Annotated in this window: 49 protein-coding genes (2 of these 49 running past the window's edge); 22 read left to right on the top strand and 27 right to left on the bottom strand. The window is 72.4% G+C overall.

Annotated features, from left to right (window positions below):
• The 8 genes from ACFQGL_RS17815 to rimP form a co-directional block, all read right to left on the bottom strand.
• Positions 1–397, bottom strand: partial view of a hypothetical protein gene (locus tag ACFQGL_RS17815; RefSeq protein WP_377513131.1) — the 5' portion only. Its footprint begins 11 nt before the window's first position; 397 of the gene's 408 nt are visible here — the first part of the coding sequence; its start codon is at positions 395–397; its stop codon lies beyond the left edge, outside the window.
• Positions 398–696: 299 nt separating this feature from the next.
• The gene (locus ACFQGL_RS17810) at positions 697–1,755 is read right to left on the bottom strand and encodes a DHH family phosphoesterase (protein WP_377513129.1); all 1,059 of its coding nucleotides are present in this window, start codon (positions 1,753–1,755) and stop codon (positions 697–699) included.
• Positions 1,752–2,255, bottom strand: coding sequence for a 30S ribosome-binding factor RbfA (gene rbfA / locus ACFQGL_RS17805; RefSeq protein ID WP_377513127.1), 504 nt, complete (start codon positions 2,253–2,255; stop codon positions 1,752–1,754). The genes ACFQGL_RS17810 and rbfA overlap by 4 nt, the downstream gene beginning before the upstream one ends.
• 126 nt (positions 2,256–2,381) lie before the next feature.
• Positions 2,382–2,678, bottom strand: coding sequence for a DUF503 domain-containing protein (locus ACFQGL_RS17800; protein WP_377513125.1), 297 nt, complete (start codon positions 2,676–2,678; stop codon positions 2,382–2,384).
• 90 nt (positions 2,679–2,768) lie between these two features.
• The gene (gene infB, locus ACFQGL_RS17795; RefSeq protein WP_377513123.1) at positions 2,769–5,792 is read right to left on the bottom strand and encodes a translation initiation factor IF-2; all 3,024 of its coding nucleotides are present in this window, start codon (positions 5,790–5,792) and stop codon (positions 2,769–2,771) included.
• Between the two features lie 93 nt (positions 5,793–5,885).
• The gene (locus ACFQGL_RS17790) at positions 5,886–6,218 is read right to left on the bottom strand and encodes a YlxR family protein (RefSeq protein ID WP_377513121.1); all 333 of its coding nucleotides are present in this window, start codon (positions 6,216–6,218) and stop codon (positions 5,886–5,888) included.
• A gap of 16 nt (positions 6,219–6,234) precedes the next feature.
• A complete protein-coding gene (nusA, locus tag ACFQGL_RS17785; protein WP_377513119.1) occupies positions 6,235–7,278 on the bottom strand; it encodes a transcription termination factor NusA in 1,044 nt (347 codons plus the stop codon).
• Positions 7,275–7,961, bottom strand: a complete 687-nt coding sequence (gene rimP, locus ACFQGL_RS17780) for a ribosome maturation factor RimP (RefSeq protein WP_377513117.1) — start codon at positions 7,959–7,961, stop codon at positions 7,275–7,277. The genes nusA and rimP overlap by 4 nt, the downstream gene beginning before the upstream one ends.
• Positions 7,962–8,115: 154 nt before the next feature.
• Here rimP and ACFQGL_RS17775 point away from each other — a divergent pair, with 154 nt between their 5' ends.
• The 7 genes from ACFQGL_RS17775 (at position 8,116) to ACFQGL_RS17745 (ending at position 14,642) form a co-directional block, all read left to right on the top strand.
• On the top strand, positions 8,116–8,643 hold the full coding sequence (locus ACFQGL_RS17775; RefSeq protein WP_377513115.1) for a hypothetical protein: 528 nt from the start codon (positions 8,116–8,118) through the stop codon (positions 8,641–8,643).
• Complete coding sequence (locus ACFQGL_RS17770) at positions 8,640–9,077, top strand: ferritin-like domain-containing protein (protein ID WP_377513113.1); 438 nt, start codon at positions 8,640–8,642, stop codon at positions 9,075–9,077. The genes ACFQGL_RS17775 and ACFQGL_RS17770 overlap by 4 nt, the downstream gene beginning before the upstream one ends.
• Positions 9,078–9,129: 52 nt before the next feature.
• Complete coding sequence (locus ACFQGL_RS17765) at positions 9,130–9,732, top strand: PadR family transcriptional regulator (protein WP_377513111.1); 603 nt, start codon at positions 9,130–9,132, stop codon at positions 9,730–9,732.
• Positions 9,729–10,463 (top strand): ABC transporter ATP-binding protein, encoded by a 735-nt coding sequence (locus ACFQGL_RS17760; protein WP_377513109.1) that lies wholly within the window; start codon positions 9,729–9,731, stop codon positions 10,461–10,463. The genes ACFQGL_RS17765 and ACFQGL_RS17760 overlap by 4 nt, the downstream gene beginning before the upstream one ends.
• The gene (locus ACFQGL_RS17755) at positions 10,460–13,243 is read left to right on the top strand and encodes an FtsX-like permease family protein (protein ID WP_377513107.1); all 2,784 of its coding nucleotides are present in this window, start codon (positions 10,460–10,462) and stop codon (positions 13,241–13,243) included. The genes ACFQGL_RS17760 and ACFQGL_RS17755 overlap by 4 nt, the downstream gene beginning before the upstream one ends.
• A gap of 73 nt (positions 13,244–13,316) precedes the next feature.
• Positions 13,317–13,817 (top strand): nitroreductase family deazaflavin-dependent oxidoreductase, encoded by a 501-nt coding sequence (locus ACFQGL_RS17750; protein WP_377513105.1) that lies wholly within the window; start codon positions 13,317–13,319, stop codon positions 13,815–13,817.
• A gap of 87 nt (positions 13,818–13,904) precedes the next feature.
• Positions 13,905–14,642: a nucleotidyltransferase domain-containing protein gene (locus ACFQGL_RS17745; protein ID WP_377513103.1), complete on the top strand. Its 738-nt coding sequence runs from the start codon at positions 13,905–13,907 to the stop codon at positions 14,640–14,642.
• Between the two features lie 7 nt (positions 14,643–14,649).
• Here the strand turns inward: ACFQGL_RS17745 and ACFQGL_RS17740 are convergent, their stop codons facing one another.
• Positions 14,650–15,363 (bottom strand): VIT1/CCC1 transporter family protein, encoded by a 714-nt coding sequence (locus ACFQGL_RS17740; protein ID WP_377513101.1) that lies wholly within the window; start codon positions 15,361–15,363, stop codon positions 14,650–14,652.
• On the bottom strand, positions 15,360–16,217 hold the full coding sequence (map, locus tag ACFQGL_RS17735; protein WP_377513099.1) for a type I methionyl aminopeptidase: 858 nt from the start codon (positions 16,215–16,217) through the stop codon (positions 15,360–15,362). Before map ends, ACFQGL_RS17740 begins: the two co-directional genes overlap by 4 nt.
• Positions 16,218–16,312: 95 nt before the next feature.
• Between map and ACFQGL_RS17730 the strand changes: the two genes are divergently transcribed.
• The gene (locus ACFQGL_RS17730) at positions 16,313–16,627 is read left to right on the top strand and encodes an STAS domain-containing protein (RefSeq protein ID WP_377513097.1); all 315 of its coding nucleotides are present in this window, start codon (positions 16,313–16,315) and stop codon (positions 16,625–16,627) included.
• 25 nt (positions 16,628–16,652) lie between these two features.
• Here ACFQGL_RS17730 and ACFQGL_RS17725 read toward each other — a convergent pair whose 3' ends face one another.
• The 5 genes from ACFQGL_RS17725 to ACFQGL_RS17705 form a co-directional block, all read right to left on the bottom strand.
• Positions 16,653–20,306 carry a SpoIIE family protein phosphatase gene (locus ACFQGL_RS17725; RefSeq protein WP_377513095.1) on the bottom strand — a complete coding sequence of 1,218 codons (3,654 nt, stop codon included), beginning with the start codon at positions 20,304–20,306 and terminating at the stop codon, positions 16,653–16,655.
• Between the two features lie 216 nt (positions 20,307–20,522).
• A complete protein-coding gene (locus tag ACFQGL_RS17720; protein ID WP_377513093.1) occupies positions 20,523–21,251 on the bottom strand; it encodes a gamma-glutamyl-gamma-aminobutyrate hydrolase family protein in 729 nt (242 codons plus the stop codon).
• A complete protein-coding gene (locus ACFQGL_RS17715) occupies positions 21,248–22,015 on the bottom strand; it encodes a 3-oxoacyl-ACP reductase (protein WP_377513091.1) in 768 nt (255 codons plus the stop codon). The genes ACFQGL_RS17720 and ACFQGL_RS17715 overlap by 4 nt, the downstream gene beginning before the upstream one ends.
• Before the next feature lie 5 nt (positions 22,016–22,020).
• Positions 22,021–23,376 (bottom strand): aldehyde dehydrogenase family protein, encoded by a 1,356-nt coding sequence (locus ACFQGL_RS17710; protein WP_465263529.1) that lies wholly within the window; start codon positions 23,374–23,376, stop codon positions 22,021–22,023.
• A gap of 39 nt (positions 23,377–23,415) precedes the next feature.
• On the bottom strand, positions 23,416–24,780 hold the full coding sequence (locus ACFQGL_RS17705) for a glutamine synthetase family protein (RefSeq protein WP_377513089.1): 1,365 nt from the start codon (positions 24,778–24,780) through the stop codon (positions 23,416–23,418).
• A gap of 91 nt (positions 24,781–24,871) precedes the next feature.
• Between ACFQGL_RS17705 and ACFQGL_RS17700 the strand changes: the two genes are divergently transcribed.
• Positions 24,872–26,017 carry a PQQ-dependent sugar dehydrogenase gene (locus ACFQGL_RS17700; RefSeq protein WP_377513087.1) on the top strand — a complete coding sequence of 382 codons (1,146 nt, stop codon included), beginning with the start codon at positions 24,872–24,874 and terminating at the stop codon, positions 26,015–26,017.
• Positions 26,018–26,029: 12 nt separating this feature from the next.
• Here ACFQGL_RS17700 and ACFQGL_RS17695 read toward each other — a convergent pair whose 3' ends face one another.
• The 6 genes from ACFQGL_RS17695 to pcaF all read right to left on the bottom strand — a co-directional run bounded on the left by ACFQGL_RS17695 (position 26,030) and on the right by pcaF (position 32,815).
• On the bottom strand, positions 26,030–27,472 hold the full coding sequence (locus ACFQGL_RS17695; RefSeq protein WP_377513166.1) for an amino acid permease: 1,443 nt from the start codon (positions 27,470–27,472) through the stop codon (positions 26,030–26,032).
• Between the two features lie 18 nt (positions 27,473–27,490).
• Entirely contained in the window at positions 27,491–27,616 is a 126-nt protein-coding gene (locus tag ACFQGL_RS17690) for a hypothetical protein (protein WP_377513085.1), read from the bottom strand.
• Positions 27,617–27,941: 325 nt separating this feature from the next.
• Entirely contained in the window at positions 27,942–28,442 is a 501-nt protein-coding gene (locus ACFQGL_RS17685; RefSeq protein WP_377513083.1) for a DUF456 domain-containing protein, read from the bottom strand.
• Positions 28,443–28,446: 4 nt separating this feature from the next.
• Positions 28,447–30,630, bottom strand: coding sequence for a putative bifunctional diguanylate cyclase/phosphodiesterase (locus ACFQGL_RS17680; RefSeq protein WP_377513081.1), 2,184 nt, complete (start codon positions 30,628–30,630; stop codon positions 28,447–28,449).
• A 4-nt stretch (positions 30,631–30,634) separates the two neighbouring features.
• Positions 30,635–31,447 carry an SAM-dependent methyltransferase gene (locus ACFQGL_RS17675; RefSeq protein WP_377513079.1) on the bottom strand — a complete coding sequence of 271 codons (813 nt, stop codon included), beginning with the start codon at positions 31,445–31,447 and terminating at the stop codon, positions 30,635–30,637.
• Between the two features lie 162 nt (positions 31,448–31,609).
• Entirely contained in the window at positions 31,610–32,815 is a 1,206-nt protein-coding gene (pcaF, locus tag ACFQGL_RS17670) for a 3-oxoadipyl-CoA thiolase (protein ID WP_377513077.1), read from the bottom strand.
• An 89-nt stretch (positions 32,816–32,904) separates the two neighbouring features.
• Between pcaF and ACFQGL_RS17665 the strand changes: the two genes are divergently transcribed.
• The 4 genes from ACFQGL_RS17665 to ACFQGL_RS17650 all read left to right on the top strand — a co-directional run bounded on the left by ACFQGL_RS17665 (position 32,905) and on the right by ACFQGL_RS17650 (position 37,223).
• Complete coding sequence (locus ACFQGL_RS17665; RefSeq protein WP_377513075.1) at positions 32,905–33,870, top strand: glutathione S-transferase family protein; 966 nt, start codon at positions 32,905–32,907, stop codon at positions 33,868–33,870.
• Positions 33,863–34,561 carry a DUF998 domain-containing protein gene (locus ACFQGL_RS17660; protein WP_377513073.1) on the top strand — a complete coding sequence of 233 codons (699 nt, stop codon included), beginning with the start codon at positions 33,863–33,865 and terminating at the stop codon, positions 34,559–34,561. Before ACFQGL_RS17665 ends, ACFQGL_RS17660 begins: the two co-directional genes overlap by 8 nt.
• Before the next feature lie 219 nt (positions 34,562–34,780).
• Positions 34,781–36,085: a dicarboxylate/amino acid:cation symporter gene (locus ACFQGL_RS17655; RefSeq protein ID WP_377513164.1), complete on the top strand. Its 1,305-nt coding sequence runs from the start codon at positions 34,781–34,783 to the stop codon at positions 36,083–36,085.
• 70 nt (positions 36,086–36,155) lie between these two features.
• A complete protein-coding gene (locus ACFQGL_RS17650; RefSeq protein WP_377513071.1) occupies positions 36,156–37,223 on the top strand; it encodes an NADH:flavin oxidoreductase/NADH oxidase in 1,068 nt (355 codons plus the stop codon).
• 45 nt (positions 37,224–37,268) lie between these two features.
• Here the strand turns inward: ACFQGL_RS17650 and ACFQGL_RS17645 are convergent, their stop codons facing one another.
• The 4 genes from ACFQGL_RS17645 to ACFQGL_RS17630 form a co-directional block, all read right to left on the bottom strand.
• Complete coding sequence (locus ACFQGL_RS17645; protein WP_377513069.1) at positions 37,269–40,802, bottom strand: ATP-binding cassette domain-containing protein; 3,534 nt, start codon at positions 40,800–40,802, stop codon at positions 37,269–37,271.
• A gap of 93 nt (positions 40,803–40,895) precedes the next feature.
• Complete coding sequence (locus ACFQGL_RS17640) at positions 40,896–41,489, bottom strand: TetR/AcrR family transcriptional regulator (protein ID WP_377513067.1); 594 nt, start codon at positions 41,487–41,489, stop codon at positions 40,896–40,898.
• A 10-nt stretch (positions 41,490–41,499) separates the two neighbouring features.
• Positions 41,500–43,734, bottom strand: coding sequence for a YhgE/Pip family protein (locus ACFQGL_RS17635; protein ID WP_377513065.1), 2,235 nt, complete (start codon positions 43,732–43,734; stop codon positions 41,500–41,502).
• A complete protein-coding gene (locus tag ACFQGL_RS17630) occupies positions 43,734–44,462 on the bottom strand; it encodes an ABC transporter ATP-binding protein (protein WP_377513063.1) in 729 nt (242 codons plus the stop codon). Before ACFQGL_RS17630 ends, ACFQGL_RS17635 begins: the two co-directional genes overlap by 1 nt.
• Before the next feature lie 631 nt (positions 44,463–45,093).
• On the opposite strand from ACFQGL_RS17630, the gene ACFQGL_RS17625 reads away from it, so the two are divergent.
• Together ACFQGL_RS17625 and ACFQGL_RS17620 are read left to right on the top strand one after the other, a co-directional pair.
• Positions 45,094–45,681: a hypothetical protein gene (locus ACFQGL_RS17625; protein ID WP_377513061.1), complete on the top strand. Its 588-nt coding sequence runs from the start codon at positions 45,094–45,096 to the stop codon at positions 45,679–45,681.
• 367 nt (positions 45,682–46,048) lie between these two features.
• The gene (locus tag ACFQGL_RS17620; protein WP_377513059.1) at positions 46,049–46,468 is read left to right on the top strand and encodes a protein-tyrosine phosphatase family protein; all 420 of its coding nucleotides are present in this window, start codon (positions 46,049–46,051) and stop codon (positions 46,466–46,468) included.
• 117 nt (positions 46,469–46,585) lie between these two features.
• Here ACFQGL_RS17620 and ACFQGL_RS17615 read toward each other — a convergent pair whose 3' ends face one another.
• The gene (locus tag ACFQGL_RS17615; RefSeq protein ID WP_377513057.1) at positions 46,586–48,880 is read right to left on the bottom strand and encodes an ATP-binding cassette domain-containing protein; all 2,295 of its coding nucleotides are present in this window, start codon (positions 48,878–48,880) and stop codon (positions 46,586–46,588) included.
• Positions 48,881–49,026: 146 nt separating this feature from the next.
• Between ACFQGL_RS17615 and ACFQGL_RS17610 the strand changes: the two genes are divergently transcribed.
• From ACFQGL_RS17610 to ACFQGL_RS17600, 3 genes are all read left to right on the top strand, one after another.
• A complete protein-coding gene (locus ACFQGL_RS17610; RefSeq protein ID WP_377513055.1) occupies positions 49,027–49,818 on the top strand; it encodes a MerR family transcriptional regulator in 792 nt (263 codons plus the stop codon).
• Positions 49,819–49,827: 9 nt separating this feature from the next.
• Positions 49,828–51,033, top strand: a complete 1,206-nt coding sequence (locus tag ACFQGL_RS17605; RefSeq protein ID WP_377513053.1) for a D-alanyl-D-alanine carboxypeptidase family protein — start codon at positions 49,828–49,830, stop codon at positions 51,031–51,033.
• 106 nt (positions 51,034–51,139) lie between these two features.
• A complete protein-coding gene (locus ACFQGL_RS17600; RefSeq protein ID WP_377513051.1) occupies positions 51,140–51,988 on the top strand; it encodes a peptidylprolyl isomerase in 849 nt (282 codons plus the stop codon).
• Positions 51,989–52,145: 157 nt separating this feature from the next.
• Here ACFQGL_RS17600 and ACFQGL_RS17595 read toward each other — a convergent pair whose 3' ends face one another.
• The gene (locus tag ACFQGL_RS17595; protein WP_377513049.1) at positions 52,146–53,183 is read right to left on the bottom strand and encodes a LacI family DNA-binding transcriptional regulator; all 1,038 of its coding nucleotides are present in this window, start codon (positions 53,181–53,183) and stop codon (positions 52,146–52,148) included.
• A 211-nt stretch (positions 53,184–53,394) separates the two neighbouring features.
• Here ACFQGL_RS17595 and ACFQGL_RS17590 point away from each other — a divergent pair, with 211 nt between their 5' ends.
• The 4 genes in view from ACFQGL_RS17590 to ACFQGL_RS17575 are tightly spaced (at most 13 nt apart) and all read left to right on the top strand, a layout consistent with a single transcriptional unit that may run on beyond the window.
• On the top strand, positions 53,395–54,693 hold the full coding sequence (locus ACFQGL_RS17590) for an extracellular solute-binding protein (RefSeq protein WP_377513047.1): 1,299 nt from the start codon (positions 53,395–53,397) through the stop codon (positions 54,691–54,693).
• A 13-nt stretch (positions 54,694–54,706) separates the two neighbouring features.
• Positions 54,707–55,648: a carbohydrate ABC transporter permease gene (locus ACFQGL_RS17585; protein ID WP_377513045.1), complete on the top strand. Its 942-nt coding sequence runs from the start codon at positions 54,707–54,709 to the stop codon at positions 55,646–55,648.
• The gene (locus ACFQGL_RS17580) at positions 55,645–56,466 is read left to right on the top strand and encodes a carbohydrate ABC transporter permease (protein ID WP_377513043.1); all 822 of its coding nucleotides are present in this window, start codon (positions 55,645–55,647) and stop codon (positions 56,464–56,466) included. Before ACFQGL_RS17585 ends, ACFQGL_RS17580 begins: the two co-directional genes overlap by 4 nt.
• Positions 56,463–57,671, top strand: the 5' portion of a protein-coding gene (locus ACFQGL_RS17575) for a beta-xylosidase/alpha-l-arabinosidase (RefSeq protein ID WP_377513041.1). The gene runs 1,167 nt beyond the window's last position; only the first 1,209 of its 2,376 coding nucleotides appear in the window; the start codon lies at positions 56,463–56,465; its stop codon lies beyond the right edge, outside the window. The genes ACFQGL_RS17580 and ACFQGL_RS17575 overlap by 4 nt, the downstream gene beginning before the upstream one ends.

The following is a 57,671-nucleotide window of genomic DNA, read 5'->3' as shown; positions in this document are numbered from 1 at the left end:
CCAGCCCCCAGAACGCGGCCAGCCAGGCGAACCAGGCCGCCGACCGGGCCAACTGGTCCTCCAGGAGCGGATCGGCCAGCCGTGAGAAGGTGGGAAAGTCGTCACCCACCGACAGGACGAAGGTGGCGCCCTCGAAGACGCCGAAGACCACCACCGGCAGCGCCCACCACGCGGCACCCGCGCCGAGTCGGCGCGGCGACGGTCGGCGGGGCACCCGGTTGCTCAGACCGAGCCAGATCAGCACCCCGCCGGTGCCGAGGGTGTAGAGGTTGGCCTCGGTGGAGAACGATGCGAACCGGCCGCCGACGAGCGACAGGCAGACGAGGACTGGTACGGAGACGGCGGGCCGATCCCAGGCTCGGGGGGCCTCCACGGTGAGGTCGTGCGGCTGCTCCATCCCGCGATTCTTCCCGTTATCACGGAGCGCGGGAAGACCAACACTCCCCGGAGCTGACCCTGATCTTCCTGCGCCGGACGGTGCCGACGGACCGGCGAGCGTGGCGGCGTTGGTAGCGGGTCACGTCCCTTTGCTCTGCTTACCCGGGCGCAACACTGCGGCGTCCATCTCGTTGCGCCGGTGTAAGCAGAGCAAAGGGCCAGGTCGAGGGCCGGGCAAAGCGCCCAGGGGCACGGGCGCGGTCTCCGCCGTGGCCGGCGACGCCGTCGCGGTTGAGCCCGGGGCAGGGGTACGAGTTGTCAGGCGTCGGGGTGGATCAGCGCCGCGTCGAGTTGACCCCGGATCGCCTCGATCACCTCGTCGGCGGTGCCCCGGCCGGTGAACCCGGCCGCGAACCGGTGCCCTCCGCCGCCCAGCACGACCGCCACCCGACTGACGTCGACCGCGCCCTTACTGCGCATCGACACGGCCCACTCGCCGGACGTGATCTGCTTCAACACGCAGCTCACGTCCGCCTCGGCGGTGCACCGCACCGAGTCGATCAGCGCCTCCAGCACGTACGGGCGCTGATCGTGCCGGGCCAGGTCGTCCAGGGTGGCGAAGGTCCAGACCAGCCCTCGACCGTCGGCCGCGGCCGGTTCCAGCCGGGCCCGAACGAGTACCTCGCCGAAGAGCCGGACCGCTCCGAAAGGCCGGGTGTCGAAGACCTGCCGGGAGATGTCACCGGGCGAGATGCCGGTGGCCAGCAGCCGGGCGGCCAGCTGGTGCACCGCCGGGGTGGTCCCCGCGAACCGGAACGAACCGGTGTCCGTGGTCAGCGCCACGTAGAGGCACTCGGCGATGGCCGGGTCGAGCGTCACGCCGAGCCGGGTCAGTAACTCGTCGGCAACCACCGAGGTCGCCGCGGCGGTCGGGTCGATCAGGTTGACCGTGCCGAAGCCGGGGTTGGAGGCGTGGTGGTCGAGCACCAGAGCCGCACCGGCGGACGACAGCCGCCCAACCAGCTCACCGAGCCGCGACTCGCTCGCCGCGTCGAAGCAGATCACCAGGTCCGGGTCGGGATCCGCAGCGCTCGCCGGAACCAGTAGGTCCAGGCCGGGCAGCCCACGGAACGGCTCGGGCACCTCCGGCGGCCCGGGGAAGGTCGCCTGCAGCCGGCGTACGCCGAGCTGCCGCAGCCCCAGACCGAAGCCGAGCATGCTGCCCAGCGCGTCACCGTCCGGGTTGACGTGGCAGATCAGCAACACCCGAGCAGTCGGCGGGAGCGCGCGCACCAGCGCCTCGGCCGCGGCCCAGTCGGCCTCGGCAGGGCCGGCGACGGCCGTGGTGGCGAGCTGGGCCCCGGCTGTGCCGGTCACCGCGCTTCCCCACCCCGGCGGTTCTCCTCGACGTCGGCGGCCTCGTCGGCCTCGTCCGTCTCGTCTTCGTCCTCGTCCTCGTCCTCGTCGACCTTGTACGGCTGCGCCTCGCCCGCGTACTTCGCCTGGGCGGCGAGCCGCTGCACCTCGGCGTCGGCGTTGCGGGCGGCGGCGAGCAGGTCGTCGATGTGCTTGACCTGGTCCTGCACGTCGTCCAGGACGAAGGTGAGGGTCGGCGAGTGGCGCAGACCGAGCGCCTTGCCCACCGTGCTGCGCAGCAGCCCCTTGGCGCTCTCCAGCGCCGCCGCGGTGTCCGCCTGGGCCGTCGCGTCACCGAGCACGGTGTAGAAGACCGTCGCGTCCCGCAGGTCGGCGGTGATCCGCGCGTCGGTGATGGTGATCATGCCGAGGCGCGGGTCCTTGATCTGGCTCCGCACCACCGACGCGACCAGCTCACGCACTCGTTCCGCGTGCCGGCGTACCTTGGCCGGATCAGACATCTCGCCACCTCCACGGCGTCCTGCTCCCGGTCGGCCGACGACCCCGGGGGTCGCCGGCCGACCGGCCAACATCTCGAACACTACCTTCGCGGCCGTACCGGTCGCCCGGCACAGCCGGCACCCTGATCAGTCGTCGTCCACGCCGTACAGCCGGCGTCGGACCGACAGCAGCTCGGCCTCGGGTCGACCGGCCACCAGGTGCTCGCAGGAGTCCAGGACCTCCCGGACGTGCCCCGCCTCGGCGGCCACCACGGCCACCGCTATCTGGGCCCGACCGTGCAGGTCGAGCGCTCCCACTTCGGCGACCGACACCTCGAAGCGGCGCAGCGCCGCCACGATCGGCCGTACATATGATCTCTTGGCTTTGAGCGACCGTGAGTCGCCCGGCAGCAGCAGGTCGAAGACCGCGGTTCCGGTGAACATCGCCCCGGACCATACCGCCAACCCGCCCCGCATGATCAAGGGGTTTACGCCGGTCGGCGTAAACCCCTTGATCAGCGTGTCACCGCCGGATCAGGCGCGAACCTTCTCCCGCATCTCGAAGGTCTCGATGATGTCGCCGACCTGGACGTTGTTGTAACCGCCCAGCGTCAGACCACACTCGAAGCCCTCGCGAACCTCGGTGGCGTCGTCCTTGAACCGCTTCAGCGAACTGACCGTGAGGTTGTCCGCGACAACCGTCCCGTCCCGCAGCAGGCGCGCCTTCGCGTTGCGCCGGATGACACCGGACCGGACGATGCAACCGGAGATGTTGCCGATCTTGGACGAGCGGAAGACGTCGCGGATCTCCGCGCTGCCCAGCTCGACCTCCTCGTACTCCGGCTTGAGCAGGCCCTTGAGCGCCGCCTCGATCTCCTCGATGGCCTGGTAGATGACCGTGTAGTACCGGATCTCCACGCCCTCGCGGTCGGCCATCTCGCGGACCTTGTTGGAGGCCCGCACGTTGAAGCCGATGATCGTGACCGGCTCGGACGACGCACTCGCGAGCATGACGTTGCTCTCGGTGATCGCGCCGACGCCCCGGTCGAGGACCTTGAGCTGGACCTCCTCGGGAATGTCGAGGTTGAACAGCGCGTCCTCCAGGGCCTCCACCGACCCGGAACCGTCACCCTTGAGGATGAGGTTGAGCGACGTCTTCTCACCCTCCTTGAGCTGCTCCATGAGCGTCTCAAGGGTGGCCCGGCCACGGGAGTTGGCGAACGCCGCCGCCCGCCGCCGCGCCTGACGCTGCTCGGCGATCTGCCGCACCGTGCGGTCGTCCGCCGCGGCGAGGAAGGTGTCACCCGCGCCGGGCGGCGCGGTCAGACCCAGGACCATGACCGGACGCGCCGGCCCGGCCTCGGCGACCTGGTTGCCGTTCTCGTCGAGCATGGCCCGGACCCGGCCGTGCGCCCCACCGGCGACGATCGAGTCGCCCGCCCGCAGGGTGCCCTTCTGCACCAGCACCGTCGCCACCGCACCGCGACCCTTGTCCAGGTGCGCCTCGATGGCCACACCCTGCGCCGGCCCGTCGATCGGAGCGGTCAGCTCCAGCGACGCGTCGGCGGTCAGCAGGACGGCCTCGAGCAGCTCCTCGATGCCGATACCCGGCTTGGCCGCCACGTTGACGAACATGGTCTCGCCGCCGTACTCCTCGGCGACCAGGCCGTACTCGGTCAGCTGCTGGCGGACCTTGTCCGGGTTGGCGTCCGGCTTGTCGACCTTGTTGACCGCCACCACGATCGGCACCTCGGCCGCCTTGGCGTGGTTCAACGCCTCGATGGTCTGCGGCATCACGCCGTCGTCGGCCGCGACCACCAGGATCACGATGTCGGTCACCTGGGCACCACGGGCACGCATGGCGGTGAACGCCTCGTGACCCGGGGTGTCGATGAAGGTCACCGCGCGGTCCACGCCCTCATGCGGGACGTGCACCTGGTAGGCACCGATGTGCTGGGTGATGCCACCCGCCTCGCCGGCCACGACGTTCGCCTTACGGATCGCGTCGAGCAGCTTGGTCTTACCGTGGTCGACGTGACCCATGACGGTCACCACCGGCGCCCGGCTGACCAGGCGCTCCTCGGCCACCTCGGCGTCGAGGTTGATGTTGAACTGCGCGAGCAGCTCGCGGTCCTCGTCCTCCGGGCTGACGATCTGCACCTCGAAGCCGAGGTGCTCACCCAGCAGCAGCAGGGTGTCGTCGGAGCAGGACTGGGTCGCGGTGACCATCTCGCCCAGGTTGAACATCTCCTGGACCAGCGAACCCGGGTTGGCGTTGATCCGGTCGGCGAAGTCCGACAGCGAGGCGCCACGGGAGAGCCGGACGACCTGACCCTGACCCCGGGGAGCACCCGAGCTCATGGTCGGAGCCGACAGGTTGTCGAACTCCTGTCTGCGCTGCTTCTTGGACTTGCGACCGCGGGTCGGCCGACCACCCGGACGCCCGAAGGCACCCGCGGCGCCACCGCCACGGCCACGACCGCCGGCACCCGGACGACCGCCACCACCGGCCGGGGCACCCGGACGGAAACCGCCACCGGGAGCACCGCCACCGCCGCCGGGACCGCCACGGTAGCCACCGCCACCGCCGGCACCCGCGCCGCCACCGGGGCCACCGCGGTAACCGCCGCCGCCACCGGCGCCACCGCCGGGACCGCCACGGAAGCCGCCGCCACCGCCACCGGGACGACCAGCGCCGCCACCGGGACGACCAGCGCCACCGGGACCGGGACGACCGGCAGCCGGACGCTGGCTCGGCATGGACGCCGGGCTGGGCCGCGGCGGCATCGAGTTCGGGCTCGGCCGCGGCGGCATGCCCGCCGGGCTGTTGGGACGGGGACCACCCGCACCGCCGGCCGGCGGCCGCTGCTGCTGGCCACCCTGGATGCCGAACGGGTTGTTACCGGCACCGCGCGCCGGCGGGCGACCGCCCGGCCGGGCACCAGGACCCGGAGCCGGCGTGCCCGGACGGGCTGCCGGTGAACCGGGACGAGGTGGCATCGCGGCGGGACCCGGCCGAGGGCCGGGACCGGGGCGGTTGCCGTCTGCCGGAGGCTCCCGGCGGACGACGGGGTTGTCCCGCTGCTGCTGGCGGGCGGCCTGCGCGGCCTTGACCGCGGCCTCCTGCTCAGCCTTCAGCGCGGCGGCACGCGCCTCCGCGGCCGCCACCTCGATGTCGTGGGCGCTCGCCGGCTTGGCGACCGGAGCCGCCGACTGCGGCGTCGGCGCACCGGGCACCGGGCCCTTCGGCTTCGGGCCGGGAGCCGGCGCGGTCGGCCGCCGGGGCGGCATCGGCTTTGCCGAGACCCTGGGCGCGCCCGGGGTCGGGGACGGCGTCGGGGTCGAAGCCGGCGCGGGCGCGGGCGCCGAGGGGGCGGCCGGCGCCGGACCACCGGCGGACGCGACGAATGCGTTACGCAGCCGCCGGGCGACGGGCGCCTCGACGGTGCTGGACGCGGACTTCACGAACTCGCCCATTTCCTTCAACTTGGCGAGAACGGTCTTACTCTCGACCCCGAGCTCTTTTGCAAGCTCGTGTACGCGGGCCTTGCCTGCCACTGCACTCCTCACTCCGAGGTCGTGCGGGCAGCACCCGCAGCGACCTCACTCGTGCACTTGAAGCCTGGTCATTTCAGGGACTTCATCGTGTGCTCATGTCGGTCGTCCTACCCTGCTAGCGACCCTCGCCCGGTCGGGCTGACCGGACGTAGTGGTTGGCGCATCGACGTGCTCCGCCAGCGCACCGTGGTCGAGGACCTCGGTGATGCGCAGCGCACGCCCGAAGGCGCGGCGCCGCACCGCCAGCGCGAAGCAGGCCGGATCCGGGTGCATGTTCGCTCCCCGACCCGGCAGCCTGCGGCGCGGATCAGGCCGGAGGCTGTGACCAGCCTCGTCCCCGATCGCGACAATCCGCAGCAATTCGCTGGCCGGCGCACGTTGCCGGCAACCCACACAGGTGCGCTCCGGCTGCGCGCGTCGTACCACTGGAGGAAGTCTACCCCTAGCTGCCCGAGATCGCGCCGCCCGGCTCCCGGACGTGATCAGCTGCGTCACGCGGGGCCGGGCTGGTCTGCTCGGCGTCGGATCGGATATCGATCCGCCAACCGGTCAGCCGGGCCGCGAGACGGGCATTCTGCCCCTCCCGCCCGATGGCGAGGGAGAGCTGGAAGTCCGGCACGGTCACCCGGGCGGCCCGAGCGGCCAGGTCGACCACCTCGACCCGCAGCGCCTTGGCCGGCGACAACGCGTTGCCGACGAAGGTGGCCGGGTCGTCCGACCAGTCGATGATGTCGATCTTCTCGCCGTGCAGCTCGCTCATCACGGCCCGCACCCGCTGACCCATCGGGCCGATGCAGGCGCCCTTGGCGTTCACGCCCTGGGTGGTGGAGCGTACGGCGATCTTCGTACGGTGACCTGCCTCACGGGCGATCGCGCCGATCTCGACGGTGCCGTCGGCGATCTCCGGAACCTCCAGCGCGAACAGCTTCTTGACCAGCGCCGGGTGCGAACGGGACAGGGTGATCTGCGGCCCGCGCATGCCCTTGGCCACGTGCACCACCACGCAGCGGATCCGCTCGCCGTGCGCGTACCGCTCGCCGGGCACCTGCTCGGACTGCGGCAGCACGCCCTCCAGCTTGCCGAGGTCGACGCTGACGATGCCCTTCTCGGTCCGTGCCTCGTGTGCCTGCACCACACCGGTGACCAGGTCACCGTCGCGGCCCACGTACTCGCCGAAGTGCACCTCGTCGGTGGCCTCCCGCAACCGCTGGAGGATCACCTGCTTGGCGGTCATGGCCGCGATCCGGCCGAAGTCGTGCGGGGTGTCGTCCCACTCCCGCGCCAGGCCGCCGTCCTCGTTCATCTCCTGCGCGTACACCAGGGCGGCGCCCGACTTGCGGTCGATCTCCACCCGGGCGTGCGGCTCGGCACCGTCGGTGTGCCGGTAGGCGGTCAGCAACGCGGTCTCGATCGCCGCGAGAATCGTGTCGAACGGGATCTCCCGCTCGCGCTCGAGTGCGCGCAGCGCCGCGAGGTCGATGTTCACCTCTCCTCGTCCTCCACATCATCTTCGTCGTCGATGTCGTCTGAATCGTCGAACTCGTCGGTCTCGTCCGCGTCGTCGAACTCGTCCGGCTCGCCCAGCTCGGCGAGCCGGCTGAACTCGACCTGCACCCGGCCCGGGCCCAACTGGGCGTACGCCCAGGAAGCCCGGCCGTCGTCGGTCTCCAGCTGCACGCCCTCGTCGTCGGCCGCGACCACCCGGCCGGTGAGCTGACGGTCACCGGCGGGCTGTTCGCCGCGCTGGCCGGGCAGCGCGGCCGCGCCCCGGACGGTGACCTTGACCAGCCGGCCCACGTTGCGCCGCCAGTGTCGGGGCAGGGTGAGCGGCCGGTCCACGCCCGGCGAGCTGACCTCCAGCTGGTACTCCCCGGAGACGATGTCGCCGCCGGTCTCCTCGGCGGCGTCCAGCGCTGCCGAGACCGCACGGGAGACGACCGCGACGGCGTCCAGGTCGATCCCGCCGTCGGCGTCCACGATCACCCGCACCACGTGCCGGCGCCCGGCCCGGGAGACCGTCAGGTCCTCCAGGTCGTAGCCCGCGTCGTTGACCACCGGCTCGATCACGCCCCGCAACCGGGTACGCCGCGCGGCGAGATCACCGCCGCGGGGACCCGCAGCGGCGCGGGGTCGACCCGTCGGCCTGGTGGCACGGCCACGCTGCGTCATCTCCGCACCTTTCCCTGGTCGACGGTGACCGTTCGTCCCGCCATGCCGGCACGCCACCGGAGCGGACGCGCCGGTGGCTGCGCAGAGCGTAACGCGCCTGCCCTCTGGCGGACCGAGCGGCGCACCGACGCCGGTGGCCCCCGAAGCGACGCCGATGGTGTTGACTTGCCCGGTGGGGATCGGCAGAACGACGCAGCGCAACCAGGCAACCGGGCAATCCCGGCGAAAGCTCCTGCGCGCCGGGGTCTTGCTCGCGCTCGGCGGCGCCGCTACGCCACTGACCGGCTGTGATCTTTTCGACCGTGACGAGGAGCCGGCACCACCGCCGGACCCACTGCGACCCATGGTGGACGAGTCGCTCGGGCTGGCCGCGGCCCACCGAGCGAGCGCGGCGGCGTACCCGGAACTGGCCGAGCGGCTCGGCCCGATCGCCGAGGCGCACACCGCGCACGCCACCGAGCTGGCCCGGGTGATCGGCGTCGCGCTGCCGTCGTCGCCCCCCGCCACGCCGACCGCCGCCCCGGCGACCGACCGGGCCGGCGCACTGGCAGCCCTGCGCACCCTGGAGAAGTCCGGCCAGCAGTCCGCCACCAAGGCCTGTGCCGAGGCGCCGGCCGAACGGGCGCCGCTGCTCGGGTCGATCGCCGCCGCGCGGGCCACCCACCAGGAGGCACTGAAGTGAGGCAGCCGTCCGCCGCCGAGGCGCTCGCCTCCGCCCTCTCCGCTGAATACGCGGCCATCTACGCCTACGGGCGGATCGGCGTCCGGCTCACCGGGGCGGCCCGGGACTCGGCCCGCCAGGCGGAGGCCGCGCACCGCCGTCGGCGCGACACGCTGGTGGTGCAGCTCAGCACCTCCGGCGGCACCGTGCCACCGGACCGCGCCGGATACGCGCTGCCGTTTCCGGTCACCGACCGGGCGAGTGCCCTGCGGCTGGCCGCCGAGGTGGAGGAGCGCACGGCGGCGCACTGGCGGGCGGCGCTGGCGGCCACCACCGGCGCCGACCGGGACCAGGCGCTGGCCGCCCTGGTGGAGTACGCCGTTCGGGCCACCCGGTGGCGCAAGACCGCCGGGACCGCGCCGCTGACTGTCCCATTTCCCGGCCGACCAACCTGAACCGACCGGCTCCGGTTGCGGTACGCATACCAGGTATGCATACTCCGTTGCCATGTCCATCCGTCACGGGTTGCTCGCCCTGCTCGAACGCGGCCAGATGTACGGCTACCAGCTGCGCGCCGCGTTCGAGGAGTCGACCGGCTCGACCTGGCCGCTGAACATCGGGCAGGTCTACACCACGCTGTCCCGGCTGGAACGGGACGGTCTGGTGCGCCCGCTGCCGGAGAGCGAGGCCGGGCAGCGCCCGTACGAGATCACCGACGCCGGCCGTGCGGACCTGGCGCTGTGGTTCGCCACCCCGATCAGCCGTACCGACCGCCCGCGTGACGAGCTGGCGATCAAGCTGGCGCTGGCGCTGACGACCCCGGGGGTGGACGTCCGTTCGGTGGTGCAGGCCCAGCGCAGCGCGACGATGCGGGCGTTGCAGGAGTTGACCCGGTTGAAGTACGGCAGCGACCGGCCCGAGGATCTGCCCTGGCGGCTGGTGCTGGACTCGATGATGTTCCAGGCCGAGGCCGAGGTGCGCTGGCTGGACCACTGCGAGACCAGCCTCGTCCGGCACCGGCCCGGTGCCCCGGCGCCGCCCCTTGCCCGACCGGGCGACGCCGCAGCACCCGATGCGGCGCGGTGGGCCGACGAGGAGGCACGACGGTGAGCGGGCCGGACGACGCGGTGCTGGAGCTACGCGCCGTCCACCGTACCCACGGCGCCGGCCCGGCGGCCGTGCACGCGCTCCGCGGCGTCAGTCTGGTCGTCCGGCCGGGTGAGCTGGTCGCCGTGATGGGGCCGTCCGGCTCCGGCAAGTCGACGTTGCTGTCCCTCGCCGGCGGCCTGGACCGCCCGACCCGCGGCGAGGTCCGGGTCGAGGGGCAACCGCTCGGCGCGTTGGACCGCCGAGGGCTGGCCCAGCTGCGCCGCCGCCGGATCGGCTACATCTTCCAGCAGCTCAACCTGCTGGGCAGCCTGAGCGCGGTGGAGAACGTCGCGCTGCCCCTGGAACTCGACGGTGCCGGTGTACGCCGGGCCCGCACGCTGGCCCGCGCCGCGCTGGCCGAGGTGGGTCTGCCGGCGCTGGGCGACCGCTTCCCGGACCAGCTCTCCGGCGGCCAGCAGCAGCGGGTGGCCATCGCCCGGGCGTTGGTCGGCGAGCGGCGTCTGGTGCTCGCCGACGAACCGACCGGGGCGTTGGACTCGCAGACCGGCGAGGCCGTGCTGCACCTGCTGCGCCGCCGCGTCGACGCGGGCGCCGCCGGGGTGCTGGTCACGCACGAGGCGCGGCACGCCGGCTGGGCCGACCGGGTGGTGTTCCTGCGCGACGGGGTACTGGTCGACACGACCGCACCGCTGGGCAGCGTCGAGCAGTTGCTGTCCGGCAGCGACCGGTGACCATCCGCCGTACGCTGCGGATCCCCGGCTGGGTCGACGCCCCGACGCCGCAGGTACCAGCCGGGTCCGCCGGCCGGCGGCGGATGGCCGAGCTGACCGGATCCTGGCGGGCGGCGCTACGGATCGCCCGACGCGAGTCACGTCGAGCCCGCCGCCGGACCGCCCTGGTGCTCGCGATGATCGCCCTGCCGGTGCTGGTGCTGGCGTTCCTGGTGGCCAGCTACGACATGGCCGAGCTGACCCCGCAGGAGCGCGTCGACCGTCGACTCGGCGTGGCCGACGCCGAGCTGCGCTGGATGGCCGAGACACCGATCGGCCAGGACGAGTGGGGCGAGACCTGGTATCCGCTGGAGGACGCCCACCCGGTGAGCGCCCGGGTCACCACCGCCGCCGAGCTGACCACGCTGCTCGGCCCGGGCAGTCACGCGACCGAGGTACGCACGGCACTGCCGCTGCGGGTGCGGGGCCCGGGTCGCGACGAGAACGTCCGAGCACGGGCGCTGGACCTCACCGACCCGTTGGCCCGAGGGCTGGTGCGGTTCCGGGCCGGCCGGGCACCCCGGCAGCCCGGCGAGATCGCGGTGAGCCCGGCGGCACTGCGCCGCCTGCACCTGCGCCTCGGTGACGCCCTGTCCACCGCCGACGGGACCCGGGCGTACACCGTGGTCGGGGTGGTCGAGTTCCCGGACGATCTCGGCCCGGTGGTGGCACTGCACCCGGGAGCCGCGCCACGAACCGGCCCGGAGCCGGACAGCACCTGGCTGGTCGACGTGCCCGGCCCCGTGGACGCCGCGTTGGTGTCCCGGCTCAACCAACGTGGCGTGGTGGTGACCTCTCGCCACCCGACCGGCGCGGCGACGGCATCTCCCCGGGTCTGGCTCGGTTCGCTGGGCCTGGCCAGCGCGGAGCAGCTGAGCACCAGCGTGCTGATCGCCGGCCTCGGGCTGCTGGAGGTGGTGCTGCTGGTCGGGCCGGCGTTCGCGGTCGGCGTCCGCCGTCGTCGGCGGGACCTGGCGCTGGTCGCGGTCGCCGGTGGGGACGCCGCGCAGCTTCGTCGGGTGGTGCTCGCCGACGGTGTGGTGCTGGGCCTGCTCGGTGCCGTCGCCGGCCTGCTGATCGGCGTCGCCGCGGCGTTCGCCGGTCGCCCGCTCCTGGAGCAGTACGTCTTCGGCGCCCGCTTCGGCGGGTACCGCTGCTGGCCGGCGGCCCTGCTCCTGCTCGGCGGGGTCGCGGTGCTGGCCGGGGTACTCGCCGCCCTTGCTCCGGCCTGGACCGCCGCCCGGCAGGACGTCCTCGCCGGGCTCGACGGACGAAGCGCCCCGACGCCGCCGCGCGCCCGGTGGCTGGTCCTCGGGCTGGCGTTGGTGGGCGGCGGGGCCTCGATGGCGGCGTTCGGCGCCACCCAGGTCTCCTCGGCGGTGATCCTGACCGGCCTGATCCTCGGCGAGTTGGGCCTGGTCTGCTGCACACCCACGCTGGTCGGTGCGCTCGCCCGGCTCGGTCGGATGCTGCCACCGGCACCTCGGATCGCGCTGCGCGACGCCAGCCGCAACCGGGCGGCCGCGGCGCCGGCGATCTGCGCCGTGATGGCGGCGGTGGCCAGCAGCGTCGCGCTCGGCGTGTACCTGGCCAGCGACGGCGCCCGCGACGCGCGCTCCTACCAGCCGATGCTGCCGACCGGTCACGTACAGGTCAGCCCGAATGAACCCGCCCAGGGGCCGCAGCCCACGCTGACCCAGGTCGGCACGGCGGCCCGGGAGCAGCTGGGCGCCAGCGCGGTGGCCCCGGTGCAGGTGGTTCTCTGCACACCCGAGGGCAGCGCCGACTACTGCCTCATCGCACCGGAGCTGCCCGCCGAGCAGGTCTGCCCCTGGCAGCCCGGGGACGGCCTGTCGACGGCGCAGCGCCAGCAGGCCCGGGCCGACCCGCGCTGCCTGCTCCGGTCCACGGACTACTACCTGATGCCGCTGGTGGACGACGGCAGCGCGCTACCCATCCTCACCGGCGCCGACCCGGAGACCACCGCCGCGGCCACCGCCGCTCTGCGCGCCGGGGGCGTGGTGGTGACCGACCCGCGCTACCTGCACGACGGCCGGGTGACCGTACGGGTGGAGCGGGGAGACCCCGGACCGGACACGGCGACCAGGACCACCACCGAACTGCCCGGGTACGCGCTGCCGCCGACGATCGGCCAGCCCCGCCTGCTGCTGTCCTCGACCGCGGCCCGCCGCCTCGGCCTCACCTGGGCCTCGGCCGGCTGGGTGGTCGCCGCCCCGAAGCCCCCCGACGCCGACCAGCAGGAGCGGTTCACCGCCGCGCTCCAGCCCTTCGGGACGTTCTCGCTGATCGTGGAGCACGGTGCCGCCCCGCAGGACAACTCGCCGCTGCTGCTCGTACTCGCCGCGGCGGCCGGGCTGATCACGGTAGGTGCGGCCGGCATCGCCACCGCGCTCGCCGCCGCCGAGGGCCGCGCCGAGCTGGCCACCTTGGCGGCGGTCGGGGCGGCCCCGGCGGTACGCCGACTGCTGGCGATCTGCCAGGCCGGGGTCATCGCCGGACTCGGCTCGGTGCTCGGCATCGTGGCCGGGCTGGGCACCGCCGCGATCGTGCTGTTCTCGGTCAACCGGCAGCACGCCACCAGTTGGCCGATGCGCGAGCCGTACCCGTTCCTGGTGCCGTGGCCGGCGCTCGGCGTCCTGGTGCTGGTGCCGCTCGTGGCGATGCTCGGCGCGGGCCTGTTCACCCGTGCCCGGCTACCGATCGAGCGGCGGCTCGACTGACATCGGGCGCTCCGGCACGGAACCGGGGCGCAGGGGGTGCCGCCGGAGCGCCGCACCCGGCACACTGGACCGCGTGTCCGTGCTGGGAACTCTCACCCGCCGGGTCGGTCACCACCGCTGGTTCGGTGCCGCCGCCCGTCTGCTGGTCCCCGCCGACCGTGTGGTCGGCCGGCTCACCCGTGGTCGGGTGGTCGCGCTCGGCCTGATTCCGTCCCTGGTGATCACCACGACCGGCCGCCGGTCCGGCAAGCCACGCAGTAATCCGCTGCTCTACGTGCCCGACGGTGAGGCGTACGTGGTGATCGGCTCCAACTGGGGGCAGACCCAGCATCCCGGCTGGGCGATGAACCTGCTCGCCGAGCCGGCCGCCACGGTCGACGTGAAGGGGCGGCGGGTCCCGGTACGGGCCGAGCCGGCCGCCGGCACCGAACGGGATCGCCTGTGGCAGCTGCTGGTCACCGAGTGGCCGGCGTACCGCACGTACGTGCAGCGGGCCGGCGGGCGGGAGATCCGCATCTTCCGGCTGGTCCCGACCGGGCGCGGCGCGGCGGCCGACCCGCCGGCCGCTGGCTAGGCTGGATCATCCGACGAGAGGCGGGCCCGTGAGCGCGAGGAGTGAGCGGGTCCGGCGAGCCCCGCAGCCGCGACCGAACGACGGCCTGTGAGCACGAACGGCGGGCAGACCGGTGACGGGTGGAGCCTCGACGATCGACGGTGGACGGTCGCGGAGCAGGTCGCCGAGGCGGCCCGACGACGGTTCCCGGCCGACGTGTTCGCGATCGCGGTGCACGGCCCGCTGGCGCACGGCGACGACGACGGCGGCGGCGACAGCGAGGTGGGCATGCTGGTGGTCACCTACCGGCCGGGCACCGGCCCTCCGCCGGCGACCCGACGGGTGGACGGGGTGCTGGTCGACCTGACCGTGGCCGCCGCCGACGACTACCTCGGGCAGGCCCGCATGCTCACCCCGCTCTGGCCGCTGACCGCCGACCGGTACGTCACCACCCGGGCGTTGCACGACCCGACCGGCTGGCTGCGGACGCTGCGCGACGAGCACCTCGGCCGGCTGGCCCGGGCCCGGCCGGCGGAGTTCAGCACCGCGGCACGGCAGGCCTGGTACCGGGGCAGCGCGGCGCACGCCCGGGCCGCCCGGCTCGCCGAGTGGTACGAGACCGACCAGGCGCTGCTGATGCTCGGTGAGGCACGGCTGGCGGCGGCCACGGTGACCGGCCTGCTGAGCCGCACCTACTTTCGTGACCCGGGGGACGCGGTACGGCGTACCGGGTTGGCCGGCGCGGACATGACCGAGGTGGGTGTGGTGCTGGCCCGGCAGGCCGAGGAACTGACCGCCCGTGGCCGCCCGGTGGACGGCACGGTCGACGAGTTGCTCACCGGCTGACCGGGCGTCACAGCCCGCCCTGTACGCCGATCAGGGTGCCGACCAGGTAGGTGGCGGCGGCCGCGGCGGCGCCCAGCAGCAGCTGGCGCAGACCGCTGGACCACCACCGCCGGTTGGTGAACCGGGCCACCACCGCGCCGGCGGCGAACAGGCCGAGCCCGCCGACGGCGAGCGCCAGCCAAAGTTGGGTGGCACCGAGCAGATAGGGGAGCAGCGGCACCAGCGCGCCGACCGAGAAGCACACGAACGAGGAGATCGCCGCTGCCCACGGGCTCGGCTGGTCGTCCGGGTCGACGCCCAACTCCTCGCGCACGTGCACCCGCAGCGCCTCCTCGGGGTCGCGCCGCACCGCCTCGGCGACCTGGGTGGCGAGGTCCCGGGGAAGGCCGCGGGCCACCCAGGCGTCGGCCAACTCGCGGGCCTCCGCAGCGGGGTGCCGCTCCAACTCGCGCCGCTCCTTGGCCACCTCGGCGGCGACCTGCTCGTTGGCGGAGCGCACGCTGGTGTACTCGCCGAGCCCCATCGAGATCGCGCCGGCCACCAGACCGGCGGTGCCGGTGAGCACGATGCTGTGCGGCGACACGCCGCCACCGCCGACGCCGGCGATCAGGGCGATGTTGGTGACCAGCCCGTCCATGGCGCCGAAGACGGCCGGACGCAGCCAGCCGCCGGAGACGTCCGCGTGGTGCGCCTCGCGCAGTGCGGCCGGGGTGTCGGTCACGGCAGGGTCAGGATCTCGTGGCCGTCGTCCGTCACCAGGATGGTGTGCTCGAACTGTGCGGTCCACTTCCGATCCTTGGTGACGACGGTCCATCCGTCGTCCCACATGTCGTACTGGTAGGTGCCGAGCGTGATCATCGGCTCGATGGTGAAGGTCATCCCCGGCTCCATCAGGTCGGTGGGGCGCGGGCTGTCGTAGTGCGGCACGTAGAGCCCGCTGTGGAAGGACTCGCCGATGCCGTGGCCGGTGAAGTCGCGGACCACGCCGTAGCCGAACCGCTTGGCGTACGACTCGATGACCCGGCCCACCACGTTGATCTGCCGGCCCGGGGCGACCGCGCGGATGCCGCGCATCGTCGCCTCGTGGGTCCGCTCGACCAGCAGCCGGGCCTCCTCGCTGACCTCGCCGACGCAGAAGGTGGCGTCGGTGTCCCCGTGCACCCCACCGATGTACGCGGTCACGTCGACGTTGATGATGTCGCCGTCCTGCAACACGGTGGAATCGGGGATGCCGTGGCAGATGACCTCGTTGAGGCTGGTGCAGCAGGACTTGGGGAAGCCCTTGTAGCCCAGTGTCGACGGGTACGCGTCGTGGTCGCAGAGGAACTCGTGCACCACCCGGTCGATCTCGTCGGTGGTCACGCCGGGCTTGCAGTGCTCGCCGGCGAGCTGGGTCGCCTGGGCGGCCAGCCGGCTCGCGATCCGCATCTTCTCGATGGTCTCCGGCGTCTGCACGTGCGAGCCACGCCACTCCTGCGGACGCTTCTTGCCCACGTACTCCGGTCGGGGAATGTGGGCCGGCACCGATCGCCACGGGGAGAGCGTGCCTGGGGTCAGTGGCGGACGAACGGTCATGCCGCAAGCCTATCGCCGGTGCCGGCGGTGACCCGCGCCACGGCCGCTCCGGACCGGTTGTTGCCCTGCCAGGTCGGCTGTGCCATGGTGTCTGCGTGGATCAAGGGGGAGCACCACCCGTCTTCTCCGCCAGCGCGGAGATCGACGGTGACCACCTCCACGTGGTGGTGTCCGGCGAGGTCGACATGGCGACGGCCGACACCATGATCCAGACCGCGCTGCGCGAACCCGCCGGGCGGATCACCCTGGACCTGAGCGCGGTCACGTTCTTCGACTCGGCCGCCATCCACGCCCTGGTCCGGCTCGCCCAGCAGTTTCCCGGCTCCCTCACCGTGCTGCCGTCCCGGCAGGTCCGCCGTGTGCTGGACATCTCCGGCCTGGGCGAGCAGAGCTGGCTCAGCCCGGCCTGAGGCACAGCGCCGCCGTGGGCGTCCGTCAACCCTGTAGCTGTCGGCGCAGCGTCACCTCGGTGCCCTCGTCGGTACGCCGCACCGACAGCTCACCCAGCGCCTTGATCAGGGACAGCCCGCGCCCCCGGAACCCGGAGCCGGTCGACTCCCGCCACTGCCCGCTGTCGCGCACCGTGGCGGTCACCGTTCCGCCCTCGATCGTCACCTCCACGCTGATCGTCGGTTCGGCCGGGTGGATCGGGTGCTCGATGGCGTTCGCGGCGGCCTCGGAGATCGCCACAGTCAGGTCGAACAGGTCCGTCTCACCCACCGAGTGCGCGACCAGGAAGCCCTCCAGGCGCTTACGCAGCACGCTGAGCCGGGTCGGGTCCGCCGGCAGCCGCAGCGCGAAACGGTTCAACTCGACCGCCTCCAGGGCGAGCACCGCCACGTCGTCACGGCGGGGCCGCTCGGCCACCCGCTCGACCACCGCGTCGATGAGGTCGGCCACCTGCTCGCTCGGGGTGGCCGCGTCGGTACGCAGCTGGGTCAGCGCGCTGTCGATGCCGAGCTGTCGATCCTCGATCAGCCCGTCGGTGTAGAGCAGCAGACGACTGCCGGCGGGCAACTCCCCCTCGACCGCCTGGTACGTCGCGTCGGGGATGGCACCGACCGGCGGGCCGAGCGCGCGGTCGTGCAGGAACGCCACGTCGCTTCCTCGGATCAGCAGTGGAGACGGGTGCCCGGCACTGGCGTACCGCAACTGGCCGGTACGTGGACTGAACAGCAGGCAGACCACGGTCGCGAAGGAGCGGCCCTCGGTGGACCCGACCAGCCGGTTGAGCCGGGTCAGCGACTCACCCGGGTCGAAGCCCTCCAGCAGGTACGCCCGCAGCGCGTTGCGGAGCTGCCCCATCGCGGCGGCGGCCCGTACGCCCTTACCGACCACGTCGCCGATGACCAGGACCAGGTCGTCGCCCTCCAGCGGGATCACGTCGTACCAGTCGCCGCCGACCTCGACATCGGCGCTACCCGGCAGGTAGCGGCTGGCCACCACCGCGCCGGGCACCTGGGGCAACGACTGGGGCAGCAGGCTGTGCTGCAGCGTGGTGGCGATGCGGTGTTCGGCCTCGTAGAGCTGGGCGTTCTCCAGCCGTACGCCGACCAGCCGAGCCAGCTGGGTCAGCGCGGCCTCGTCGGCGTGCGCGTCGTCGCCCGGCCGCCGCCAGACCTGCAACTCGCCGAGCTGCACGCCGGCGGTGCCGGTCAGCTCGGCCACGAACGACGGGTCGACGGCGGTGGGGCCTCCGCCGTCCGCCTCGGACCGTGCCCCGGTCGCGCTGACCACCACCCGGGCGGCCTCGGCGAGGTTCAGCGCGTGCTGGGCGGCGACCTGGAGCACCTCGGCGGTGGACCGGGCGGTGTTCACCGCCACCGCCGCGTCGGCCAGAGCCCGGAGCCGACGGATGATCTGCCCGCGTAGCTGGCCCAACTCGACGTTGGCCCGGACCCGGGCGACCAGCTCCTGCCCGGAGAACGGCTTGGTCAGGTAGTCGTCGGCACCGACCGAGAGACCGGCGACCGCCTCCGCGGAGCCGGCCCGGGCGGAGAGCAGCACGATCGGCACGTGTCGGGTACGCGGGTCCGCGCGTAGCGCGTTGACCAGCCCGAACCCGTCCAGCCGGGGCATCATCACGTCGGTGAGCACCAGGTCGAACCCGCCCTCGCGGGCCAGCGGCAGGGCGGCCAGACCGTCGTTCGCGGTGACCACCTCCCAGGTCGGGGAGAGCAGCCGGGAGACGTGCTCACGCAGGTCGACGTTGTCGTCGACGACCAGGATCCGGCCGGCCGGGGCGGCAGGCACCGACTGGCCGCCGAACTCCGGCGTCGACTCGGTGCCGGTCCACAGGTTGGTCTCCGCGACGTACAGCCGGGCGGTCTCGGGCTCGCCGGTCGGTACGGCCGCGAGCGACGCCACCCGGTCGGCGGGCAGGTGCGACGATCCGAACGGGACGGTCACGGTGAAGGTGCTGCCTTCGTCGACCCGGCTGGTCAGCCCCACCTCGCCGCCGTGCATCTGTGCCAGCTCCCGCACCAGCGCCAGGCCGATCCCGGTGCCGTCGTGGGTACGGGCACGTGCCCCGGGCACCCGGTGGAAACGCTCGAAGACGTGCGGCAGCTCGGCCGCCACGATGCCGACGCCGGTGTCCGCCACCTCCAGCCGGGCGCCGCCGTCCACGGCCCGGACCCGGACCCGGATCTCCCCGTCGAAGGTGAACTTGACCGCGTTCGACACCAGGTTGAGGACGATCTTCTCCCACATGTCCCGGTCGACGAAGACCGGCGCGGGCAGCGGCGGACAGTCCACCACCAGTCGCAACCCGGCCCGGTCGGTGGCCGAGCGGAAGGTGCTGGCCAGCCGGGCGGTGTAGCTGGCCAGGTCGGTGGGCTGGTAGCTGGCGGTCAGCCGACCGGACTCCAGCCGGGAGAAGTCCAGCACGGTGTTGACCAGCTTGAGCAGACGCAGCGCGTTGCGGTGCATCATGGTCAGTCGATCGGTGTAGCCGGCGGGTAGCGCCGAGTCGGCCAGCAGGTCCTCCAGCGGACCGAGCACCAGGGTCAGCGGCGTACGGAACTCGTGGCTGATGTTGGCGAAGAAGCTGGTCTTGGCCTGGTCCAGGGCGGCCAGCTCGGCGGTACGGGCCCGCTCCTGCTCGTGCGCCCGTTGGGTGCCCACCGCCTGGGAGATCTGGGCCGCCACCAGATCGAGGAAGTCGCGGTACTCGTCGTTCAGCGGCAGCAGGCGGGCCACGCCGACGACCAGCACGCCGACGGTCTCGTTGGCCGCCGTGATGGGCAGTACGAGGGCCGTGTCGGCCGCCTCCGCCGGCAGCGGGTCGAGCAGCCCGGCGGTCTCGACCGTGCTGGGCGCGTCGCCGTTGGCCATCCGGGCGAGCAGGTCCGGGCCGATCCCGTCGGCGGCGGCGCCGGTGGAACCGGCCAGGGTGAGGCGGCCGGCGTCGTCCCGCAGGTAGATCAGTGCGAACGGCACGTCCTCCCGGTGCCGGCCGAGCACCTCGGCGGCGGCCCGGCCGAGGTCGGCGGTGCTGCCCACGGCGGCCAACTCGGTGCCCAGCTCGGCCAACGACCGCAGTCGGCGCTCGCCGAGCACCCGCCCGGTGGTCTCGCTGACGATGCAGTACACACCGCTGACCGAGCCGTCCGCGCCGCGGATCGGGTCGTACGAGACATCGAAGTAGGTCTGCTCGACGAAGCCGTGCCGGTCCAGCAGGAAGGGGTGGTCCTCGCCCCGGTAGGAGCGGCCGGTGCGGCGTACCCCGTCCAGCAGTGGGCTGAGCACCGACCAGGTCTCCGCCCAGTGCTGCCGCGCCGGCTGGCCGAGCACGTCCGGGTGCTTGCTGCCGATGGTCGGCCGGTAGGCGTCGTTGTAGAAGGCGAGCTGGTCGTCGCCCCAGAACATGACGATCTGCGCGCTGGAGGCGAGCATCATGCCGACGGCGCTGGAAAGCGCCGACGGCCACTGCCCGGGGACGCCCAGTGGGGCGAGGGACCAGTCCAGGCGGCTCAACCGTTCGCCCAGCTCACCGCCGGCGGCGAAAGCCGCCGCCAGCATCGGGGGGATGTCACCGGCGGCCGCGGAACGATGCCCCGCGTCCGCGCCCCCCTGAGCCGAACTCATTGAACCTCCCGCTCCGGCCGTCCCCCCAGCCGTTGATCTTCACGCGCCGTGTTCCGACTTGTACCCCGGCGGACCAGCAACGTAACGCATACCGTTCGCCGGACGCTGGTTACCTGTGCCCGACGTGCTCCTCGGCCCCGAGCGGCGCGGTGGCCACGAGGAAGAAGACCGGCTGATCCTCGCACCGGCCGCCGCGCCGAACGGGTGCGAGGTACGTCACACCGCGCCAGGAACGCTGCGCCGTACGTCACGCAGGGACCGACGGGCGGCCCCGACCAGCGCGGTGATCGGGCGGGGATCCAGCTCGTTCTCCGGATGCCACTGCACGCCGAGTACGAACGGCCTGCTCGGGTCCTCGACCGCCTCGATCACCCCGTCCGCCGCCCAACCGGTGACCGCGAGCCGCCCGGGGTCGGCAATCGCCTGGTGGTGGTACGAGTTGACCCGGTCCACCCCGACCAGCACGGTCGCGGCCAGGCTCCCCGGCGCGAACCGCACCGGGTGGGCTCCGTAGACGCCGGGCGCCGGACGGTGCGCCTCATGACCGACCACGTCCGGCAGGTGCTGGTGCAGGGTCCCGCCGTAGGCGACGGCGAGCAGCTGCATCCCCCGGCAGACACCCAGCACCGGCAGGTCGGAGGCGAGCGCGCCGGCCAGCAGGGTCAGCTCGCCGGCGTCCCGGTCCGGCCGGTACTCGGTCCGCGGATCGGCCGGCTGGCCGTACCGCCCCGGGCCGACGTCGGCGCCGCCGGCGAGCAGCAGCCCGTCGAGGACGGCCAGCACACCGTCGTCCTCGTCGTCCGGCGGCAGCACCACCGCCCGGCCCCCGGCGGCGGTCACCGCCCGCACGTACGCCGCGGGCACCAGCACCGCCGGTACGCCCCGCCAGACCGCCCAGTCGGCCGGCTCGACGTACGCACTGATCCCGATCAGCGGCCGGGTCATAGAGGCGTGACGTACGCGCCGGTGATGCCGCCGTCGACCACGAACTGCGCGGCGGTCATGAACGAGGCGTCGTCGCTGGCCAGGAACGCCACCGCGGCGGCGATCTCCTCCGGTGCCCCGAACCGGCCCATCGGCACGTGTACGAGGCGGCGGGCGGCCCGCTCCGGATCGGCGGCGAAGAGTTCCAGCAGCAGCGGGGTCGCCACCGGGCCGGGACAGAGCGCGTTGACCCGGATCCCCTCCCGGGCGAACTGCACCCCCAGCTCCCGGGTCATCGCCAGCACGCCGCCCTTGCTCGCGGTGTACGCGATCTGCGACGTCGCGGCACCCATCAGTGCCACGAACGAGGCCGTGTTGATGATCGACCCCTTGCCCTGGCGGCGCATGTGCGGAATGGCGTACTTGCAGCAGAGGTAGACGCTCGTGGTGTTGACCCGCAGCACCCGCTCCCAGGCGTCCAGCCCGGTGTCCAGGATGGAGTCGTCGTCCGGCGGCGAGATCCCGGCGTTGTTGAACGCGATGTCGACCCGCCCGTGCCGCTCGGCCACCCCGTCGAACAGGTCCCGCACCGCCGCCTCGTCGGCGACGTCGGTGGCCACGAACTCGCCGCCGCACTCCTGCGCGGCACGTACGCCGGCCGCCTCGTCGATGTCCACGCAGACCAGCCTGGCCCCCTCGGCGGCGAACCGCCGGACGGTAGCCAACCCGATCCCGCTGCCCGCTCCGGTGACCACGGCCACCCGGTCCTGCAACCGACCCTGCACTGGCGTCACTCCTTCGTCGCGATGAACACGTTCTTGACGTCGGTGAAGGCGTGTAGCGCGTCCGGACCCAGCTCACGGCCGAGGCCGGAGCGCTTCATCCCGCCGAACGGGGTCCAGTAGCGCACCGAGGAGTGCGAGTTGACGCTGAGGTTGCCCGCCTCGACGGCACGGGCGAGGCGGAGCGCACGACCAACGTCACGGGTCCAGATCGAGCCGGAGAGGCCGTACTCGGTGTCGTTGGCGAGCCGGATCGCGTCGGCCTCGTCGTCGAACGGGAGCACCGAGACCACCGGGCCGAAGATCTCCTCCCGCCAGTGCCGGTCGGCCGGCGAGTCGGCCAGCAGCACCGTGGGCGCGTGCCAGAAGCCGGGGCCCTCGGGGCAGGAGCCGGTGAACGCGACCCGCGCGTCGGCCAGGTAGCCGGCCACCCGGTCCCGCTGGGCGGCCGAGATCAGCGGGCCCATCTCGGCGGTGTCCAGGGCCGGGTCCTCCACCCGCACCGCGCGTACCGCCGGCTCCAGCAGTGCCAGGAAGCGGTCGTACACCGGTCTCTGGACCAGGATCCGCGACCGGGCGCAGCAGTCCTGGCCGGCGTTGTCGAAGACCGCGGACGGCGCGGTGGCCGCGGCGCTCTCCAGGTCGGCGTCGGCGAACACGATGTTCGCGCTCTTGCCGCCCAGCTCCAGGGTGAGCCGCTTCACCTGGGCGGCGCAGCCGGCCATGATCCGGGTGCCGACCTCGGTGGAGCCGGTGAAACAGATCTTGCGGACCGCCGGATGGCTGACGAACCGCTCCCCCACCACCGCGCCCTCGCCGGGTACGACGGTGAACACGTCCTCGGGCAGCCCGGCCTCGCGGCCCAACTCGGCCAGGCGCAGGGCGGTGAGCGGGGTCAGCTCGGCCGGCTTGAGCACCACGGTGTTGCCCGCCGCCAGGGCCGGGACGAACCCCCAGGCCGCGATCGGCATCGGGAAGTTCCACGGCACGATCACCCCGACCACGCCGAGCGGTTCGTGGAAGGTGACGTCCAGGCCGCCGGGCACCGGGATCTGCTGGCCGGTCAACCGCTCCGGCGCGCCCGCGTAGTAGTCCAGGACGTCCCGGACGTTGCCGGCCTCCCAGCGGGCGTTGCCGATGGTGTGCCCGGAGTTGCGGACCTCCAGGGCGGCCAACTCGTCGAGATGCGCGTCCACCACGGCGGCGAACCGCCGCAACAACCGCGCCCGGTCCCCCGGAGCCACGACCCGCCACGTCTCGAACGCCGAAGCAGCCCGCGAGATGGCGGCGTCAACCTCCTCCACCGAGCTACCGACGACCTCCCGAAACCCCACCCCGGAAGCCGGATCCACCACCACGGTCACGCGCCCCACCCCTCAATAGCACCGTCGATCAGAGAGTTGTCAGAGGCGTTCGAAGCCACGGGTGAGCTCCCAGTCCGTTACCGCGGCGTCGAAGGCGGCGATCTCCACCCTTGCCTGGTTGGCGTAGTGGGCCACCACCTCGGGGCCGAAGGCGTCGCGGGCCACCGTGGAGTTCTCCCACAGGGCGAGAGCGTCGCGCAGGGTTCCGGGCACCCGCTCGGCCTCGCCGTCGTCGTACGCGTTGCCGGTGCACTCCGGGCCCAGCTCCAGCTCCCGGTCGATGCCGTGCAGCGCCCCGGCGACAAGTCCGGCGATCGCCAGGTACGGGTTGACGTCGGCGCCGGGCACCCGGTTCTCCACCCGCATCCCCTGCCCGTGCCCGACCACCCGCAGCGCGCAGGTGCGGTTGTCGACCCCCCAGCGCAGCGCCGTCGGGGCGAACGACCCCGGCTGGTAGCGCTTGTAGGAGTTGATGTTCGGGGCGAAGAGCAGGCTGAACTCCTGCATGGTCGCCAGCAGCCCGGCGAGCACCCGCTGCCCGGTCGTCGACAGGTGCGCCGGCCCGTCGCCGAGCAGCGCGGAGGAGCCGGTGGTGTCCCGCAGCGAGAAGTGGATGTGGCAGGAGTTGCCCTCGCGCGCGTTCGGCTTGGCCATGAAGGTGATCGCCATGCCCTCCTGGGCGGCGATCTCCTTGGCCCCGTTCTTGTAGATCACGTGGTGGTCGGCGCAGGCCACCGCCTCGTCGTAGCGGAAGGCGATCTCGTGCTGACCCAGGTTGCACTCGCCCTTGGCGCTCTCCGGGGTCAACCCGGCGCCGGCCATCTCGGTGCGGATCCGGCGCAGCAGCGGCTCGACCCGGGCGGTGCCGAGCAGCGAGTAGTCCACGTTGTACTGGTTGGCCGGCGTCAGGTCGCGGTAGCCCCGCCGCCAGGCGTCCTCGTACGAGTCGCGGAACAGGACGAACTCCAGCTCGGTGCCGGCGTACGCGGTCAGCCCGTGCTCGGCCAGCCGGTCCAGTTGGCGGCGCAGGATCTGCCGGGGCGAGGCGAGCACGTCACCGGACCCGTCCAGCCAGGCCAGGTCGGCCAGCAACAACGCGGAACCGGGCTGCCAGGGCATCCGGCGCAGGGTGGTGAAGTCCGGCACCATCGCGAAGTCGCCGTACCCGCGTTCCCAGCTCGACATCGCATATCCGTCGACGGTGTTCATGTCGACGTCCACGGCCAACAGGTAGTTGCACCCCTCGCTGCCGTGCTCGGCCACCTGGTCGAGGAAGAACGGCGCGTGAAACCGTTTTCCCTGCAAGCGGCCCTGCATGTCGACCAGCGCCAGCACCACGGTGTCGATCTCGCCAGCTTGGACGGCGACCCGCAACTCTTCCAGCGAAAACGGCGTTCTGCTCATCAGCGGGCCTCCATCACCAAGGTCTACTGGCAATCCGGATCACCGTCAATGCCCCCGGCCCGGTCGGCGGCAAACCACGCGAGGAGCTGTCATGCGTCTTCGAGCAATCCTGGCCGTCGCCGTCCTCGCCACCGGGCTGGGAACGGCGGTGAACGCCGAGGCCGACGTGCAACCGACGAACAGGTCGGTCGTCGCACTCGGCGCCGGCGGTTTCGACTTCAGCAATCCCGAGGTCCTCGCCACCGGGCTCGAAGCCCCGTGGGGGCTCGACTTCCTGCCCGACGGCAGCGCCCTGGTGGCCCAACGTGACCGGGGCACCGTGGTGCGCGTACGACCGGGTCTGCCGCCCGTGCAGGTCGCCCAGATCCCCGGGGTGGTCGCCGGCGGTGAGGCGGGGCTGCTCGGCCTGGCCGTCTCCCCGGGCTACCGGCTGGACCGGTGGGTGTACGTCTGCTTCACCACCGCCTCGGACATCCGGATCACCCGGTTCCGACTCAGCACGCCGCAGACACAGCAGGTGATCCTCAGCGGCCTGGCGCGGGCGTCCGTACACGACGGTGGCCGGATCGCCTTCGGTCCGGACGGGCTGCTCTACGCCGGCATCGGTGACGCCGGAGTGACCGCCAACGCGCAGAACCTGGCCAGCCGCAACGGCAAGATCCTGCGGATCCGCCCGAACGGCGCGATCCCGGCCGGCAACCCGTTCCCCGGCTCGCCGGTGTACAGCTACGGCCACCGCAACGTGCAGGGGCTGGCCTGGGACCCGCGCGGCCGGCTGTTCGCCTCCGAGTTCGGTCAGAACACCTGGGACGAGGTGAACGTGATCGTGCCGGGCGGCAACTACGGCTGGCCGATCGTGGAGGGCCCGAGCACCGACCCCCGTTTCCGTGCTCCGGTGGTCGTCTGGGCACCGGCGCAGGCGTCGCCCAGTGGTGCCGCCTTCGCGAACGGCACCCTGTTCGTCGTCGCTCTGCGGGGGACCCGGCTGTGGACCGTGCCGGTGAGCGCCTCCGGGCAGGTCGGCACCCCGGTCGCCGAACTCGTGGGCGTCTACGGCCGTCTCCGTACCGTCGTCCGGGCCCCGGACGGCTCCCTCTGGGTGGCCACCAACAACCGGGACGGCCGTGGCACGCCGGTGCCGGCGGACGACCGCATCCTGCGCTTCACGACCGGCGAGCAGCAGCCGCCGCCCGCCGGTCGTGTCGGCTCCCACGACGCCGATCCCGCGCAACCCTGAGCCGCCCCGAGGTCAGTCCGACCCGTCGACCGCCGCCGGCTGGGGCCCGGCGGCCGGGTCCTCGACGGTACGCACCGGGCCGGTGAACCACGTCCGCGCCGAGGCGTACCACCAGACGGCGACCACGAGCAGCACCCCACCCACGGCGAGCGGCGCGTAGTTCACGGCCGACCAGGTGAAGCCCTCGTTGCCGGGCACCCCGGCGGGCACGATCGGCAGCACGAAGTAGACCGCGATGACCGCGATCTCGATGACCGCGATCCAGCCGAGCACCTTGTACCTCGGCCCGAGCGTCCACGGCCCGGGGATGAACCGGTCGCCCATCCGCAGGCGCAGCGCGATGGGGATGAGGAAGGACAGGTAGAGCCCGATCACCGCGACGGAGACCACCGCGTAGAAGGCGATCGGGATGCCGGCGGGGCTCTCGTAGAGCGCAGGCAGGGTGAGCACCAGGCCGGCGATCGTCGTACCGATGATCGCGTTGACCGGGGTTCCGTTGCGGTTGACCCGGGACCAGAGCCGCCAGCCGGGCACCGCGCGGTCCCGGCTGAAGGCGTACGCCATCCGGCTCATCGAGGTGATGCAGCTCATCCCGCAGAAGAACTGCCCGATGGTGGAGATGATGATGACGACCTTGAAGAAGACCGGGGTCAGCGCGGATTCGAAGATGGCACCGGAGAAGCCGCCGGCGGCGTTGATCGCGTCGACGTCGGTCGCCGCGAAGAGGAACGTCAGCAGCAGGATCCAGCCACCGATCGCCGAATAGAAGATCGACTGCCAGAGGCCACGTGCGGCGGCCAGCGACGCGCCCCGAGTCTCCTCGGAGACGTGCGCGCAGGCGTCGAAACCGGTGATCGTGTATTGCGTGAGCAGGAAGCCCAGTGGCAGCACGTAGAACCAGAAGGTCAGCCCGCCGGTGTCACCGTCGCCGAAGCCGGAGTTGTTGAACCGCTCGGTGAACACGAACTGGAAGCTCTGGTGGTTGTCCGGGACGAAGACCAGGATGGCCACCACGACCGCCGCGCCGGCCACGTGCCACCAGACCGAGACGTTCTGGAGTACGTCGATGATCCGGTGCCCGAAGATGTTGATCAGGCCGTGCAGCGCCAGGATGATCACGAACAGCAGGAACGCCTGGCGCAACGTGCCGGCCCAGCCGTCGAAGAGCGCCGACAGGGTGAGGTTGAGAAACGTCGCGCAGCCGTAGTCGACCGAGGCGGTGACCGCGACCAGGCCGATCAGGTTCAGCCAGCCGGTGAACCAGCCGTGCACCGGGCGGCCCATGGTCGCCGCCCACCAGTAGATCCCACCCGCCGTCGGGTACGCCGACACCAGCTCCGCCATGCAGAAGCCGATGATCAGGATGAACACCGAGATCAGTGGCCAGCCCCAGGAGATGGCGACCGGCCCACCGTTGTTCCACGCCTGGCCGAACGTGGTGAAACAGCCGGCCAGGATCGAGATGATCGAGAACTAGATGGCGAAGTTGGAGAAGCCACTCCACTTGCGGCGTAGCTCCTGCTTGTAGCCGAGTTCGGCGAGCCGTCGGGCGTCGTCGTCCATCGGTTGCTCGGCGGTCGGCACGGGGGTCGTTGCCACTGCACACCTCCCTGAGGTGATTCCGCGTACGAGTGGGCAAAGTGTCGGCCCGTCGATCAAGACGGTCAATACGTTGTCGATGGGAATCTCACCGACGACGAAGCTAATTGCGTTGCCGCGCACCCAACGCGCAGGCATCCTTAACTCGTTGACCAGGCCCGATCACGACGGGCCCACCCCGGGCACTCGGAAATGCCCGGAGCCGCGGCGGCGCGGGGCACGTCACCTCTCTCTCACCTACGGCGCACTCCGCCGTACCCCCGCCCCGCCGCGGCCCACCCCGCTCGCCCCGCCCCGCCGCGGCAATTCGGGTGGGGGGGTGGGGTTAGGTCAGCAGGAGGCCGGTTACCCAGAGGGCGGCGATCACGACCCCCGCGCCGAACTCGACCAGCATGGAGAGGCCGGCGGCCTTGACGGCCTGCTTGGTGGACGGCCAGGCCAACCGGGAGTCGCCCAGGCGGAGCCACTCGGCGAGGAAGACCCCGAGAACGAAGCCGAGCACCAGCCCGACCACCGGGACCACGAAGAAGCCGACCAACCCGAGCAACCCACCGGCGAGCAGTGACCACGTCGGCACGCCGGTGCGTTTCAGGTTCCGCCCCGGCCAGGCGTACTTGATCACGGTGCCTCCGGCGGCGACCAGGGTCGCAGCGGCGAGTACCGCCCACCGGCCGGCGCCGGCCCCGCCGAACAGCGCCCAGACCAGCACCCCGGCCCAGCACAGCGGCAACGCCGGCAGGCCGGGCACCACCACGCCGGCCAACCCGAACAGGATGGCCAGCCCGGCGAGCACCGTGGCCGCCGCCTGGGTGTCCGTCACGCTCACCGCGTCACCTCCCTGCCCCGAAGCCGGCCGGCGTCGCCCCCCGGAGCCGATCGGTGATCCGCTCCGCCGACGCCGGTGCGCCGAAATAGAGGCCCTGACCGGTGTCGCAGCGCAGGGCCCGCAACCGCTCGGCCTGCACCTCGGTCTCCACCGCCTCGGCGGTGACCCACAGCTCCAGCGCGTGCGCCAACCGGACCAACGCGTCCACGATCCGTTCGTCGCGGTGGTCGGCCGCCACGTCCGTCCCGTCAGCGCGGATGCCCTCGACGAACGGGCCAGCCAGCTTCAGGCAGTGGATCGGCAGTCGCCGCAGGTACGCCAGGTTGGAGTATCCGGTGCCGAAGTCGTCCACCGCCAGCCGTACGCCCAACGCGGCCAGCCGGTGCAGGCTGCGCAGCGGCTCACCGGCGCTGCCCATCACGGCGCTCTCGGTCAACTCCAGCTGGAGCAGCTCCGCCGGCAGCCCGCTGGTACGCAACGCGTCGGCAACGGTGTCCACGATCGCCGGATCATCGGCCTGCCGGCCGGCGAGGTTGACGCTGACGACCAGGCGGGCATCGGGAAAGCCTCGCCACCACCCCTGGGCGTCGCGGCAGGACTGCCGCAGCACCCACTCGCCGAGCCGGACGATCAGACCGGTCTCCTCGGCCAGGCCGATGAACTGATCCGGCCCGATCAGCCCCAGCTCCGGGTGCTGCCAGCGGACCAGCGCCTCCACCGCCAGCATGGTGCCCTCCAACAGCGACACGATCGGCTGGTAGTGCAGCACGAACTCGCCCCGGTCGAGTGCGGCCGGCAACTCCGAGACCAGCGTCGACCGGGCGATGTCCCGGGCACTGCGATCCGGGTCGTAGACCGCCCACCGGCCCCGACCGGCGGCCTTTGCCCAGTAGAGCGTGGTGTCCGCGGCCTTCATCAGCTCCGAGGCGGTGGTCTCCCCGGCCGGGCAGTCCACGATGCCCACGCTGGCCGACACCGCGAGCTGGTGGTCACCGATGTGTACGGGAGCGGCGACGGCCGCGAGGGCCGACTCCGCCACGGCGACCGCGCCGTCGACGTCGTCCCCGCCGTCGACCAGGATCACGAACTCGTCACCGCCCATCCGGGCGACCAGGTGGCCGTGGTCGGCCACACACTCGGCCAGCCGGCGGCCGATCACCTGGAGCAGCCGGTCACCGAGGTCGTGGCCGAGGGTGTCGTTGATCGCCTTGAAGCCGTCGAGGTCGAGGAAGCAGACCCCCACCCGCTGGCCGGGCCCGGCGGTGTCGAGGACCCGGCCCAGTGTCTCGAAGAACAGCGTCCGGTTGGGCAGCCCGGTCAGCGGGTCGTGCAGCGCCTGGAAGCGCAGCCGCTGCTGGAGTTCGTACCGCTCGGTGATGTCCTCGATCATCGCGACGGTGAACCGGGGCCGACCGTCGTCGTGTCGGATCAGCGAGACGGCCAGATCGGTCCAGACCACGCTGCCGTCCTTGCGGTGGTAGCGCTTCTCCAGCCGGGCCGAATCCTGCTTGCCCTCGATCAGTTCCTGGTAGAGCTCCCACATGCCGGCCGCGTCGTCGACGTGGAACAGCGCCGCCACGTTGGTGTCGCGCAGCTCTGCGGTCGAGTAGCCGAGCATGTCGGCGAACGCCTGGTTGACGTCGATGATCTGGCCGTCCACCCCGGCGATGCCGATCCCGATGGCGGCGCCGGTGAAGAGCGCCCGGAACCGGGCCTCGCTGTCCCGCAGCGCCTGCTCGACCTCGTCGCGCGCCTGCCAGGCCGACCGGGCGATCCGCTCCTGCTGGGTGAAGGTGCGGTCGCGCAGCGCGCGGGCGAAGCCGGCGGCCAGGCCGCCCTGCACCGCGGCGATCCGCTCCGCCAGGTCCGCCGGCCGGTCGTCGGCCGCCAGCACCCGGTCGGGAAAGTCCGCGCCGAGCGTACGCAGCGACCACTCCAACGCCCGGGGCTCGGTCAGGTGCGCCTCCACCAGCGCCCGCCCGACCTCCTCGGCGGGGCGGGACGAGAACGGCTCGGCACGTACCGCCTGGGCCAGCCGGACGGTGTGCACGAGCAGCAGCCGCTCGGTCTCGGCCGCGCTGAGCGGCACGAACCCGAGGCGGCGTACCGCGCGGGCCCAGTCGGCGGCGTACCCCTGGACGTCGGCCCGGCCGACCTCGACCCCGACGGGATCCGGTACGGCGGCCACGGGATCAGCCGCCGGGCTGGTCGTACCGGGCGACGCCCCCGAAGGCGCCGAACCGCTCCGGGTGCTCGTCCACGTCGGACGGCGAGTCGGGACGCCAGAGCGGCATGTGCACCACACCCGGGTCAACGACCGTCCAGTCGCCGAAGAAGCCGGTGATCTGTGCGCGGGACCGCAGGGTGATCTCGGTGGCCGTCCGCGCGGAGAGGCGCTGGGCGTCCAGCATCTCCTGTGGCTGGTCCTCGAAGGTGGAGTGCGAGATGACCAGGAAGCTGCCGGGCGCGGCGGCGGCCCGCAGGGTGGCCAGGATGTCGTCCGGCCGGTCGGCGTCCGGGATGAAGTGCACCACCCCGGCCAGCAGGATGCCCATCGGCCGGCTGAAGTCGATCAGCCCGAGCTGCCGGGTCTCGGCGAGGATCCGCTCCGGCTCGCGCAGGTCGGCGTGGATCACCCCGGTCAGCTCGTTGCCGGCGAGCAGATCCCGGCTGTGCGCGACGGCCACCGGGTCGATGTCGACGTAGACGACCTGGGCCTTGGGGTTCGCCCCCTGGGCCACCTCGTGCACGTTGCCGACGGTGGGAATTCCCGAACCGATGTCGAGGAACTGGTCGATGCCGGCATCGAGCAGCACCCGGACCGCCCGGCGTAGGAAATCCCGCCCGGACCGCATGGTGGCGGCCAGATTCGGGGTCATGCTGGCGATCTGCTCGGCCAACTGCCGGTCGATCTCGAAGTTGTGTGCCCCGCCCAGAAAGTAGTCGTACACCCGGGCCGCGCTCGGCCTGGTCAGATCGATCTCGGTCGGCAGTCCGTCCGGCATCAGCGTGCTCCCCAGTTCATCGCCGCGGCGCGGGCCGGCACCGGCGTCGGGGCACGTAATCAGGCACGCTTGGCCGCCGGTCGACCCGCGGGTCGTGTGGTGTGGACCACTCTAGGCCGCCAACTCCCGCCTACGGGAGATTCGTTCACGCACTTTCCGCGCTCAGCTGGCGGACTCCAGCAGCAGCGAGATGCCCTGACCGACGCCGATGCACATGGTGGCGAGGGCCCGGCGACCGCCACGACGACGCAGCTCCAGCGCGGCGGTCAACGCCAGCCGGGCGCCGCTGGCACCCAACGGGTGCCCCAGCGCGATGGCGCCACCGTTCGGGTTGACGTGTTCGGCGTCCACCGGCAGCCCGAGCTCGCGCAGCACCGCCACGGACTGCGCGGCGAACGCCTCGTTGAGCTCGACCACGTCCACCGCGCCCAGCTCGACGCCGACCCGGTCGAGCAGCTTGCGGGTGGCCGGCACCGGGCCGATCCCCATGACCCGGGGTGGCACACCGGCCGCCGCCGCGCCACCGATGCGGGCCAGTGGCGTGAGGCCGTACCGGGCCACCGCGGCTTCGCTGGCCACCAGCAGCGCGACTGCGCCGTCGTTGACGCCCGAGGAGTTGCCGGCGGTCACCGTGCCGCCGTCGCGGAACGGGGTGGGCAACGCGGCCAGCTTCTCCAGCGTGGTCTCCCGGGGGTGCTCGTCGACCTCGACCAGCTTGGTCTCCCTCCGGCCGGCCGGCACGGTGACCGGCACGATCTCCTCGGCGAACCGGCCGTCGGCCTGTGCCTTGGCCGCGCGCTGCTGCGACCGGTACGCGAAGGCGTCCTGCTCGGCCCGGCTGACGCCGTACTCGGCGGCCACGTTCTCCGCCGTCTCCGGCATCGAGTCGACGCCCCAGCCGTCGCGCATCAGCGGGTTGACCAGCCGCCAGCCCAGGGTGGTGTCGTACACCTCGGCCGAACGTGAGTACGCCGAGGTCGCCTTCGGCATGACGAACGGCGCCCGGCTCATGCTCTCCACGCCACCGGCGATCACCAGCTCGGCGTCCCCGGCCACGATCGACCGGGCGGCGGTGGCGAGGGCGTCCAGCCCGGAGCCGCAGAGCCGGTTGACCGTGCTGCCCGGCACCTGCTCGGGCAGGCCGCCCAGCAACGCCGCCATCCGTGCCACGTTGCGGTTGTCCTCGCCGGCCTGGTTGGCACAGCCGAGCACGACGTCGTCCACGCGGGCCCAGTCCACCGACGGGTGGCGGGCGACCAGCTCGCGGATCACGTGCGCGGCCAGGTCGTCGGGGCGGACGCCGGCAAGCGCGCCGCCGTACCGGCCAATCGGGGTACGGACACCGGCTACCAGATATGCCACGGTCATCGCGAGTCCTTCGGGGGTGGAGACGGCCAGGGGTGGGGCGGGGTCCCGGCCGCCAGGATATCCGCGCCCGCAGCGGATAGGTTGACGGCATGACCCGGGCCCAGTTCAGCGCAGAAACCAGCGATGGTGGGGCGTTCGTCCGTCAACCCAACCGGTTCACCGGCCGGGTCACCCCGCACTCGACCGCACCGCCCGGCGGTGGCCCCGACGAGCAGGACCGCTGGCCGCTGGAGGCCGGGCGATACCGGCTGATCTGGTGCCGGGCCTGCCCGTGGGCGCATCGGGCGCGGATCGTCCGAGGGCTGCTCGGCCTGGACGACGCCATCTCGTTGGGCACCGTCGACCCGATCCGCGACGAGCAGGGCTGGCGCTTCGCCCTCGACCCGGACGGCTTCGACCCGGTCCTCGGCGTCGGTTTCCTCTCCGAGTCGTACCTGGCGACGGATTCGGACTACACCGGCCGGGTGACCGTGCCGGCGCTGGTCGACACGCTGACCGGCCGGGTGGTCACCAACGACTATCCGCAGCTCACGCTGGACTTCTCCACCGAGTGGCAGCGGCTGCACGCCACCGACGCGCCGGATCTGTACCCGGTCGAGCTGCGCCCCGAGATGGACGCGCTGATGGCCGAGATCCACACCGACGTCAACAACGGCGTCTACCGGTGCGGCTTCGCCGCCTCGCAGGAGGCGTACGACGAGGCGTTCCGGGCGCTCTTCGCCCGGCTGGACGCGCTCTCCGACCGGCTGGCCGAGCGGCGCTACCTGATGGGTGACGCGATCACCGAGGCGGACGTCCGGCTGTTCACCACCCTGGTCCGCTTCGACGCCGCCTACCACGGGCACTTCAAGTGCAACCGGAACAAGCTGACCGAGATGCCGGTGCTCTGGGCGTACGCCCGGGATCTCTTCCAGACGCCGGGCTTCGGCGAGACGGTGGACTTCGACCACATCAAGCGGCACTACTACGGCACCCACCGGGAGATCAACCCGACCGGCATCGTGCCACTGGGCCCCGACGAGTCCGGCTGGACCACGCCGCACGGGCGTGGCTGAGCGGGGCCGGGCCGGCACCACGAGCGCACCGGCCGCCACCGGGGACGTCGCACGGCGGGTCGCGGGGTCGGCGGCCGTCGGCTGCGCGCTGGCCGGCGCGGTCGCCGTGACGGTCGCGGTGCTCGCCGGTCCCGGTCCGGGGCTCACCGGGTACGTCAGCGAGGCGGGCATCGCCGGCAGCGTCCACGCCACGACGTACCGGATCGGGGTCCTCGCACTGGCCGGTGCGCTGCTGCTGATCGCCGCGGCGCTGCCTCCCGGGGTGCGGCTGGCACCGCCGCTGCTCGCCGCCAGCGGCTTGTTCGCCACCCTGTCCGGGGCGGTGACCTGCACCGCTGGTTGCCCGCTGCCGCCGTTCGAGCGGCCCACGGTGGCGGACGTGGTGCACGGCGGGGCGAGCGTGGCGGCGACCGGCGCGGTGGTCCTCGCGATGGTCGCGCTGGCCGTGTCCGGCCCGGCCGGGCGGGCGCTGCGCCGGTTGGCCGGCGGGACGGCCGCGCTGGCCCTGCCGCTCTGCGCCACCGTGGGACTGGCGATGCTCGTCGTCGGTCGGGGTGCCGTGGTGGGCGTGCTGGAGCGGCTGGTCCTGGCGCTCGCGGTGCTGTGGGGCCTGGCCACCGCCACCCTGCTGGCCCTGCGAAAGGAAGGGCACCCTGTTAACGCCTCGTGTATAGGAAGGGACCCTTCCTAACAACGCAGCGTGCTTGTAAGGAGCATCACCGCGATCACTCCTTCCGGAGGCCGCCCGTCGGCGTATCGTCGACTGGCGATGACCAATGTCTGGTGCCTCACCGTCCGCCTGTATGTCGATCTCCGACTGCAGGCCAGCGGTGTCTGTCCGGCGTAGCCGCGCTTCATACGCCTACCCCGTTCGGATCAGACAATTGGATACGTTCTCATGCCCTTTGGCCTGCGCAAGATTCCCTTCTCCGTGCAGATCCTGCTCGGTCTCGTGCTCGGCGTGGCGCTCGGCTTCCTGGCCCGCTCCGCCGACCTGAGCTGGCTGACCAGCACCCTGCACACCGTCGGCAGCCTCTTCGTCCAACTCCTCAAGCTGGCCGTGCCGCCGCTGGTCTTCACCGCCATCGTGGTCAGCGTGGTCAGCCTGCGCGGCGTGGCCAACGCCGCCCGACTGGCACTGAAGACCCTGCTGTGGTTCGGCGCGACCGCGCTGATCTCGGTCAGCATCGGCATCGGCCTCGGCCTGCTCACCAACCCGGGCAAGGGCGTGACGCTCGACCTGGGTAGTGCGGCACCGCCGAAGAACACCGGCTCCTGGACCGACTTCCTCACCGGCATCGTGCCCACCAACCCGGTCGGCGCGTTCGTCGAGGGCAACGTGCTCCAGATCGTCTTCCTGGCCCTCGTGGTCGGTGCCGCCGCGCTGCTGGTCGGCGACGCCGCCGAGCCGTTCGTGGCGTTGAACCGCTCGCTGCTGGAGATCGTCCAGAAGGCGCTGTGGTGGGTCATCCGGCTCGCCCCGATCGGCACCCTCGGCCTGATCGGCAACGCGGTCGCCTCGTACGGCTGGGACCTGCTGGCGCCGTTGGCCAAGTTCACCACCGCCGTCTACGTCGGCTGCGCCATCGTGCTGTTCGTGGTCTACCCGCTGGTGCTGGTCCTCGCCGGCCGGCTCAACCCGGTGCGCTTCTTCGCCGGCGCCTGGCCCGCGATCGAGCTGGCCTTCGTGTCCCGCTCCTCGGTGGGCACCATGCCGGTGACCCAGCGCTCGGTCGAGCGGCTCGGCGTGCCCCGCGAGTACGCCTCGTTCGCGGTGCCGTTCGGCGCCACCACGAAGATGGACGGCTGCGCCGCGATCTACCCGGCGCTGGCCGCGATCTTCGTGGCCCAGGTGTTCGGCGTGCACCTCGGCATCACCGACTACCTGCTGATCGCCTTCGTCTCGGTGGTCGGTTCGGCGGCCACCGCCGGTCTGACCGGCGCGATCGTCATGCTCACCCTGACCCTGAGCACGCTGGGCCTGCCGCTGGCCGGCGCCGGCCTGCTGTTGGCCATCGACCCGATCCTGGACATGGTTCGCACCGCCACCAACGTGGCCGGGCAGGCACTGGTGCCGACCGTGGTCGCCGCCCGCGAGGGCACCCTCGACCGGGCCGCGTACGAGTCGGCCGGCCGGCGCGACCTGACCGATCCGGAGCCCGCCGCGACAACCCGCACCGAGCGGCCGGAACAGCTGGACCCGGTCCCCGCCTGACAGTCGCACGAAAATCCGCACCGGGCCCCTCGGAGAGGGGCCCGGTGCGGCACACCTGGAGGATGACGAGATGAGCGCCCTGTTCACACCGCTGGCTCTGCGCGCGGTCACCCTGCACAACCGGATCGCCATGGCACCGATGTGCCAGTACTCGGCCGGCCGGGACGGTCTGCCCACCGACTGGCACCTGATCCATCTCGGCAGTCGCGCCATCGGGGGCGCCGGGTTGGTACTCACCGAGGCGACCGCCGTCCTGCCGGAGGGTCGGATCACCCCGCAGGACACCGGGCTGTGGTCCGGCGCGCACGTGGACGCGTGGCGGCCGGTGACCGCGTTCGTCGCCAGCCACGGAGCGGTGCCGGCCGTACAGCTCGCCCACGCCGGCTTCAAAGCATCCTCGTACCGGCCCTGGGCCGAGAGCCGCGGTGGGGTGCCGGACGCCGAGGGTGGCTGGACGCCGGTCGCGCCGGGCGTCGAGCCGTTCGCCGCCGGCTTCCGGGTCCCGAACGCCCTCGACGCGACCGCCATCGCCGGCGTCGTGGACGGCTTCGCCGCCGCGGCCGAACGGGCGCTGGCTGCCGGGTTCGCCGCCGTGGAGATCCACGCCGCGCACGGCTACCTGCTGCACGAGTTCCTCTCGCCGCTGCGCAACCACCGCACCGACCCGTACGGCGGCGACCGGGCCGGCCGGATGCGACTGACGTTGGAGGTGGCCCGCGCGGTACGCGCCGCGGTCGGCGAGGACGTGCCGGTGCTCACCCGGATCTCCGCGACCGACTGGGTCGAGGGCGGTTGGACGCTGGACGACAGCGTGGTGCTCGCCGGTGAGCTGGCCGCTGTCGGCGTGGACCTGGTCGACGCCTCCTCCGGCGGCGTGAGCCTGGAGCAGCGCGTCCCGCTCGGCCCCGGCTACCAGGTGCCACTGGCCGCCCGGATCAGGCGCGAGGCCGGCGTACCGACCGGCGCGGTCGGCCTGATCGTCGAGCCGGAGCACGCCGAGCAGATCGTCGCCGACGGCGAGGCGGACCTGGTGCTACTCGGCCGGGAGCTGCTGCGCGACCCGTACTGGCCGCGCCGGGCCGCCGCCAAGCTCGGTGTCGCGTACACCGGGCCGGACCAGTACGCCCGCGCCGCCTGATCCACACCGATCGGGTGGCTGCCCAGCGGGGCAGCCACCCGACGGTCAGCCGGCCAGGTGCGACCAGTCGTCCTCCAGGTCCCGCCAGGCCCCCTGAGCGGCGACCGTGCCGCCGATCAGCACCACCACGTGGTCGGCGCGGACCAGCGCGGCACGTTTCGCGGTCGAGCCGACCACGGTCACCCCGTGCGCGCGCAGCGCCTGCCACAGCGCCAGCTCGGTGGTGACGTCCAGCGCGGACGACACGTCGTCGGCGACCAACAATTCGGTACGCGGTGCCAGCGCCCGGGCCAGCGCCAACCGCTGCAGCTGGCCACCGGAGAGCCGGGTGCCCTTGTGCCCGATGAGCAGGCCCAGCCCACCGCCGGCGGCGGCCAGGTCGTGGTCGAGCTGGGCGGTACTGACCGCCCCGGCCGCATCCACCTGATGGCCGAGCGCGATGTTGTCGGCCACCGTGCCGGAGAGCACCCGGGGTAGCTGGCCGACGTAGCCGACCTGGTTGGGGCGTAGGAACAGCTCCGGCTCGGTGACCGGGTCGCCGTTCCAGGACAGCTCGCCGGTGTGGTGCACGATCCCGGCCAACGCCCGCAGCAGCGAGGACTTGCCCGAGCCGACCGGCCCGACGACCAGCACCAACTGCCCGCGCTGCACGGTGAGGTCCACGTCCCGCACGGCGACCGCGCCGTCGGAGTGCACCACCCCGAAGCCACGCAGCTCCAGCCGGCGCAGCGGATGCCGGGCCGGCGGCGTCGGCGCAGGCGCCGTCCCGGCGGCAAGATCCACCGCCGGCACCCCCGCCGAGTACGCCCCCACTCCGGTCATCGCCACCGTCCGTCGGGTCCAGACCCGTGCCGAGGGCAGTTGGGAGATCAGCGAGGCAGTGGTCCAGGCGAACCAGCGGGCCGCGCCCAGGGTGGAGACCGCCACCAGCACCGCTCCGGCGGAGAGTTCGCCGCTCAGATAGAGCGCCCACGCGCCGATCGGCAGCAGGCCGCTGGCCACCGAGGGCGTGGAACGGGACCACACCTGCACCGAGATCTCCCGCCGCTGCCGGTCACTGCGCAGCACATCGAGGTCGGCCAGGTGGCGCAGCACCGCCCCGCTCGCGCCGGCGAGCTTCACCGTCCGCGCCGCGGACAGCACGGAGACCAGCGCGGTGGCGAAGGCCGCCCGGGCCGCCACGGTCGCCCGGGCCGAACGCTCCAGCTTCGGCCCGAACAGGGTCGCGGCCAGCCCGGAGACGACCATGGTGCCGAGGAAGAACAGCCCCGGTACGACGCTGCCGGTGACCGCCGTCATGGCGACCACCAGGACCAGCGCGACGGACTGGTCCAGCACGTTGTCGGCGAGCTGGACCACCCGTTCGGTGTCTCCGCCCTGCGCCACGACCTCTGCCGGGGTGTGCGAGCTGACCCGGCGCGGCCCGGTCTGGCCGTGCACCAGCCGCAGGCCGATCCGCAGCATCTGCCGTACCCACCAGTGCGGGAACCAGACGTGGGTGTAGAACGGCAGCGGCAGGGTGACCAGCAGCCCGGCCACGATGCCCAGGGCCGGCAGGTACGGGTTGCCGGTGCCGTCCACCAGGTCGGCCCAGAGCCAGGGCAGCACCGGACCGTCCAAGCCGAGCAGGCTGAGCCCGAGGAACAGCGCGATGGCGGCCAGCCCGTACCGGGGATCGTTCATGCAGAGTCGGATGATCTCCCGGAACGTGCGGGCCGGCGGGGTCGACGGCAACGGTGGCGGTTCGGCGCGCACCGGCAGGACCGGTTCGCCCGCCAGCTCCGGCCCGACCTGGTCGCCGGTCGGCCAGACGTCGACCGGCTCGGGGCCGGTCAACAGGTCGGGGCCGGTCAACAGATCGGTGCCGGTACCCGACCGCGCGGCCGGCAGCGCACCGGCGTACGCGGCGGCGTGGCTGGTCGCCAGCAGCTCGGCGAAGCGGGTCGACGTCTCCAGCGGGCCGGCCTCGACCACCGCGCCGTCGGCCAGCACCACCACCTCGTCGCAGCGGCGCACGGAGGAGAGCCGGTGCGCGATGACGATGCCGATCCGGTCGCGCAGCAGCCGTTCGGTGGCCCGCTGCACCCGCGCCTCGGTGACCGGGTCCAGTCGGGCGGTGGCCTCGTCGAGGACCACCACGTGCGGGTCGCGGACCAGGATCCGGGCGAACGCCACCAACTGCTCCTGACCGGCCGAGAGCACGTGGCCGCCCTCGCCGAGGCGGGTGGCCAGCCCGTCCGGCAGCTCGGCGATCCAGCCGGCCAGGCCCAGCTCGTCCAGCGCCCGGGCGGCGGCGTCGAGCAGCTCCGGGTCGAAGAGCGCGACGTTCTCGGCGAGCGTGCCGGCCAGGATCTCGGTGCGCTGTGGCACCAGCGCCACCCAGCGGCGCAGCTGCTCGACGTCGAGGTCGCACAGGTCGGTGCCGCCGAGGAAGACGGTGCCCGGCGGCACGTCGACGGCCCGGGTGAGCACCTTCGCCAGCGTCGACTTGCCCGAGCCGGTCCGCCCGATCAGCGCGTACGAGCGGCCGCGCGTGAAGGTGAGGCTGAGCTCGCGCAGGGCGGGCCCCCGGCCGCTCTCCGGGCCGCTCACCTGGTATCCGAAGGTCAGGTCACGGATGCGCAGGTCACCGTCGGTCGGGCTGGCGCCGCCGACGGGCTCCTGCCGGGCCGTCTGGAGCAACTGGACCCGGGCCCACGCGCCGAGTGCCTCCTGGAGCTCCGGCACCATCCGGCTGACGTGTTCCGCGGTGGCACCGAAGGCCAGGGCGAGCAGCCAGATGGCGGTGAGCCGGGCAGCGTCGATCCGGTCGGTCGCCAGGGCCCAGGCCCCACCGAGCACCACCACGCCGATGCCGCCCCGGATCGTGGCGGTGGCGGCCGTGGCCACCTTGGCGGACAGCACCCAGACCAGGTGGCCACGGGACAGCACGGCGGCGGCCCGCCGTGCGTACAGGCGCAGCACGTACGGCCGGGCCAGGCTGGTGCGCACGTCGTCCTGCCCGTGCACCGCCTCCTCCATCACGGCGGCCAGGTCCGACCAGGCCTCCTCCTCGGCCATCCGGGCCGGACCGATCCGCGCCGTGGGCCGGCGCAGCCCGACCGCGAGCACGACCGTGAGCAGCAGCATCGCGATCCCGGCCGGCCACCACACGGCCAGCGCGACGATCATCGACAGCAGGCCGACGCAGACTCCCTGGGCGAGCCGGATGCCCTGGTTACGGACCGCCGACGCCACCTGGTAGACATCCCCGTCGATGCGGTCGAGCAGCTCGCCGACCGGGGTGGTCTCCAGGGTGGGCAGGTCCTGCCCGAGCGCCACCCGGCAGAGCCGTCGGCGCACGTCGGCGGACCAGTCGGCGGTCAGCCCGGCCATCAGCAGGCTCACCGCGAAGTCGGAGAGCACCACGGCGACCAGCGCCGCGGCCAGCACGGTGAAGAAACCGGCCGAACGGTGTACGAGCACCGCGCCGGCGAGCGCGGACGCGGCCGCCTGGCCGCCGGCGCCGAGCAGGATCAGGACGGCCACGACCGTCAGGCGACGTGGCGAGGTGCCCCACAGATCACGGAGCAGGCGCATCGGTGTCCTCCGGACGTGGGTGGCGGAGAACCCAGCGTCCCGGTTGGAACCGATTTGCTCAACCGATTTACCCGCTCTGAGCAGGGCTTCCGGTCAGGTTTGGGCGACTCGGCGGACGATGCCGAGCAGCGCCTCCTGCACATCCTCGATGGGCCGGTCGGGTTGGAAGACCAACCAGTCCACGGCCACCACCAGGCCCACCCCGAACAGTGCCGAGGAGGCGGTCGGCACGTCCAGGTCGGCCGGCAGGTCACCGCTGTCCACCCCGGCCCGGACCGTCTCGGCGATCACCGCGATCGCCTCGCCGCGCAGCAACCGCAGGGTCTGCTGCCACTCCCGGTTCGTACGCCACATCTCCGACAACAGCAGTTGGGCGAAGGCCCGGTACCGGCGGATGTACTCCAGCTCGGCGCGGACCAGCGCGCCCAGCGCGGCGCGCGGCGGCAGCCCGGCGACCGCCGCCCGGAACTCGGCGGTCAGGAGGCCGATGCCGTGTCGCAACAACTCCTCGAAGAGCACGGTCTTGGACTCGAAGTTGTAGTAGACCGTGCCCTTCGCCACCCCGGCCCGGGCCGCGATGTCCTCCACGGTGGTAGCGGAGAAGCCCTGCTCGGCGATGAGTTCCACGGCCGCGACGAAGAGCCGCTGACGGGTGTCCTCCCGCCGCCTCGTCCGTCCGTCCGTCACGCGCCCATCCTCACATGGTCAGCTCGGGATGCAGCTTCGCCGGGGTGAGCCGGCGCGAGCGGCGGACCGCGGCGCAGGTGAGGGCCAGTGCCGCCGCCCCGAAGCCGAGCAGCACCAGGACTCCGGTCATCACCGGCCCGAGCGGGCCGCCGTTGATGGTGTGCCGCAGGCCGGCCACCACGTAGCTCATCGGCAGCCACGGGTGGATCGCCTGGAAGAAACCGGGCGAGGTCTGCACCGGATACGTGCCGCCGGACGAGGTGAGCTGGAGCATCAGCAGGGCCAGCGCGGCGAGCCGACCGGCCGGGCCGAGCTGCGCGCCGAGCCACTGCATGATCGTGGTGAAGGTGAGCGAGACCAACGCCAGCAGGCCCAGCGTCGCGGCGGGGCGTACCGGGTCCAGCCCGAGCGCCAGCGTCACCACCGCGAACAGCACCCCGGCCTGAGCCAACCCGACCGCCGCGGCGGGCAGCCAGCTGGCCAGCGCGACCCGCCAGGCGGGTGCGCCGGACATCACGTGCCGCCGGTTGACCGGCCGCAGCACCATGTACGTGATCATCGCGCCGACCCAGAGCGCCAAACCGAGGAAGTACGGGGCGAAGCCCACCCCGTACGAGCCGGCCGGGTGGCGTGCCGAGCGGTCCAGCGACACCGGGTCGCCGAGCACACCGGCGCGGGCGTCCGTGTCGTCGTACCCCGGGATTTTCCACTCGCCGGCGGCCAGGCCGTCGGCGAGATCGCCGGCTCCCCCGCCCAGCCGGGTGAGTCCGGAGGCCAGCTCACCGGCGCCGCCCTCCAACCGGACCAGGCCATCGGCGAGCCGGTCGCTGCCGGTGCTGAGCTGGTTGAGCCCTCCGTCCAGCTCGCGGGCCCCGGTGGCCAGCCGGAACAGGCCGCCGCGCAGCCGGTCGGCGCCGGTCGCCGCGTCGCCGAGGCCGTCGCGCAGCTTTGCGCTGCCGTCGGCGAGGGTGCCCAGCCCGGCGGCGAGCTCGTCGACCTTGCCGCGCGCCGCGGCAACATCGTCGGCCAGGTGCGGCGCCGCGTCCGCGATGTGCCGCGCGGTGGCGGCCACGGTGGTCATCCGTTCCCGCAGCGCGGCCAGGTCGGCCTGGTCGAGACCGCCCACGACGGCCCGGGCCGCCTCGACGGTGGCCGCCGCGGCCGTCCGTGCGGCGCTGACGTTCGGGTCGTCGGCCAACTCCGGATGCGCGGCCACCAGGGCATCGAGTCGGTCCTGCACCTTCTCGGCCTGGGTCAGGGCCACCTGTGCCCGCTGCGGCAGCGCGTCCAGGCCGTCGGCGAGCGCCTCGGCCCCGTCCGCGATGGCGGTCGCCGACTTCGCGATCTGCTCGGCGTTGTCCCGCAGCACCGGCTCGATCCGCGCCGCCGCCCCGTCCACCGTGCGGGCCACCGCCCGGGTCGCGCTGGCCGCCCGAGCGGTGCCGTCGGCGAGCTGCGCCGCCCCGGTCCGCAGCTGGTCGAGCCCGGCGGCCAACTCGTCGGCGCCCCGCGCGCTCTGGTCGACCCCGTTCGAGAGCTGACCGGCACCGGCGGCGGAACGGCCCAGCCCGTCGGCGACCTGCCCGGCACCGGACGCCGAACTGTCCAGCCCGTCGGCGATCCGACCTGCGCCGGCCTGCGAGGTGCCCAACCCGTCGGCGAGCTGACCGGCGCCGTCGGCGGCCCGAGCGGTCTCGGCCTTGGCGTCGGTGAAGCCGACCAACATCCGGGCGAAGTATCCCGAGGCGGCGCTCTCCGTGGCGGCGGCCCTGATCTCACTGAACGCGGAGCGGGCGAGTAGCCCGGACAGGTAGTTGGTGGCGTCGTCGTTGACCACCTTCAGCTCGCCCCGGCGGGCCACCTGGTCGGGCTCCGGGCTCGCCGCCAGCGTCGCGGAGAAGTCCGCCGGGATGGAGAACACCAGGTGGTACCGACCGCTCTGCAGCCCAGCGGCGGCATCCCCGGCATCGGTGACCTGCCAGCCGAACACCCGCCGATCGATCAGCTCGTCGGTCAGATCCTGCCCGGCGTGCACCACCGACCCGTCGCTGGCCTTCGCCGGCTGGTCGGCGTTGACCAGCGCGACCGGAATCCGGTCGAGATTCCCGTACGGGTCCCAGAACGCGTACAGGTAGAGCGCCCCGTAGAGCAGCGGGATGACGGTCAGCACGGCGAGCGCGGCGCGCGGCAGCCGGCCCCGGGTCATCCGGCGCAGCTCGAACCATGCGAGTCGGACGGCGCTCATCAATTGACCCCTACCTGTTCCGTGTGAACGATCCCGACGTGCGGCGCGGTGGTTGCCTGCGCTGCGCTGGGTGGTTGGTCGACCGCCGGGTGCTCGTCCAAGCGGTGCACGATCGACGCCGTGTCCGGCTCGGCCTCCCGGGCCGTGACGACAATCGCGTAGCCCCGCTCGGTCAATCGACCGAGAATGGCCCAGAGCCGGGCTTGTTCCGCTTGGGTCGCGCCCGCGTCGACGTCGTCGGCCACGATCAGCTCAGGCCCGCTCAGCGTGGCCAGCACCAGGCCGAGCACCTGCCGTTGCACGGGGGTCAGGTCACGACCCCGGGTGGACGGGGCGAGCGCCACCTCTGCTTCCAGCCCCGCAGCCTCGATCACGGCGGCAACCGCGTCGCGGCGCACGGCTCGCCGATGCCACACTTTCAGGCCGGTCGGGTCCGCTCGCCGGCCGAGCAGTAGCAGCCGCTCGGCGATGTGCTCGGCGACAGTCAGCTCCGGGTCGGCCTCGTGTACCCCGACCACCTGACCCAGCGCCGCCGCGCCGTGCCGCCGCAGTCGTCCCGCACTGGTCGGGAACCGTCCCGCCAGGGCGAGCAGCAGAGAGGTACGCCCGCTGCCGGGCGCTCCCGTGATCGCATGAAGTTCCCCGGCGCCGACCGTCAAGTCCACGTTCCGGAACACCCACCCCCGACGGGTACGCAGGCCGAGCCCGCTCGCTTCGACGACCACCATCGCTCCACCCTGCCTCATTGCACTGACCGGTCAGTCTAAAAACATGGGCCAGCCTAACCCCCGGTCGACCCGATGCGCGGTCGCTGAGGCCGTGATCCCGGTCATCGACGCCACCACTGCCCACCAGACGCCATAGCCACCGAGGCACCGCGCAGTGATCGACCCGTCGCGGTGGTGGCCGGCCGACTCAGCGGGATGTCCGGTCTGGGGGCCTCTGTCCTGTGATCGGGTGCACCCGTGGGCCGGAATCGGGGCCGGCCGGGCGGCGTTACATACCCTGACGATCGCAGCACCACCAGCCGCCCGCGAACGGGTGCCGGCCGCCTCGGGCCTCGGCCTACCGGCTGCCAGCGGACGAGCCGCGGCCTCCCGGATGGCTCGGCCCCGGATGGCGCGGCCTCCCGGATGGCTCGGGCCCGGATAGCGCGGCCCCCCGGATAGCTCGGGCCCGCGGAATGATCCCCGGCCCGCGGTCGTTACATCTGGACCCGGCGCCACGAGCCGTCCGCTCGCAGGCCGCCGACCCTAAGACCTTCCCCCCTTTTGATGCGCCGGACGAGGTGCTCACATCCGCAGGTGCCGTCCCCCCGGAACGGTTGCGGGTGTCTCTACCCCCGAAGGAGCTACCCCCATGACCACGATCATTCGTAAGAGCATGCTGTCCGTTGCTGGTCTCGCGTTCGCCGGTGGTGTTTTCGCCGGTCCGATCGCCGCGCACGCCGCCGCTCCGACCGTGGATGCCAAGCCGGTCGCGGTGGTGCAGGCCGACAAGCCCGACGTGAGCAAGCTGATCCCGCACGGCACGCAGGGTGAGCAGTCCCGGATCACCCTGAACGGTGAGCAGACCGACGACGCCAAGGCCATCATCGCGGCCACGAAGAAGGCCGGTCTGCCCGAGCGGGCCGCGGTCATCTCGATCGCCACCAGCCTGCAGGAATCCAAGCTGGAGAACCTGGGCCACCTCGGCGACGCCAACGATCACGACTCGCTGGGCCTGTTCCAGCAGCGCCCCAGCTCGGGTTGGGGTACGCCGGAGCAGATCACCGACCCCGCGTACGCCACCACCGCGTTCCTCAAGGGCCTCAAGCAGGTCGACGGCTGGCAGGACATGCCCCTGACCCAGGCCGCCCAGACCGTGCAGGTCTCCGCGTACCCCGACGCCTACGCCCAGTGGGAACAGCAGGCCGCCGACCTCGTCGCCCAGCACTGGAACAGCTGACCACAGCACTGAGAGCCACACACAAAGCTGGCCGGTACCCCGCACCGGGGTGCCGGCCAGCGGCGTACCCAGGCACCGTACGAGGAGATCTTGGACAGTTGCCGTTCGCGTGGAACGGTAACTGTCCAAGATTTCGTGGGTTGTGCTCGGGAACAGGGTGGGTGCTCGGGTGGTTGTGCACAGGTGTCGGTGTGACTCAGTGTCCCCGGGCCTCACCTAATATCGCCGTCGCGGAACACCGTTCGGCTGGAGCCGCGACGCGCCACTCGCCGAGAGGCGACCTGCACACCGACACCAGCGCCGCCCCCGACCCACCGGCCGGGGGCGGCGCTGTCTGTGCGTACGCAGGTGGCGGCACAATGCTCGAATGACAGTCGCGCAGCCCTGGTCCGAGCAGTCGGGTGCCGTCGTACTGCCCAGCGGGGCGACGGTGCGCGGACGCCGCATCGGTGCGGCTGCCTCGCCCGCCGACTTCGCCCTGCTGTTGGCCCCCGGCCCCGCGCCGAGCTGGCCGCACCGACGGATCCGGTGGCCCGACTTCTGGGTACCGCTCGACCGGGCGGACGCACTCGACGCCCTACGGGCGGCGCTGCGGCGTGCGCACGAGGGCGAGCGCGTCGAGGTGGCGTGTCGGGGTGGCGTGGGGCGTACCGGAACGGCGCTGGCCGCGCTGGCGATCCTCGACGGCCTGCCAGCCGCGCAGGCGGTGCCGTGGGTCCGGGCGGGCTACCACCTGCGGGCGGTGGAGACCCCCTGGCAGCGGCGCTGGCTACGCCGCGTCGCCTGACCCGCCGCACGGCAGCCGACCGCGCCGCCGCTACGCCGCGCCGTGCCGCGCCAAGCCGCGCCGTGCCACGCCAAGCCGGGCCGGTCCCGCAGTGGCCGGTACGGCCCGGCATTGGCGCTAGCTCTGGGTGATCGTCGTTGGTTCGCTGACGTACTCCCGGAGGTGGTCGGCGGTCAGGGTGTCGCCCTTGGCCACCAACTCGGCCGGCGTGCCGGTGAAGACGATGCGGCCGCCATCGTGCCCGGCGCCTGGGCCCAGGTCGATGAGCCAGTCCGCGTGCGCCATGACGGCCTGGTGGTGCTCGATGACGATCACCGTGTTGCCGGCGTCGACCATTCGGTCCAGCAGGGCCAGCAACTGGTCCACGTCGGCCAGGTGCAGGCCGGTGGTCGGCTCGTCCAGCACGTACGTGCTGTTCTTCTCGGCCAGGTGGATGGCGAGCTTGAGCCGTTGCCGCTCCCCGCCGGAGAGGGTGGTCAGCGGCTGGCCGAGGCTGAGGTAGCCCAGCCCGACATCGACCAGCCGGCCGAGGATGAGGTGCGCTGCTCCGCTGGGGAAGAACGCGTACGCCTCGGTGACCGACATGGCCAGCACCTCGCTGATGTTCTTGCCGCGCAGGGTGTAGGTGAGCACCTCGTCGGTGAACCGCCGCCCCTCGCACCGCTCGCAGACGCTCGCCACGCCGGCCATCATCGCCAGGTCCGTGTAGATCAGCCCGATTCCCTTACAGGCCGGACAGGCGCCCTCGGAGTTGGCGCTGAAGAGGGCCGCCTTGACCCCGTTGGCCTTGGCGAAGGCGGCGCGGATCGGGTCGAGCAGCCCGCTGTAGGTGGCCGGGTTGCTGCGGCGGGACCCACGGATCGCGGACTGGTCCACGATCACCACCCCGGTCCGGCCGCGCAGCGACCCGTGGATCAGGGAGCTCTTGCCGGAGCCGGCCACGCCGGTGACCACGGTGAGCACTCCGAGCGGGATGTCGACGTCCACGTCCCGCAGGTTGTGCAGTTCGGCGTGGCGGATGGCGAGTTGGCCGGCCGGTGGTCGTACCTCGTCGCGCAGGGTCACCCGGTGGTCCAGGTGCCGGCCGGTGAGCGTGCCGGAGCGGCGCAGGCCGGCGACGTCGCCGGTGAAGCAGATCCGGCCGCCGTCGCTGCCGGCACCCGGCCCGAGGTCGACCACGTGGTCGGCGATCGCGATGGTCTCCGGCTTGTGCTCCACCACCAGCACGGTGTTGCCCTTGTCGCGTAGTCGCAGCAGCAGGTCGTTCATCCGGGCGATGTCGTGCGGGTGCAGGCCGACGGTGGGCTCGTCGAAGACGTACGTGGCGTCGGAGAGGCTGGAGCCGAGGTGCCGGACCATCTTCACCCGCTGCGCCTCACCGCCGGAGAGGGTCGCCGACTCGCGGTCCAGGCTGAGGTAGCCCAGTCCGATCTCGACCAGCGACTCCAGCAGGTCACGCAGATTGCCGATCAGCGGCGCCACCGCCGGGTCGTCGATGCCCCGGACAAAGGAGGCCAGGTCGCTGATCTGCAGCGCGGAACAGTCGGCGATGTTGCGCCCGGCGATCCGCGACGACAGGGCCGCCGCGTTGAGCCGGGTGCCGTCGCAGGCCGAGCAGGTGGTGAACGTGACCGCCCGGTCGACGAAGGCGCGGATGTGCCCCTGCATCGAGTCGCGGTCATTGGTCAGGTAGAGCCGCTTGACCTTGACCACCAGACCCTCGTACGTCCAGTTGTTGTTGCCCATCTTGATCTTTGTGGACGGCTTGTGCAGGAGGTCCTGCCACTGCTGCTCGGTGTAGTCCTGGAGCTTGACGTCCGGGTCGAACAGGCCGGAGGAGACGATGGTCTGCCAGTACCAGGAGTCGACCGCGAAGTTGGGCACCGTGATGGCGCCGTCGTTGAGTGAGCGCTCGACGTCGACCAACTCGTGCACGTCGAGGTCGGCGACCCGGCCCAGCCCCTCACAGGTGGGGCACATCCCCTCGGCCAGGTTGAAGCTGAACGCGCCGGCACCGCCCACCGACGGCTGGCCGAGCCGGCTGAAGACGATCCGCAGCATGGCGTACGCGTCGGTGGCGGTGCCGACGGTGGAGCGGGAGTTGACGCCCATCCGCTCCTGGTCGACCACGATGGCCGCGCTCAGGTTGCGCAGCGTGTCGACGTCCGGCCGGTTGAGGTTGGGCATGAACGACTGGAGGAAGGCGCTGTAGGTCTCGTTGATCAGGCGCTGGGACTCGGCGGCGATGGTGCCGAAGACGAGTGACGACTTGCCCGAGCCGGAGACGCCGGTGAAGACGGTCAACCGGCGCTTGGGGATGTCGACCGAGACGCCGGCGAGATTGTTCTCCCGCGCTCCGCGTACCTCGATCATGTCGTGGCTGTCGGCGACGGACCGTGCTGGCTGCGGCATGCGAACCCTTCACGAGATCGTGGCGGGGGAGAACCCTCCCGCCGGGCACTTGACGCATTCCATTGTCTCATTCATCCCAATGTAGAGACTTTCGCCGAGTATCGACTGGCGGTCGTGCCGGAACAACCCGCAAAGTCTCAAATCACATGGCAACCGGTACGGTGGCCGACGTGGACGTCGTACCGAAGGACCGCCTGCGTGCGGTGGACCTGGCCGCCACCGTCGGGATCTCGGTGCAGCAGGTCCGTAACTACGTCGCGCAGGGTGTGCTGCCGCCGGTGCGGCGCACCGCGAGCGGCTACCGGATCTTCACGAGCGAGCACGCCCGAGCGCTCACCGTGGCGCGGCGGCTGGCCGAGGGGCACGGCTGGAGTCGTACCCGGGAGATCATGGCGGCGGTCCACCGCGGCGACCTGCCGGCGGCCCTGGCGGCGCTCGACGGCGGCCATGCCGAGCTGGACCGGGAACGCGCCGAGATCCGCCGGGTGCTCGGGGCGTTCGAGACCGTGCTGGCCAGCCCGCCGACGGGCGGCCCGGTGCCCCGCCGAGGCGCCCGCATCGGCGAGGTCGCCGCCCTGGTCGGGGTCCGGACCTCGCAGCTGCGGCTGTGGGAGGAGCGCGGCCTGCTGCGGCCGGTCCGCACCCCGGGCACCAACTACCGGGTGTACGACGAGGCCGAGCTGCGCGCCGCGCAGGTCGTCTCGCTGCTGCGTCGGGGCGCCTACCCGTTCGAGATCATCGCGGCGGTGCTGGGCGAACTACGGACCACCGGTAGCCCGCAGCGGGTCCGCGCCGAGTTGGCCCGCCGCGAGCAGGATCTGCACGCGCGCAGCCTCCGCCGGCTGCGGGGCACCGCCGCGCTGCACGACTACCTGCGCCGCGACGCGCCCGGCTGGTCGACGGACCATCCGGTCCCGTCGGGCGATCTTGTTGGCTAGGGTCGGCACATGAGAGCTGCGCTACTGGCGGTGACCGTGTCCGCCGTCCTGCTCACTCCCGTGCCGGTCGCCGCCGCGGGTGGCGCGCCGACCGTGCGGTGCCCCCGGGCGGCGGCGCCGGCCGTGTCCCGCCCGCCGCGTCCCTCGCCCCCACCCGCCGTACCCGAGCAACGGGTGGTCGGCGGCGCGGGTATGGCCACCGGTGGCCTGATCGTGCCGGCCGGTGTCGACGCGCCGCCAGCGGTCACCGCCGCCTCGTGGCTGGTCGCCGACCTGGACACCGGCCAGGTGCTCGGCGGCTGCGGCCCGCACGAGTACGGCACGCCGGCCAGCGTGCAGAAGCTGCTGCTGGCGGCCACCATGCTGCCGCGGCTGGACCCGAAGCAGACGGTCACCGTCACCGCGGCGGACATGAACATCGAACCCGGCTCCTCGGCCGTCGGCCTGGTCGAGGGTGGTCGGTACACCGTCGAGACCATCTGGCTCGGGTTGCTGCTCAACTCCGGCAACGAGGCGGCCAACGCGCTGGCCCGTCTCGGCGGGGGCGGGAACGACGCGACCGCCGGGATACGCGCCATGAACGAACAGGCGCACCGCCTCGGCGCGCTCCAGACGCACGCGGTCACCGCCTCCGGGCTGGACGGCAGGGGGCAGTTCACCAGCGCGTACGACCTTGCGCTGATCGCCCGGGCCTGCTTCGCCGACCCGACCTTCCGTCGGTACGCGCTCACCGAGCAGGCGACGATCCCGGCCCAGCCGAAGCAGCGCACCAAGGGCTTCCAGATCCAGAACGAGAACCAGCTCATCTACCGGTACCCGGGCGCGCTCGGCGGCAAGACCGGCTTCACCGACCTGGCCCGGCACACCTACGTCGGCGCGGCGCAACGCGAGGGGCGGCGGCTGGTGGTGACGCTGCTCGGGGCCGAGCCGGCGCCGAAGCGCGGTTGGGAGCAGGGCGCGGCACTGCTGGACTGGGGCTTCACGCTGCCCCGCGACGCCACGGTCGGCCGGCTGGTCGAGCCGGGGGAGTTGACCGCCACGCCGTCGGCCGTACCGTCGGCGTTGGCCGGGCCCGGAACGCCCCGGCCGGCGGCGGCCAGCGCGCCCGCGCGCAGCGGCTCGGGGTGGCTCTGGTCGGTGATCACGCTCTGCGCCGCCGGTGTGCTGCTGCTCGGCGGCGGGCTGCTGTGGCGGCGGCGTCGCCGCCTGCCCTGACGGAGCGACCTGCCCGGGCCGGTCGACCGGGCGGGTCGGATCGACAACGGGCCATGAGGTCCATAGACTTCGATCTTTCTGGCAGCACGAGCCCAGGAGGATCCCTGTGTCGAGTGAACTCGAATCGCGTTCCGGCGCGGCGGCACCCCGCCGGTCGGTGCGCGGGCTGACCCGCCTCGTCGGGGTGACGGTGCTCGCCGGGGCGCTGGTCGCCGGCGCTTCCGCCACCGCCGTGGCCGCGCCGGCCGCGGTCGGTGACGGCGTGACCGCGTTCGCCGCGCCGCAGGCCGGCCCCGACGCCGCCACCCGCCCGCCCCGCACCACGCACGGCCCGTGCGCGTACACCGAGACGCCCGACGAACCGGCCGCCCGGCCGGTGCCACTGCCTCCCGACCCCCGGCGTACCCCGGCCCGGGGCACCGTCCGGGTGACGATCTCCACCAACCACGGGCCGATCGGGTTGACCCTGGGCCGGGAGGCGGCGCCGTGCACCGTGCAGAGCTTCCTGCACCTGGTCGGCAAGAAGTTCTACGACCGCACCCTGTGCCACCGGCTCACCGCGTACCCGACGCTGAGCGTGCTGCAGTGCGGTGACCCGTCCGGCACCGGCGAGGGCGGTCCGGGCTACCGGTACCGCGACGAGTTGCCGACCGACCTGCCGCCCGCGCCGACCGACCCGACCGGCGTACGCCGGCTGTACGCCCGGGGCGTGCTGGCCATGGCCAACGCCGGGCCGGACACCAACGGCAGCCAGTTCTTCCTGGTCTACGCCGACTCGGCGCTACGCCCCAACTACACGATCTTCGGCGAGATCGACGCAGCCGGTCTGGCCACCCTGGACCGGATCGCCGCCGGGGGAGTGGCGCCGACGGCCGAGGACCCGGCGCCGGTCGACGGGGCGCCCGCGCTGCCGGTGCACATCCGCAAGGCCGTACGTTCGCACCACCACCGCTGACCGTACGACGCGGTGGGCGGCCTCGGGTCGCCCACCGCGCTGGCGTGTCGGAGCCACATCCACCCGCGGGTCGATGTGGTTGTGGACCCCATCCTGGGGCTGAGGAGCCGGAAGTTCCGGAAAGGCGGACCGGAACCGGCGGAACGGTGTCCGGCCGTTACGACCGGCCGGGCCGGCCGCTCGGCGGGGCCGTCGTGCTGTCCCGGACGACCAGCTTGGTGGCGAGCTCCACCCGGGGTGAGTCGATGCTCTCGCCCTGGGCCAGGCGCAGCACGGTCCGCGCCGCCAACCGCCCCATCTCGACCAACGGCTGCCGCACGGTGGTCAGCGGCGGTGACGCCCAGCGGGCCTCCGGCAGGTCGTCGAAGCCGACCACGCTGACGTCGTCCGGGACCCGCAGGCCCCGCCGACGGATGGCCTCGTAGACGCCGAAGGCCATCTGGTCGCTGGCCGCGAAGATGCCGGTCGGCGGATCGTCGAGGTCGAGCAGCGCGGTGCCGGCCGCGAACCCGGAGGCGTGGTAGAAGTCGCCCGGGCAGATCAATGCGTCGTCCACCGGCACCCCGGCCGCCTCCAACCCGGCCCGGTATCCGTCGAGCCGGGCGCGGCTGCACAGCAGGTGCGTCGGCCCGGCCACGAACCCGATCCGCCGGTGCCCGATCGCGAGCAGGTGCTCGGTCGCGGCGAGACCACCAGCCCAGTTGGTGGCCCCGATCGTCGGCACCTCCATGGCCGGTACGCCCGCCGGGTCGACGACCACCACCGGCACGTTGAGGCGGCGCAGCTGTGCGTGCAGGGGTGGGGTCAGGTGCGACGTCACGAAGATGACGCCGTCGGTGGCCCGGGTACGCAGATTCTGCAACCACTGCCGGGCGGCGGTGGACTGCCGGTGGATCGCGGAGACCACCGTGCCGACGCCGGCGCCCTGCCCGACGTCCTCCACGCCACGCAGGATCTCCACGGCCCAGGGGCTGTCCAGGTCGTTGAAGACCAGGTCGACGAGGCCCGCACGACGGACGCTGCGGCTGCTGCGACGCCGGTAGCCGTGGTGGCGCAGCAGCTCCTCGACCCGTTCGCGGGTGTCCGGGGCCACATCGGACCGACCGTTGAGCACCCGCGACACGGTCGGCACCGACACCCCTGCCTCCCGCGCGATCGCGGTGATGGTCACCCTGCGTCCGTCGTCCGCACCCACCCGCGTCTCCTTCACCGAACCGGAGGAGCGACCGCAAGCCGTCGCCACCAGCGTCCCGGAACGGCGTGCCCGTTCCTCGCGTCATCTTGCCCCACGGACAGGGGTTGACGACACGGCAGGTCGGTTCTAGCGTTCGCGAGAGTTACGGAAATGTTCCGGAAGTTTATCGGTCACCTTTCGCCACCCCCCACCACACTGAAAGGGCTCGATGATGACAGTACGAACCCGGCTCGCCCGGGCCGTCGCGGTCGGTGCCGCCCTCGCCCTGGCGCTGCCCCTGGCCGCCTGCGGCGGCGGTGACTCCGGCGGTGACGCCGACGAGATCCACGTCCTGGTCTATGGCGACGCGACCAACAAGGTGGAGACCCAGCTGGTCGAGACCTTCAACAAGACCTCCAAGGTCAAGGCCGTGCTGGACACCATTCCCGGCGCGGACTACCAGACCAAGCTGCAGACCATCATCAACACCAACCAGGCCCCCGACATCTTCTTCAACTGGGGTGGCGGCAGCATCACGCCGTTCGTCAAGGCCAACCTGCTGCTGCCGCTCGACGACATGATCGCCAAGGACCCGGGTCTGAAGGCCAACTTCCTGCCGTCGGTGTTCAACACCGCCGTGGTGGACGGCAAGGCGTACGGGGTGCCGATGCGCGGCACGCAGCCGGTGCTGCTGTTCCACAACAAGAAGGTGCTCGCCGACGCCGGCATCACCCCGCCGCAGACCTGGGACGACCTGCTGGCCGCGGTGAACACGCTCAAGAGCAAGAAGGTCACCCCGATCGCCCTCGGCGGCGGCGACCAGTGGCCCACCCAGATGTGGTACCAGTACCTCTACGACCGGGTGGCCGGCCCGGACCTGTTCGCCAAGGCCCTGGGCGGCGACAAGAGCGTCTGGGAGAGCCCGGAGAGCCGGCGCGCGCTGGAGCTGCTGCGGCAGCTCAAGGACGCGGGCGCGTTCGGCACCAACTTCGACTCGGTGAAGTTCACCGACGGCGGTTCGCCCACGCTGCTCTCCAGCGGCAAGGCCGGCTTCGAGCTGATGGGCTCCTGGAACTACTCCACCCACAACGACGCCAACCCGACCTTCGCGGCCAAGGACCTCGGCTGGACGGCCTTCCCGAGCGTCCCCGGCGGCAAGGGCGATCAGGGCAACGTGTGCGGCAACACCAACAACTTCTATTCCGTGCTCAAGAAGACCAGGCACCCGGAGGCGGTGGCGGAGTTCCTGAAGTTGCAGTACTCCGACGAGTTCGTCAAGGCGCAGCTGTCCATCGGCAACCTGCCGACCACCACCAACACCGAGAAGTTCCTCGACACCGCCACCAACCCGGCGTACTCGAAGTTCCAGTTCGACCTGGTCAAGCAGGCGCCGTCGTTCCAGCTCTCCTGGGACCAGGCGTACCCGCCGGCCGCCACCACGACCATCCACCAGGCCGTGCAGCAGTACCTCAACGGCCGGATGGACGCGAACGGCTTCATCAAGGCGATGCAGTCCCTGCAGGCCGGCTGACGGCGGAGCATCCATGACCACCACCACCGTTGCTCCCCGCCTCGCGGCGCAGGAGCTCCGGTCCGGACGACGCTCGGGCGGCGCTGACCACGGCCGCCCGAGCTTCGCCTGGGCCCTGCCCGCCACTCTCTTCTTCGGTTTCTTCGCGATCGTGCCGCTGGTGCTGGTCGTCGCCCTGTCCTTCATGAGCTGGAACGGCATCGGCGAGGCCGAGTACGTCGGCCTGGCCAACTGGCGGCGACTCGCGGCCGATCCCACGATGATCCAGAGTCTCTGGCTGAGCGTGCTGCTCACCGCCCTCGGCGTGGCCGTGCAGACACCGCTGAGCCTGCTCATCGGGGTCTGGGCGGCCGGGCACCAGCGCAACCGGGCGGTCCTGTCCGCCATCTTCTTCCTGCCGCTGCTGCTGTCGGCCACCGCCGTCTCGGTGCTCTGGCGGGCCCTGCTCGACCCGAACTTCGGGGTGCCGGGGCAGGCCAGCTGGCTCTTCGGCGACGGCAACCTCTTCGGCAGCCGCACCGGCGCGATCGGCGTACTGGTCTTCGTCAGCAGTTGGCAGTTCATCCCGTTCCACGCGCTGATCTACCAGGGCTCGGCGCGGACCATCCCGGCGGTGCTCTACCAGGCCGCCGAGGTGGACGGGGCCGGGCGCTGGGGCCAGTTCCGGCACGTGACCCTGCCGCAGCTGCGCAACGCCATGATCACCTCGGTGGTGCTCATGGTGGTCGGCGGGCTGACCACCTTCGACACCGTCCTGATCCTCACCCAGGGCGGGCCGGGCACCGACACCACCATCAGTGCCTACTACATGTACGAGCAGGCGTTCCGCAGCTTCGACTTCGGCGCCGGCGCGGCCATCGCGCTGCTGCTGGTGGTGGTCGCCACGATCATCTCACTGATCGTCGTGAAGGTCTCCGGGTACGACAAGATGCGCAGCACGATGGAGGGCCTGTGACTCGGCACCGTCCGAACTGGATCGCCGGAATAGGCTCGGTGTTCTGGCTGCTGTTGGTGGGCCTGCCGATCTACGTGATGGTCGCCAGCACCGTGCAGACCCGGCCCGGCTACACCCAGAACGGGCCACTCGCCCTGCCCGACACCTTCACCCTGGACAACTACACCAGCGCCTTCTCCGAGGGCTTTGGTCGGTACTTCCTGAACACCGTCGTGGTGACGGTCAGCGTGGTCGCGATCGTGCTGCTGCTGGTGCCGCCACTGGCGTACGCGATCGTGCGCAGCCGTAGCTGGCTCACCAGCGGCGTGTTCCGGCTCTTCCTGCTCGGCCTGGCGATCCCGGCGCAGGCGGTGGTCGTGCCGATCTTCTATCTGATCAGCAAGGCCAACCTCTACGACAACCTGCTCGGCGTCATCCTGCCCACGGCCGCGTTCTGCCTTCCGGTGTGCGCGCTGATCCTCAGCGGCGCCATGCGGGACATCACCTCGGACCTGTACGAGGCGATGGCGATGGACGGCGCCTCACCCGGACGGGTGTTCGTACGGCTGGTGCTGCCGCTGTCCCGCGGCGGTGTCTCCACCATCGCGGTCTTCTCCGCGTTGCAGGCCTGGAACGGCTTCCTCTTCCCGCTCATCCTCACCCAGTCCGATGAAACCAAGGTCATCACCCTGGGCCTCTACAACTTCCAAACGGAGCACGGCGTCAACATCCCCGGGCTGCTCGCGGCGGTGGTGCTGTCGATGGTGCCCGTCCTGCTCGTCTACCTGTTCGCCCGTCGGGCCCTTGTGCAGGGGCTGATGGGCGTCGGAGGAAAGTGACCGACAACGTGACCCTGGACATCGAACGAGGCACCGCGATCTGGGCCGACCCGACGGTGGAGCTGACCACCCGCGTCGACGCCCTGGTCGCCCAGATGACCCTGGCGGAGAAGGTTTCCCAGCTCTACGGCGTGTGGGTCGGTGCGTCCGCCGACGGTGGTGAGGTCGCGCCCCACCAGCACGAGATGGAGGAGCGGGTCGACCTCGAAGCCCTCCTGGAGACCGGGCTCGGCCAGCTGACCCGACCGTTCGGCACCGCGCCGGTCGACCCGGCGCTCGGCGCGCTGTCGCTGCTGCGGACCCAGCAGCGGATCACCGCCGCGAACCGGTTCGGTATTCCCGCCCTGGCCCACGAGGAGTGCCTCGCCGGCTTCGCCACCTGGGGCGCGACCGCGTACCCGGTGCCGTTGTCCTGGGGTGCCACCTTCGACCCGGGGCTGATCCGGCGGATGGCCGCCGCCATCGGCGCCGACCTGCGACGCCTCGGCGTACACCAGGGGCTCGCGCCGGTGCTCGACGTGGTCCGCGACGCCCGCTGGGGCCGGGTCGAGGAGACCGTCGGCGAGGACCCGTACCTGGTCGGCACGGTCGCCACCGCGTACATCCACGGGTTGGAATCCACCGGCGTGGTGGCCACCCTCAAGCACTTCGCCGGCTACTCGGCCTCCCGGGCCGGGCGCAACCACGCGCCGGTCGGGATGGGCCCGCGGGAGCGGGCGGACGTGATGCTGCCGCCGTTCGAGATGGCGGTCCGCGAGAGCGGCGCACGGTCGGTGATGCACGCCTACACCGACACCGACGGGATACCGTCGGCGGTCGACGAGCAACTGCTCACCGGTCTGCTCCGGGAGACCTGGGGGTTCACCGGCACGGTCGTCGCCGACTACTTCGGCATCGCCTTCCTGCACACTCTGCACGGCGTGGCCGGCAGTTGGGGTGAGGCGGCCGGCGCGGCGCTCGCCGCCGGGGTGGACGTCGAACTGCCCACGGTGAAGACGTTCGGCCCGCCGCTGCACGCGGCGCTCGCCGCCGGGCAGGTGCCCGAGTCGGTCGTGGACCGGGCGGTACGCCGTGTGCTGCTGCAGAAGGCGCAGCTCGGTCTCCTCGACGCGCAGTGGAGCCCGGTGCCGTCGGCGCTCGACGGCGTCGATCTCACCGATCCCGAGGCGGTACGCGGCACCGTCGACCTGGACTCGCCGGCCAAC

It is taken from the genome of Micromonospora vulcania, assembly GCF_042658605.1.
Lineage (GTDB): Bacteria > Actinomycetota > Actinomycetes > Mycobacteriales > Micromonosporaceae > Micromonospora > Micromonospora vulcania.
Note: the sequence above shows the minus strand (reverse complement) of the source record. Positions and strands in the feature narration are given on the sequence as shown.

Coding starts and splice junctions, on each gene's coding strand:
- rbfA (WP_377513127.1), bottom strand. CDS start 2,255: ATGTCTGATCCGGCCAAGGTACGCCGGCACGCGGAACGAGTGCGTGAG.
- ACFQGL_RS17800 (WP_377513125.1), bottom strand. CDS start 2,678: ATGTTCACCGGAACCGCGGTCTTCGACCTGCTGCTGCCGGGCGACTCA.
- rimP (WP_377513117.1), bottom strand. CDS start 7,961: ATGACGCAGCGTGGCCGTGCCACCAGGCCGACGGGTCGACCCCGCGCC.
- ACFQGL_RS17775 (WP_377513115.1), top strand. CDS start 8,116: ATGGTGTTGACTTGCCCGGTGGGGATCGGCAGAACGACGCAGCGCAAC.
- ACFQGL_RS17765 (WP_377513111.1), top strand. CDS start 9,130: ATGTCCATCCGTCACGGGTTGCTCGCCCTGCTCGAACGCGGCCAGATG.
- map (WP_377513099.1), bottom strand. CDS start 16,217: ATGACCGTTCGTCCGCCACTGACCCCAGGCACGCTCTCCCCGTGGCGA.
- ACFQGL_RS17725 (WP_377513095.1), bottom strand. CDS start 20,306: ATGAGTTCGGCTCAGGGGGGCGCGGACGCGGGGCATCGTTCCGCGGCC.
- ACFQGL_RS17720 (WP_377513093.1), bottom strand. CDS start 21,251: ATGACCCGGCCGCTGATCGGGATCAGTGCGTACGTCGAGCCGGCCGAC.
- ACFQGL_RS17705 (WP_377513089.1), bottom strand. CDS start 24,780: ATGAGCAGAACGCCGTTTTCGCTGGAAGAGTTGCGGGTCGCCGTCCAA.
- ACFQGL_RS17700 (WP_377513087.1), top strand. CDS start 24,872: ATGCGTCTTCGAGCAATCCTGGCCGTCGCCGTCCTCGCCACCGGGCTG.
- ACFQGL_RS17675 (WP_377513079.1), bottom strand. CDS start 31,447: ATGCCGGACGGACTGCCGACCGAGATCGATCTGACCAGGCCGAGCGCG.
- pcaF (WP_377513077.1), bottom strand. CDS start 32,815: ATGACCGTGGCATATCTGGTAGCCGGTGTCCGTACCCCGATTGGCCGG.
- ACFQGL_RS17665 (WP_377513075.1), top strand. CDS start 32,905: ATGACCCGGGCCCAGTTCAGCGCAGAAACCAGCGATGGTGGGGCGTTC.
- ACFQGL_RS17650 (WP_377513071.1), top strand. CDS start 36,156: ATGAGCGCCCTGTTCACACCGCTGGCTCTGCGCGCGGTCACCCTGCAC.
- ACFQGL_RS17645 (WP_377513069.1), bottom strand. CDS start 40,802: ATGCGCCTGCTCCGTGATCTGTGGGGCACCTCGCCACGTCGCCTGACG.
- ACFQGL_RS17635 (WP_377513065.1), bottom strand. CDS start 43,734: ATGAGCGCCGTCCGACTCGCATGGTTCGAGCTGCGCCGGATGACCCGG.
- ACFQGL_RS17630 (WP_377513063.1), bottom strand. CDS start 44,462: ATGGTGGTCGTCGAAGCGAGCGGGCTCGGCCTGCGTACCCGTCGGGGG.
- ACFQGL_RS17625 (WP_377513061.1), top strand. CDS start 45,094: ATGACCACGATCATTCGTAAGAGCATGCTGTCCGTTGCTGGTCTCGCG.
- ACFQGL_RS17620 (WP_377513059.1), top strand. CDS start 46,049: ATGACAGTCGCGCAGCCCTGGTCCGAGCAGTCGGGTGCCGTCGTACTG.
- ACFQGL_RS17615 (WP_377513057.1), bottom strand. CDS start 48,880: ATGCCGCAGCCAGCACGGTCCGTCGCCGACAGCCACGACATGATCGAG.
- ACFQGL_RS17610 (WP_377513055.1), top strand. CDS start 49,027: ATGGCAACCGGTACGGTGGCCGACGTGGACGTCGTACCGAAGGACCGC.
- ACFQGL_RS17605 (WP_377513053.1), top strand. CDS start 49,828: ATGAGAGCTGCGCTACTGGCGGTGACCGTGTCCGCCGTCCTGCTCACT.
- ACFQGL_RS17590 (WP_377513047.1), top strand. CDS start 53,395: ATGACAGTACGAACCCGGCTCGCCCGGGCCGTCGCGGTCGGTGCCGCC.
- ACFQGL_RS17585 (WP_377513045.1), top strand. CDS start 54,707: ATGACCACCACCACCGTTGCTCCCCGCCTCGCGGCGCAGGAGCTCCGG.